This is a genomic window from Hydrogenophaga sp. PML113, from assembly GCF_001777155.1.
Lineage (GTDB): Bacteria > Pseudomonadota > Gammaproteobacteria > Burkholderiales > Burkholderiaceae_C > Hydrogenophaga > Hydrogenophaga borbori.
In genome coordinates this window covers 1-52,827 of record NZ_MIYM01000013.1, presented here as the reverse complement: position 1 = coordinate 52,827, position 52,827 = coordinate 1, and the positions used below count along the sequence as shown (strand labels likewise).

Here is a 52,827-nt window from a genome sequence, read left to right as displayed (position 1 = left end):
GCGCGCAGGTACCAGCCCGGCGTGGGCGCGCTGCCGCCGCCGCCGATGGGCGCCGGCATGTCGGTGATCAGCGTTTCCCCCTTGGGGCCCACGGCCTTGCAGCGCAGGCCCGATTCGAGGGTGGCCACGGCCGGTTTGTCCTGGGACAACGCGTCCTGCGGCCGCTCCGCGAAGTGCTTCGCGAGCTGTTCCACGGATTGGCGGATGTGTGCTGCGCTCATGGGTCCACTCCTGGCGGCGCGGGGCCGGTTGGGGAACATGCGGGGAGAGCCGGTGCGGATGATGGCAGCCAGCGGCGGGCGAGCCAAGCCCGCTCGCCGGCGCCTGGCCTGGCCTGCGCTCAGTGCGCGCCCGCCGCCGCTTCCGCCGCGGCCGCCGAGGGCGCGCCGTCGCGCCGGGGCACGCGCGTCAGCCACACCAGCGGGATCAGCGCCAGGAACAGCATGGACGACAGCCAGAAGATGTCGTTGGCGGCCATGGTGAAGGCCTGTTGCTGCAGCATCCGGTCGATGGCGGCCAGGGCCTGCGGCTGCGTCATGCCGCCGTTGGCCAGGCCGGCCAGCGCCGCCTGCGCGGCCGGGCTGCCGTGGTTGATGGCCTCGGCCAGGTGCGCGTGGTGCAGGGCGGCGCGGCTCTCCCACACCGTGGTGGCCACCGAAGTGCCCACCGCGCCGAAGGTGATGCGCACAAAGTTGGACAGGCCCGCCGCCGCCGGGATGCGGTCGGGTGTGAGGCCCGAGAGCGTGAGCGTGTTCAGCGGAATGAAGAAGAAGGCCACCGCCACGCCCTGCACGATGGTGGGGATGAGGATGGTGTTGAAGTCCGCCTGCGTGGAGAAGTGCGAGCGCATCAGCATCACCAGGGCGAACACGCCGAAGGAGAAGGTGACGTAGCGGCGCGCGTCCACCTTCGCGATGGTGCGGCCCACGAAGGGCGAGAGCACGATGGCCAGCAGTCCCACCGGCGCGGTCACCATGCCGGCGTCTGTGGCGGTGTAGCCCATGAACTGCTGCAGCCACAGCGGCAGCAGCACCACGTTGCCGAAGAACAGCCCGTAGGCCACCGAGACGGCCATGGTGCCGGCCCAGAAGTTGCGGCCCTTGAACAGCTTCAGGTCCACCACCGGGTGCTCGTCGGTCAGCTCCCAGGCGATGAAGAAGGCGAAGCCGACGACCGCCGTGAGCGCCAGGCCCACGATCAGCGGCGAGGCGAACCAGTCGTGCTCCTTGCCCAGGTCCAGCACCATCTGCAGGGCGGCGATCCACACCACCAGCAGCGCCAGGCCGATGCGGTCGATGGGCAGCTTGCGCACCGCGCTTTCGCGGCGGTGGTAGACGCGCCAGATGAAGAAGGCCGCCAGCAGGCCCACCGGCACGTTGATGTAGAAGATCCAGGGCCAGGCGATGTTGTCGGTGATCCAGCCGCCCAGCAGCGGGCCCATCACCGGCGCCACCAGCGTGGTCATGGCCCAGGCGGCCATGGCGCGGCCGGCCTGCTCGCGCGGGTAGCTCTGCAGCAGCAGCGCCTGCGACAGCGGGATCATGGGGCCGGCCACGAAGCCCTGCAGCACGCGAAAGGCGATCAGCGTGGGCATGTTGGGTGCCAGGCCGCACAGCAGCGAGGCCAGCACGAACAGCAGCACGCTGGTCACGAACAGCCGCACCTGCCCCAGGCGCTGCGTGAGCCAGCCGGTGAGCGGCACGGCGATGGCGTTGGCCACCGCGAAGCTGGTGATGACCCAGGTGCCCTGGTTGGGGCTGACGCCCAGGTCGCCAGCGATGGCGGGCAGCGAGACGTTGGCGATGGACGTGTCGAGCACGTTCATGAACGTGGCCGCCGAGATGGCGAGCGTGCCCCACAGGCGCGCGCTGCCTTCGAGCGGCGGGTGCGCGCCCGCGGGCGGCGTGCCCGGCTTCGCGGGGGCCGCGCCGGGCGCGGCGGCGGTGTCGGCCATGGTCAGAGCGCGCGCTGGGCGAGGGTGGAGGCGCCGAGGTTGGCCTGGATGATGCGCCGCACCAGCGCGTCGGCGTCGGCGCCGGCGTGCTCGAAGGCCTGGGTGGCGGCGTGCGCGGCGGTGGGCGCGCTGGCCAGGGTCTTGCCGTCCTGCTGGCGCACGTTCACCGTCGCTTCCATCGACAGGCCCACGCGCAGCGGGTGCTGGTCGAGCTGGCCGGGGTCGAGCGCGATGCGCACCGGCACGCGCTGCACCACCTTGATCCAGTTGCCGGTGGCGTTCTGCGCCGGCAGCAGGGCGAAGGTGGAGCCGGTGCCCACGCCCAGACCGACCACCTGGCCGGTGTAGCGCACGTCCTTGCCGTAGACGTCGGCGGTGAGCTCGACGGGCTGGCCCAGGCGGATGTGGCGCAGCTGCACCTCCTTGAAGTTCGCGTCCACCCACACCTGCTGCAGCGGCACCACGGCCATCAGCGGCGTGCCGGCGGCCACGCGCTGGCCGAGCTGCACGGTGCGCTTGGCGACGTAGCCGTCCACCGGCGCGGGCAGCGTCAGGCGCTGCGTGGCGAGCCAGGCCTCGCGCACCTTGGCGGCGGCGGTCTGCACCTGCGGGTGCCGCTCGACCGAGGTGCCCTCGGTCATGGCGCGGTTGCTGGCGAGCTGTTCGCGCGCGGCGGCCAGCGCGGCCTCGGCGGCCGACTGCACGCTGCGCGCGGCCGCGAGCTGGGCCTCGGCGTGCTGCAGCTCTTCCTTGGAGACGGCGCCGTTGCCGGCCAGCGACTGGCGGCGGTTGAGGTCATCGCCCGCGCGCGCCACCTCGTTGCGGGCCTTGGCCACGTCGGCCTGGCGTGCCGCCACCTGGGCGTCGAAGGCGCCGTTGTCGGCGTAGAGCTTGCGCACCTGGCGCACGGTCTGCGCGAGCTGCGCCTCGGCCTGTTCGAGCGCCAGCGTGGCGTCGGCCGGGTCGAGTTTCACCAGGGGCTGGCCGGCTTTCACGAAGTCGGTCTCGTCGGCCAGGATGGCCTGCACGGTGCCGCCGATCTGCGGCGTGATCTGCACCACGTCGCCCTGCACGTAGGCGTTGTCGGTGGTTTCGTAGTGGCTGGCGATCAGCCATTCGTAGGCGCCGGCGGCCAGGCCGCCCAGCACCACCACGGTGGCGATGGCGAGCAGGGCTTTCTTGCGGCGCGGGTTGCCGGCGGGGGCGTTCGGGGCCGTTGCGGTGTTCGTGCTCATGGTGAAGGAGGGGGTGTTGGGCTTCAGGGTTGTTCGGTGGACGCGCGCCAGCCGCCGCCCAGGGCCTGGGCCAGGTTCACCTGGGCCTGCAGGGCGCGCGTGCGCAGGTCGACGTCGAGGCGGCGCTGGGCCAGCACGGCGGTTTCGGCGGACAGCAGCTGCAGGTGGTTGGACAGGCCCGCGCGGTAGCGCTGCTCGGCGATGGAATAGGCCGATTCGGCCGATTGCAGGGCCTGCTGCTGCTGGGCGCGCTGCTGGGCCACCGAGCGCGCGGAGGCGAGCTGGTCGGCCACCTCGTGCACGGCCTCGATGACGGCGGCGTTGTAGCTCTCGATGGCGGTGTCGAGCTCGGCGTTCTTGCCGCTCAGGTTGGCGCGCAGGCGCCCGCCATCGAAGATCGGCAGGCGCACGGCCGGTCCGATGCCCCACTGCCGGGCGCCGCCGCTGAAGAGCTGGTCGAGCCCGATGCTGGACAGGCCGACATAGGCCACCAGGTTGATGTTGGGATAGAACTGGGCGCGCGCGTTGTCCACCTCGCCGCGCGAGGCCTGCACGCGCCAGCGCGCGGCGGCCACGTCGGGGCGCCGGCCGAGCAGGTCGGTGGGGATGGCCCGGGGCTCGGGCAGCGGGCGCAGGCCGGCCAGGCGCGGCGCCTGGGGCGCCGGGTCCTGCGTGGGCTGGCCGCTCAGCGCCGCCAGCGCGTGGCGCGTGAGCTGCATCTGCTCGCCGATGGCCTCGATCTGCTGGCGCGCCTCGGGCACGGCGCCCTCGCTCTGGCGCTGTTCGAGCACGCCGTCCAGCCCGGCCGAGACGCGCTGATTGACCAGGGCCAGCATGCCCTCTCGCTGCGCGAGCGCGCGCTGCGCCAGTTCGTACTGGTCCTGCAGGCGCGCCAGCTGCACGTAGCCGCGCACCACGTTGGTGGCCAGCAGCGTGCGCGCGGCGGCGGCTTCGGCCTGCGCGGCCTGGGCCGTGCCCAGGGCGGCGTCGAGCGCGGCGCGGTGCTTGCCGAAGAAATCGATTTCCCAGGAGCCGTTGAGCTGCAGCGTGGCCGTGTCCTCGACGCTGCCGGCCAGCGGCGGGGGCACCATGCCCTTGGCGGTGAAGCGCTGGTGCGTGGCGTCGAACTGGCCGTTGAGCTGCGGGCCGCTGGTGGCGTCGACGCCGTCGACGGCGGCCATGGCCCGGGCCACGCGCGCCTGCGCCACGCGCAGGTTCGGGTTGCCCTGCAGGGCCTGCTCCACCAGGCGGTCGAGCTGCGGATCGCCGAGCGCGCGCCACCACTGGGGCTCCACCGGCGCCACCTCGGCGGCGGCGCGCGATTCGCTCAGGCCCAGCGAGGCGGCGTCGCGCAGCTGCGCGCTGGACGGCGTGGTGCCTTGCATGCTGGCGCAGCCCACGAGCGCGGCGGCGGCCAGGGGCGCGAGCAGCCAGCGGCTCTTGAAGGAACGGTTCATGCGCGCTCCTTCGTGGCCAGCGTTTGCGCGTTGGCCAGCATGCGCCGCAGCAGCGACTTCAGCGTGTCGAACTCCTCGCGCGTGAAGCCGGCCAGCAGCTCGTTCTGCACCTTGCACAGCGCGCTGGGGATGTGTCCGGCGGTGGCGCGTCCTTCGGGCGTGAGCTCCAGCTTCACCACGCGGCGGTCGGCGGCCGAGCGCTCGCGCTGGATGAAGCCCTTCTCTTCCAGCCGGTCGATCATGCGCGTGGTGGCGCCGGTGTCGATGCGGCATTCGCGCGCCAGCTCGGACGAGGTGCTGGCCATGGCCATGTGCAGCTTGAACAGCGGCATCCACTGGGCCTCGGTCAGGCCCAGGGGGGCGAGTTCGCGCTCCACCTCGTTCGCGCTGGCGACGAGGATCTGGCGCATCAGCCGGCCCACGGAGTCGTCCGGGCGCAGGGTGTCGGGGTGGTAGAAGGCCGTGTCGCCGGCCGGGGAGGGGGGTGGGTGTTTCATGGCTGGGCAGGAATTTAACTGCCTAGGCAGTTATTGACCAGGCATTAAATCACTGCGAACAGGGGTTTTCCGGCCGGGGGGCGGCAATGACGGCCTTGCGGACAGGGGCTTTCTCGGCTACTTAGTGGCTGGCGCGCGGCCGGCACGCGCCTTGCCGGCCGCCACGCCACCCGGGGAGGCCCTCAACACCGCCACAGGAGACGCCCATGCCCATCGACACCTTCGATGCCATCGTCGTCGGCGCCGGCCAGGCCGGTCCGGCCATCGCCGCGCGCTGCCACCGCGAAGGCCTGCGCACCGCCGTCATCGAGCGCGCCGAATTCGGCGGCACCTGCGTGAACCACGGCTGCATCCCCACCAAGACGCTGGTGGCCAGTGCGCGCGCCATCCACCTGGCGCGGCGCGGCGAGGAGTTCGGCTTCGCCACCGGCCGGTTGCGGGTGGACTTCGCGCGCGTGATGGCGCGCAAAGAAGCGGTGGTGGCCCAGTCGCGCGAGGGCGTGGAGCAGTGGATGCGGGGCCTGGACAAGGTCGAGGTGATCCTGGGCGAGGCCCGCTTCGTCGCGCCCGGCCGCCTGCGCGTGGGCGAGCGCGAGCTGCGGGCGCCGCGCATCTTCCTCAACGTCGGCGCGCGCGCCGCGCGCCCGCCGCTGGACGGCATCGACCGCGTGCCCACGCTGGACAACCAATCGATCCTGCGGCTGGACACGCTGCCCCGGCACCTGGTGATCATCGGCGGCAGCTACATCGGCCTGGAGTTCGCGCAGGTGATGCGCCGCTTCGGTGCCCGGGTGACGGTGGTGGAGAAGTCCGCGCGCCTGCTGCCGCGCGAGGACGAGGACGTGGCCCAGGCGATCCGGGAGATCCTGGAGCGCGAGGGCGTGCGCTTCGAGCTGGGCGCGGAGTGCATCGCGCTGGCGCCGCGCCAGAGCGGCATCGCGGTGGGCGCGCGCTGCGAGCGCCGGCCGCCGCGCCTGGTGGGCAGCCATGTGCTGCTGGCCGTGGGGCGCCAGCCCAACACCGAGGGACTGAACCTCGGCGCGGCCGGCATCGAGGTGGACCCGCGCGGCCACATCCGCGTGGACGAGCAATGCCGCACCAGCGCCGAGGGCGTGTGGGCGGTGGGCGAATGCAACGGCCGCGGCGCCTTCACGCACACCGCCTGGAACGACCACGAGGTGGTGGTGGCCAACCTGTTCGATCAGGACCCGCGCCGGCTGTCGGACCGCATCGAGGCCTACGCGCTCTACACCGACCCTCCGCTGGGCCGCGTGGGCCTGGCCGAGGCGAAGGCGCGCGAGAGCGGGCGGCCGCTGCTGCGGGCCACCCTGCCCATGCACCGCGTGGGCCGCGCGCGCGAGGCCGGCGAAACACAGGGCCTGATGAAGGCGGTGGTGGACGCGCAGACCCGCCAGCTGCTGGGCGCGAGCCTGCTGGGCTACCGCTGCGACGAGGCCGTGCACGGCCTGCTGGACCTGATGAGCCTGAAGCAGCCGGTGGACGGCCTCATCCGCTCGATGCCGATCCACCCGACGGTGTCGGAGTTGCTGCCGACGCTGCTGCAGGCGCTGGAGCCGGTGAAGGACTGAGCGCCCGGGGCCTCAGGCCAGGCAGCGGCGCAGCGCCCCGGTCAGGGCGTCCACCTCGTCCGCGCGCAGGGCGATCAGTTCCAGGGTGAGCACGCCTTCGGCCACGCCGTGTTCCATCACCCAGACCGGCGGGTCCTGCCGCCGCAGCGCCTGCGCGGCGGCGCGCGCCGCTTCGGCGCCGCCCGCGAAGCGCAGCCGCACGCGCGGGACGGGCGCGCCCAGAGGGTCGGGCATTCGCATGGCCTGCACGCCGGGCAGGCCGCCCAGGGCGTCCACGGCCTGGCGCACCTTGGCTTCCTGCTGGCGCGACCAGGCGCCCAGGTCCAGCGCGCGCCGCTCGTGCAAGGCCGCGAGCACGCCCACCAAGGCCTCCTTGCTCGGCTTCATGGCGCGGCCGATGCCCTTCTGCTGCGCGCGCACCGCCTCGATGAAACCGGCCTCGCCCACCACCAGGCCTGCCGTTGGCGCGGCCAGGTACTTCTGCGCGCTCAGCACCACGGCGGCCGGCTGCAGCGCCACCAGCTCGCGCACGCGCAGGTCCTGCGCGGCACCGTCGATGACCACGGGCACGCCGGCCGCGCGCGCGGCCTCGGTCGCGGCGGCGAAGTCGAACGCCGGGTCGCGCGTGAGGCGCGAGGACACCAGCAGCAGGCAGCCCACCTCGGGCGCCGCCAGCGCGGGCAGCCAGTCGTCGGCGGTGCAGCGTTCGGGCTGGCCGCAGGCGCGCACCGTGCCGCCGGCCAGGCGGATGTCGGTGGCCAGCGGGTGGCCGTAGTCGATCAGGTGCGGCGCGGGCACCACCACCGCGCGGCGCAGGCCTTCGCTGTCGGGCAGCTGCGCGATGCGCCGCGGGTCCGTGCCCGCCATGGCCGCCGCCACGCACAGCGTGATGCCCGCCGCCGCGCAGTGCACCACCGTGCCCGCCGCCGCGCCGCTGAACGCGGCGAGTTCGCGCGAGGCCAGGTCCTGCCATTCGTCGATGACCAGAAAGCGCTGCAAGGCCCAGGCCGTGGCCTCGGCCACCGCGGGCGAGGCCCGCGACACGCCCACGGGCGTGAAGGTGCCGGCGGCGTTGAGGGGCTGGTCGAACGGCGGCAGTCCGTGCAGCAAGGCTGGTGTGGTGGTCATGGCAGCTAGGGGATTCCCCAGGAACGATTCGCTTTGTCAATCATTCTGACAAGCCTAGATTGCGCGGTTCCCCTCAATTCACCGGAGACCCGCCATGACCCCCCGCCCAACCCCCGCGCTGCGCCGACTCGGCCAATGGCTGATGCCGCTGCTGGCCCTCGGCGGCGCCATGCCCCTGGCCGCGCAGACCTGGCCCACCCGCCCGGTGACGCTGGTGGTGGGCACGCCGGCGGGCGGCGCGGTGGACGTCTATGCCCGCACGCTCGGCGAGCAGCTGGCGCGCCAGACCGGCGGCACCTTCGTGGTCGAGAACCGCGCCGGCGCCAACGGCAACCTCAGCGCCGAGCAGGTGCGCAAGGCCGCGCCCGACGGGCACACGCTGTGGATCAGCACGCAGGCCATGTTCACCATCAACCCCTCGGCCTACCCGGCGCTGCCGTGGAAGCAATCGGACTTCAAGCCCATCGCCAAGGGCGTGGAGAGCCCGCTGGTGCTGGTCGTGCACCCCTCGGTGCCGGTGGATCGGCTGGCCGATCTGGGCCCCTGGCTCAAGGCCCACGCGGACAAGGCCGCCTACGCCTCGTTCAGCCCGGGCACGCCCTCGCACTTCCTGGGCTTCCAGTTCAGCGAGCGCCTCAAGGTGCCCATGGTCCACATCCCCTACAAGGGCTCGGCACCGCAGATCACCGATCTGCTGGGCGGCCAGGTGCCGCTGGGCTTCACGCAGCTGCAGAGCGCCCTGCCGCACGTGCAGAGCGGCAAGCTCAAGGCCCTGGCGGTCACCTCCGCCCAGCGCTCGCGTTTCCTGCCGCAGGTGCCCACGCTCGCGGAGCTGGGCCATGGCGACCTAAATACCACGGTGTGGTTCGGCCTGATGGCGCCCGCCGGCACGCCGCCGGCGGTGACCGACGCGATCATGGCGGCGGCGGTGAAGGCGCAGGCCGACGCCGGCTACAAGGGCAAGCTCGAAGCCCAGGGCTTCGACGTGCCGACCGAGAGCGGCGCGGCGTTCGAGAAGACCATCGCCACGGAAACCGCGCGCTGGGCGCAGGTGGTCAAGGCCACGGGGTTCAAGGCGAATGACTGAGCGCGTGGACACCGCCGCGCCGGCCGCCCCGGGGCTCGACTTTTTTGCGCAGCTCAGCGTGCAGGTGGGGCCGGTGCACGAGATCGGTCCCACGCCGGCCGGCAACCGGCGCGTCATTCCCATCACGGGCGGAACGGTGCGCGGCGACGGCTGGACGGGGCGCGTGCTGCCGGGCGGGGCCGATTTCCAGGCCATCGTGACGCCCTCGCTGGCGCGGCTGGACGCGCGCTACGTGCTCGAGACCGACGGCGGCGACCTCATCTACGTCAGCAACCAGGCGATTCGCGTGGCGCCACCGGCGGTGACCGCGAGCCTGGTGCGTGGCGAGCCGGTCGATCCCTCGCTGGTGTACTTCCGCTGCGTGCCCGCGTTCGAGACCTCGTCGGCCGCGCTGGGCTGGATCAACGAGCGCCTCTTCGTCGGCAGCGGCGTGCGCCACCCGGACCGCGTGGACATCGCCTGCTTCGCGCTGCGCTAGGCTCAGGCGCGGCGCGCCGCGCCGGACCAAGGACCGCCGATGGACATCCGCCAGCTCAAGTACTTCGTCGGCATCGCCGAGGCCGGCAGCCTGACCGAAGCCTCGCGGCGCCTGCACATCGTGCAGCCCGCGCTGAGCCAGCGCCTGGGCGACCTGGAGCGGGGGCTGGGCGTGAAGCTGGTGGTGCGCGGCCGCGTGGGCACCGCGCTCACGCCGGCCGGCACCGAGCTGTACGAGCGCGCCAAGCGCATCCTGCGGCAGATCGACTACGCGGCCGCGGCCACGCGCGAGAAGGCCGGCGTGGTGGAGGGCGTGCTCAGCATCGGCCTGCTGCGCAGCCTCTCGCCGCTGCTCAGCGCGCGGTTGTTCGGGGCCATCCGCGAAGCGATGCCGGGCGTGCAGCCGCAGATTCGCGTGGGCTACTCGGCCGAACTGGAGCGCCTGCTGCACAAGGGCGAACTGGACATGGCCACGCTGGTGTCGGCCACGGCCGTCGAGGGGGCGCGTGGCACGGCCTTTTCGGAGCGCTTGGCCCTCGTGGGCTCGCGCGAGCGGCTGCGCGCGCTGCCGCGGCGGCCGCGGCTCCAGGACGCGCTGGCGGTCGAGCTGCTGCTGTCGCCCATGCAGCCGGCGCACCGCCTGGTGATGGACGCGTCCGAGCGCCTGGGCCTGTCCCTGCGCATCCTCGGCGGCATCGAGGACCTGTCGTCGATGCTGGAGCTGTGCGAGCAGGGCGTGGGCGCGACCATTCTCTCGACCTTCGCCGCGCGCCGCGCCGTGCAGCGCCCGGGGCTGATCGCGCTGCCCATCGCCGAGGGTGGGCTGGAGCGGCATGTGCGCATCGCCATGGCGCCCGAGGCCGGCTGGTCCGAGGCCATGCTGGTGGGCGAGTCCCTGCTCGCGCGCCTGTTGTCCGAGGCCGTCAAGCGCTCTTGATGCTCTCGTTCGGGTAGCAAGGAGTCCTTTGGTGGTCGGGTCCCGGGTCGATCCATTGCGCAACGCAATGGCGGCCTCATGACAAAGTATTGGCCGCGCGGACACCGCGCTGACACAGTGCGACCTCCCGATCACCCAGAGGAGACACTGTGAAGCACCCCATCCGCCAGGCCCTGACGCTGGGCCTCCTGGCCGCCCCGGGCCTGAGCGCCCTGGCCCAGGACGTCGGCCTCTACGGCATCGCCGACCTGTACGTCGGCAGCATCCGCGGCAGCGACTCGCGCACCGTGGTGAACGAAGGCGGCAACGCGGTCTCGCGGCTGGGCTTTCGCGGCAAGGAGGACCTGGGCGGTGGGCTGTCGGCCCACTTCGTTCTGGAAATGGGCCTCACCATGGACAACGGCACCATCCCCTTGGGTGGCGGTTTTGGCCGCCAGTCCTTCGTGGGCCTGCAGGGTCCGTGGGGCACCGTCGAGGCCGGGCGCCAGTACACGCCGCTCTTTTTCAACCTGCTGGCCACCGTGCCATTCGGCATGAACGCGAACTGGGCCCCGGTGCAGCTCGCGGGCAGCGTGGACAGCCAGCCCGCGGCCGCGCGCACGGTGGGCCTGGCGATGCGCCAGTCCAACCTGCTGCGCTACCGCTACGGCGGCGGTCCGCGGGCCAAGGGGCTGCGCGTGGACGTGGCGGTGGCGCCGGACGAAGGCGCCGCCGGCCTGGGCGGCATCCTGGCCTTCGGCGCCAGCTACCGCGGCGAGCGCTACTTCATCGGCTACGCGGCCCAGCGCCTGGACAGCGGCAGCGCCGCCGCCACGCCGTTCCACAACCAGACCCAGGGCCTGAACGGCAGCTACGCGATCGGCGGCCTCACCCTGTCGGCCGCCTACCTGGTGTCGGACAGCACCGCCCCCGGCGCGCGCCGCGCGGCGCACACCGTGCTCGGCGCCGCCTACGACCTGGGCCCGCACCGCTGGATGGCCGAGCTCAACCGCCGCGACCTGCGCAACAGCCCGAACGACGCCCAGGCCATGGCGGTGGGCTACGACTACCGGCTGAGCAAGCGCACCACGCTGTACGGCCGTCTGCTGCGCCTGAACAACCAGGGCACGGCCGCGAACACGCTGGCGCTGGCCCCGGTCACCGCCGGCAGCGGCGACGACGTGCGCGCCCTGGCGCTGGGCATCCGCCACAACTTCTGAGCCCATGCGCCGACCCAACTTCCTGGTCATCGTCACCGACCAGCACCGCGCCGACCACCTGGGCTGCTACGGCCACCCGGTGCTGCGCACGCCGCACATCGACGCGCTGGCCGCGCGCGGCACGCGCTTCGAGCGCTTCCACGCCGCCAGCCCGGTGTGCATGCCCAACCGCGCCTCGCTGCTCACGGGGCGTTACCCATCGGCGCACGGGCTGCGCGTCAACGGCGCGGCGCTGTCGGTGCGCGCCACGACCTTCGTCGAGCAGCTCCGGCGCGCCGGCTACCGCACGGCCAGCATCGGCAAGAGCCATGTGCAGCCCATGACGGACCGGCCGGCCGAAGGCGGCGCGGCGGCGCCCGCCGTCGACGCCTGGAAAGACGACGGCGGCGACTACACGCAGGAACAGCCGGGCCACTACGCGGGCCTGGACCGCCACCCGTTGCACACGCCGTACTACGGCTACGACGAAGTGGACCTGGTGACCTTCCATGGCGACCAGGCGGGCGGCCACTACCTGCAGTGGCTGCGCCGCCACCTGCCGCAGGCCGATCGGCTGCGCGATCGCGCGAGCCAGCTGCCACACGGCTACGTGTGCCCGCAGGCCCACCGCACCGCGATCCCTGAGGCCTTCTACCCGACGAGCTACATCCGCGACCGCGCGGTCGACTTCCTGCGCGGCACGCGCGGGCAGGAACAGCCCTTCTTCGCCTTCGTGTCCTTCCCCGACCCGCACCACCCCTTCACGCCGCCCGGCCGCTATTGGGGGCTGTACGACCCGGCGGACTTCACGCTGCGTTTGCCCTACGAGGCGCACCAAAACCCGCCGCCGCCGATCGGCTGGTGCCGCGAGCGTTTTCTGGACGGCAGCCGCCAGCGCCAGGGCCCGCACGACGCCTTCTTCGCCACCGAGCGCGAGATCCGCGAGGCCATGGCGCTGAGCGCCGGCATGATCGCCATGATCGACGACGCGGTCGGCGACATCGTGCGCGCGCTCGACGACAGTGGCCAGCGCGAGGAGACGGTGATCGTCTTCACCTCGGACCACGGCGACTACCTGGGCGACTTCAACCTGATGCTCAAGGGCGCGCTGGCCTCGCGCGGCATCACGCGCGTGCCCTTCATCTGGTGCGACCCGCGCCAGCCCGCGCCGGCGGTCAGCCAGGCGCTCGCCTCCACCATCGACATCGCGCCCAGCGTGCTGGCGCGCGCCGGCGTCGAGGCCTACGGCGGGCTGCAGGGCCGCTCCCTGCTCGGCTGCCTCGACGGCCAGGGCCGCGGGTGGGACGCGCTGCTGATCGAGTACCAGGACAGCCGCACGCGCCAGGGCTTCCAGCGCCCGGCCTGCGTGCGCAGCCTGCTGACCGAGCGCCACCGCCTCAGCGTCTACCAGGGCGAGTCCTGGGGCGAGCTGTACGACCACCAGCAGGACCCCGGCGAGACCTACAACCTCTGGGACGCGCCCGGGCACCGCGATACCCAATCCCAACTGATGCAACAACTGCTGCGCAAGATGCTCGCCGCGGTGGACAGCAGTCCACCAGCGCGCTACGCGGCCTGAAGGAGACAGCCACCATGCAACGCCGCCATTTCATCGCCGCCTCGGCCCTGGGCCTGGCCCGCATCCCGTCCGCCTGGGCCAGCGATTGGCCTTCGCGGCCGGTCCGCGTCATCGTGCCCGGCGGACCGGGCTCGCCCGCCGACGTGGCCATCCGCGCCCTGCAGGACGTGCTCGCCCGCCAGCTTGGCCAGGCCATCGTGGTGGATAACCGCCCCGGCGGCCAAGGGATCATCGGCGTCGAGGCCCTCGCCAAGGCCGCGCCGGACGGCTACACCGTCGGCCTCATCAACCTGCAGTCGGCGGTCACGCCGGCCCTGCGCGCGAAGACGCCCTTCGACCTGCAGCGCGACTTCGTGGCCGTGACCCAGCTGACCACCGAGTCGCCCGTCCTGCTGGCGCGCCAGGGCCTGGGCGTGAAGACCCTGGCCGAGCTGGTGGCCCTGGCCAGGCGCCAGCCCGGGCAACTCACGCTGGGCAGCGCGGGCGCGGGCACCCCGTCGCACCTGGGCATGGCGCTGCTGCAGCGGGCCGCCGGCATCGAGCTGCGGCACGTGCCGTACCGCACCATCGCCGCGGCCGTCACCGACCTGACGGGCGGCACGGTGGACGTGGTGCTCTCCGGCTCGGCCGCGGCGCAGCAGGGCCTGAACGCCGGCCGGGTGGTGGCGCTGGCCATTGCCGCGCCGCAGCGCAAGAAGGCTTTCCCCGGTCTGCCCACGCTGGCCGAGGAAGGCTACCCCGGCATCGATCTGCGCGGCTGGACCGGCGTGGCCGCGCCCGCCGGCACGCCCGCGCCCATCGTGGCGCGGCTGGAGCGCGCCCTGGTCGCGGCCCTGGCCGACCCGAACGTGGCCTCGCGCATCGAGACCTCGGGCGCGGAGCCCGGTGGCGCCGGAGGTGCCGCCTTCGGCGCCTTCGTGGCCAGCGAGTCGAAGCGCTGGCGCCAGGTGGTGGTGGACGAGAAGATCACCCAGGATTGAGGGGGGCGGGGCACGGGCCGCGCCCCGCCGAGGCAGACTCGGGCCCATGACCCCCCCGCACAGCGTCGATTTTTTCGACCGCCAGTTCCAGCGGCAGATCGCCGAGGGCGAGCACGCCCTCAACCCCTTCGAGCGCGCGACCCTGCCGCACCTGCGCGGGCGGACGCTCGACTTCGGCTGCGGCCTGGGCCACCTGGCCCTGGAGGCGGCGCGCCGGGGCTGCACGGTCGAGGCGCTGGACGCGAGCGCCTCCGCCATCGCCCACCTGCGCGCGGTGGCGGCGCGCGAGTCGCTGCCGCTGCGCGCCACCGAGGCCGACCTGCGCGATCGCACGCCCGAGGGCCGCTACGACACCGTGGTCTGCATCGGCCTGCTGATGTTCTTCGACTGCGCCAGCGCCTGGCGCCAGCTGGCGGCGCTGCAGGCGGCCACCGAGCCCGGCGGCGTGCTGTCGCTCAATGTGCTGATCGAGGGGACCACCTTCCTGGGCATGTTCGGGCCCGAGGGCCACTGCCTGTTCGAGCCCGGCCGCGTGCGGGAGCGTTTCGCCGGCTGGGAGCGGCTGCACGAGGCCATCGACAGCTTCGAGGCGCCCGGCGGCACCACCAAGCGCTTCCTCACCCTGATCGCGCGCCGGCCCCTGGCGGCCTAGGTGCATGGCGCGGGCGCCCGGGCGCTTGTCGGCCCCCGGTGCGAAAATCCCGACCCATGAACGCCAGCAACACCACCGAACTCATGCACACCCTGGGCCAGCAGGCCCTGGCGGCGTCGCGGCTCATGGCCAAGGCCAGCGTCGCGGCCAAGGCCCAGGCGCTGCGCCGCCTGGCCGCCCTGCTGCGCGAGGCCGGTGAACCACTGGCGCTGGAGAACGCCAAGGACCTGGAGCGCGCCCGCGCCAACGGCCTGGCCGAGCCCATGGTCGACCGCCTGAAGCTCACGCCCAAGGTGATCGAGACCGCCGCCCAGGGCTGCGAGCAGCTCGCCGCCATGCCCGACATCATCGGCGAGCTGATGGGCATGCGGCAGATGCCCAGCGGCATCCGCGTGGGCCAGATGCGCGTGCCCATTGGCGTCTTCGGCATGATCTACGAGAGCCGCCCCAACGTGACGATCGAGGCCGCCTCGCTCGCCATCAAGAGCGGCAACGCCGCCATCCTGCGCGGCGGCTCCGAGGCCATCGACTCCAACCGCGCCCTGGCCGCCCTGGTGCAGCGCGCGCTGATCGACGCCGGCCTGCCGGCCGACGCGGTGCAGCTCGTGCCCACCACCGACCGCGCGGCCGTGGGCCAGCTCATCGCCATGCCGCAGTACGTGGATGTGATCATCCCGCGCGGCGGCAAGGGCCTGATCGAGCGCATCAGCGCCGAGGCCAAGGTGCCCGTCATCAAGCACCTGGACGGCAACTGCCACACCTATGTGGACGACCCCTGCGACATCGCGCTCGCGGTGAAGGTCACCGACAACGCCAAGACGCAGAAGTACAGCCCCTGCAACGCCACCGAAAGCCTGCTGGTGGCGCGCGGCGTGGCGAAGGACTTCCTGCCGAAGATCGGTGCCGTCTTCGCGGCCAAGGGCGTGGAGATGCGCGCCTGCCCCGAGAGCAAGGCCCTGCTGGCCGGCGTGGCCGGCGCGACCCTGGTGGACGCCAGCGAGCAGGACTGGTTCGAGGAGTACCTCGCGCCCGTTATCAGCATCAAGCTGGTGGACGGCGTGGACGAGGCCATCGCCCACATCAACCGCTACAGCAGCCACCACACCGACGCCATCCTCACCACCGACCACGGACACGCCCAGCGTTTCCTGCGCGAGGTCGATTCGGCCAGCGTGATGGTGAACGCCAGCACCCGCTTCGCCGACGGCTTCGAGTACGGCCTGGGCGCCGAAATCGGCATCAGCACCGACAAGTTCCACGCGCGCGGCCCGGTGGGCGTGGAAGGCCTGACCTCGCTCAAGTACGTGGTGCTGGGCGAGGGTGAGGTGCGCGGCTGAGCGCCACCCCCCCAGGCTCGGCGCGGTTTGCGCGCCCGGGCCTGAACCGGCTACGCTGTCGCCGGTCGATGGAACCGGAGACAGCCATGGCGATCAGGGTGGTGCGGCTCGGCAGCCCGCGAGCGAACAACGAAGGCCTGCGCATCGGCACGGTGCGGCGTCCGCCGCGCGGCGTCCCCAAGAGCGAGTTCGCGCGCCAGGACTGGTACGACGTCTGGTTCCCCAACCTCGCGCCCAGCCTGCAGACCATGAAGCAGGCCCAGCAGGCCAAGACGCCGGCCGAGTGGGCCGCGTTCACACGCCGTTACCGCGCCGAGATGGCCACACCCGAGAATGCCCATGCGATCGCGCTGCTGGCGGCGATGTCGCACGGCAGCGACTTCTCGGTGGGCTGCTACTGCGAGCACGAGTCGCACTGCCACCGCTCCGTGCTGCGCGAGCTGCTGGCCGCGGCCGGCGCGGACCTGGCCCACTGAACCCGTTCTTCTGGAGACACCGCCCATGAGCGAATTCCTGCTGCTGTCCCGAGGCCAATGGGACGCCGACCGGTCCCCCGAACAGATCCAGGGCGCCATCGACGCCTTCTACGCCTGGTTCGGCGAACAGGCCGCGGCCGGCGTGCTGCGGGCCGGCAGCCGCCTGGGCACGGGCTGCCGGCTGGTGACGCGCGAGCGCGTGCTCGACGGGCCCTTCACCGAGGCCAAGGAGATCATCGGCGGCTACTGGTTCATCACCGCCGGCAGCCTGGACGAGGCCGCGCGCATCGCCTCGCGCAACCCCTGCCTGGCCTTCGGGCTGAGCTTCGAGATCCGACCGCTGGAGGCCGAGCGCGCGAGCGCGTTCCGCGACGGCAACGAAACGCCCAGCGGGCGGGCCGCGGCGGCGCGCTGAGCTCCGCGGCGTCGGGGTTTACCCGGGGCGTGTCGACAACCGGGGGTGTCGGCCGTCGTTTGGGTTTCCCCAGCCCCCGAAAGGACCTGTCCATGAGCACCCCACTGCAACGCCTGAACTACCGCACGCACATCCACGCCCCCGTCGAACGGGTCTGGGCCACCATGCTCGCCGACGACGGTTACCGCGACTGGACCTCGGCCTTCATGGAGGGCTCCTACTACGAGGGCAGCTGGGAGCAGGGCGCGCGCATCCGTTTCCTCTCGCCCTCGGGCGAGGGCATGGAAGCGCAGATCGCGCAGAACCAGCGCCACGTGTTCCTGTCGATCCGCCACCTGGGCATGGTGTCGCCGGGCCAGCCGGCCGTGCCCCACGAGGGGCCGCCCGCCTACGAGAACTACCGCTTCGCGCCGGAGGCCGGTGGCACGCGGCTGGACATCGAGCAGGATGTGCCCCCCGAGTACGCGGCCATGATGGACGAGAGCTGGCCCAAGGCCCTGGCCCGCCTCAAGGCCTTGTGCGAAGCGCCCGCGCGCGCCTGAGCGTCCCATGGCCACGCTGCTGCAGGGGATCGCCATCGCCGCCATCGTGGGCGGGGGCCTGGTCACCGGCCTGCTTTACGCCTTCTCACTGGTGACCATGCGCGCCCTGCTCGAACAGCCGGCCGAGGCCGGCATGAGCACCATGCAGAGCATCAACCGGCTGATCATCCGCCCGCTGTTCCTGCTGCCCTTCCTGTGCACGGCCGTGCTGTGCCTGCTGCTGCTGATCGGCGCGCTGTGGCAGGGCGGCGCCGGGGCGATCGCCTGGTGCGCGGGCGCGCTGGCCTACCTGATCGGCCCGCTGGGCGTGACCATGGCCTGCAACGTGCCGCTCAACGACCGCCTGGCGCGCACCGACCTGCGCGAGGCGCCGGTGCTGTGGCCGCGCTACGTGCGCGACTGGCTGCGCTGGAACCACGTGCGCAGCGCGCTCGGCGCCGTGTCGCTGGCGCTGCTGGCGCTGGGCCTGGCGTTGAAGGCATGAGCGCGCTCTCGCCGCGGCTCGCCGCGATCGTCGACGCGCTGCCGCTGCGCCCGGGCCTGCGGGTGCTGGAGATCGGCTGCGGCCCGGGCGTGGCGGCGCGCGCGGTGGCCGAGCGCCTGGGGCCCTCGGGGCACGTGCTGGGCATCGACCGCTCGGCCAAGGCCATCGCGCAGGCCCTCGCGGGCTCGCGCGAGGCGCTGGCCTCGGGGCGCCTGGCGTTTCGCGAGGTGGCGGTGGAGGACTTCGCGCTCGCGCCCGGCGAAGCGCGCTACGACATCGCCTTTGCCGTTCGCGTGGGCGCCCTCGATGGGCGCCACCCCGAGGCCGGCCGGCGCGCGATCGAGCGGCTGCGCGCGGCGCTGGTGGACGGCGGGCGGCTGTTCATCGACGGCGGCGACCCGCTGCGCGAACTGGCGCTCGGCGGCCGCGAGGCCCGCCCGCGTTAGCATCGCCCGGTCCGATTCCCGGGAGACCCCGCCCATGCTTGCCACCCTCGCCAACGCCGTCGTGCTGCTCGTGGCCCTGCTGCACGTCTACATCCTCGTGCTCGAGATGTTCCTGTGGGACAAGCCCAAGGGCATGAAGGCGTTCAATCTCACACCCGAGTTCGCGGCCCAGACCAAGACGCTGGCGGCCAACCAGGGCCTCTACAACGGCTTCCTGGCGGCGGGCCTGTTCTGGGGCCTGGCGCTGGGCCCCGAGGGTTTCGCGGTCAAGGTCTTCTTCCTGCTGTGCGTGCTGGTGGCCGGCCTCTACGGCGCGGCCACGGCCAGCAAGCGCATCCTGTTCATCCAGGCGGTACCGGCCACGCTTGGCCTGGTGCTGCTGCTTCTGGGCCGTTGACCATGCCACGCACCCTCATCTCATCGGGCTCCACCTTCGAACAGGAGATCGGCTACTCGCGCGCCGTGGTCCAGGGCGACTGGGTCTTCGTTTCCGGCACCACCGGTTTCGACTACACCACCATGGACATCGCGCCCGGCATCGAGGCGCAGACCGAGCAATGCCTGCGCAACATCGAGGCCGCGCTGCAGCAGGCCGGCGCCGGCCTGCGCGACGTGGTGCGGGTGACCTATGTGCTGCCCGACGGCAGCGAATTCCCGAAAACCTGGCCGGTGCTGCGCCGCTTCTTCGGCGAGGTGCGGCCGGCGGCCATGATGATCTCGGCCGGCCTGGCCGACCCGCGCATGCGCATCGAGATCGAGGTGACCGCGCTCCGGTCGTCGGGCTGAGGCCCCTCGGGCGCCGGCGGGCCACCGAGCCGCCAGCCGGGCGCGGGGGCGCCGGCGGGCGCTTGGAATGCCCGTCACCGTCCCCATTTACACTGGCCCTCCCGCCCGGTTCCCCCGCCCCGCCATGGTCCCCCACCTCGTCACCGCCCTCACCGGCCCGATCAACGAACTCGAGCAGCGCATCCTCGAATCCACGCCGGTGATCGAGCGCTGGTTCCGGCTGGAATGGATGGAGCACACGCCACCGTTCTACTGCTCGGTCGACGTGCGCAACGCGGGCTTCAAGCTCGCCCCGGTGGACACCAACCTCTTTCCCGCCGGCTGGAACCACCTCACGCCCGAGATGATTCCGCTGGCCGTGCAGGCCGCCATGGCCGCCATCGAGAAGATCTGCCCCGAGGCCAAGAACCTGCTGCTGGTGCCCGAGAACCAGCGCGACAGCTTCTACCTGAGCAACCTGGCCACGCTGCAGAAGATCTTCTACATGGCCGGGCTCAACGTCCGCCTGGGCTCGCTGTCGAACGAGATCACCGAGCCCACGCGCATCGACCTGCCCGACGGCGGCCACGTCACGCTGGAGCCCCTGCAGCGCGGCAAGCGCCGCCTGGGCCTGAAGAACTTCGATCCCTGCACCATCCTGCTCAACAACGACCTGAGCGCGGGTGTGCCTGGCATCCTGGAAGAGCTGCACGAGCAGTACCTGCTGCCGCCGCTGCACGCGGGCTGGGGCACGCGGCGCAAGAGCCTGCACTTCAAGGCCTACGAGGAAGTGTCCAAGCGCTTCGGCAAGCTGCTGGGCATGGACCCCTGGCTCATCAACCCCCTGTTCGCGCAATGCGGCCAGGTGGATTTCGAGGCCGACGCGGGCCTGGAATGCCTGCGCAGCAACACCGACGCGCTGCTCACCAAGGTGCGCCGCAAGTACAAGGAATACGGCATCAACGAGAAGCCGTTCGTGGTGATCAAGGCCGACAACGGCACGGGCGGCATGGGCATCATGACGGTGCGCGACGCCAAGGACATCGACAAGCTCTCGCCCAAGACCAAGGCGCGCATGGCGACGGTGCAGGCGGGCCAGGCGGTCAGCGAGGTGATCATCCAGGAGGGCGTGCTCACGCACGAGCGCATCAACAGCGCCGTGGCCGAGCCCGTGGTCTACATGATGGACCGCTACGTGGTCGGCGGCTTCTACCGCATCCACGCCGACCGCGGCGAGGACGAGAACCTGAACGCCCCGGGCTCCAGCTTCGTGCCCCTGGCTTTCGAGCAGAGCGCCCAGCTGCCGCAGCCCGGCGTGAAGCCCGGCGCCAGCGTGCCCAACCGCTTCTACATGTACGGCGTCATCGGCCGCCTGGCCATGCTGGCGGCGAGCTACGAGCTGGAAGCCACCGACCCCGAGGCCGAAAACCTCGACTGACAGGCCGGTCGGGGGTTGTTGCGGTGCAACAAAATCCACGCAGACCATGGCTTTAGGCGTCCCAGCCGGTGGTGCCCCGCGTCTGGCGGGCGCAGAATCCGCCTCTTCTGAGTTCACGCCCCGCGGCAACCCGGTGGGGCTTCTCGCTTGAATTCCCGCGCTCCGTCCTCGCTGGCCGCCCTCACGCTGGGCGCCATCGGTGTGGTGTACGGCGACATCGGCACCAGCGTGCTGTACGCCGTGAAAGAGATCTTCGGGTCCGGCCACGTCCCCTTCACGCACGGCAACGTCTATGGCGTGTTGTCCATCATCTTCTGGACGCTGACGACCATCGTCTCGCTCAAGTACGTGGTGCTGGTGCTGCGCGCCGACAACGCGGGCGAAGGTGGCCTCATCGCCATGCTCGCGCTGGCTGCCAATGCGGTGAAAGACAAGCCGGCGCTGCGCCGCATGCTGATGGTGATCGGCATCTTCGGCACCTCGCTGTTCTATGGCGACGGCGTCATCACGCCCGCGATCTCGGTGCTCTCGGCGGTCGAGGGCCTGACGGTGATTTCGCCCGCGCTGCAGCACTACGTGATCCCGCTGACCCTGCTGGTGCTGCTGGTGCTGTTCGCGGTGCAGAAGCGCGGCACGGGCGGCATCGGCCGCTACTTCGGGCCGATCACGCTGTTGTGGTTCCTCGCGGTGGCCGCGCTGGGCGTCTCGCACATCGTGCACCACCCCGAAATCCTGGGCGCGCTCAGCCCGCACCATGCGCTGCGTTTCCTGTGGCAGCAGCCGGGCGTAACCTTCATCATCCTGGGCGCGGTGGTGCTGGCCGTCACCGGCGCCGAGGCGCTGTACGCCGACCTCGGCCACTTCGGCAAGAAGCCGATCCGCCTGGCCTGGTTCGCGGTGGTCATGCCCTGCCTCACCCTGAACTACTTCGGCCAGGGCGCGCTGCTGCTGGCCGACCCGAGCGCGGTGAGCAACCCCTTCTTCCGCATGGCGCCCACCTGGGCGCTGCTGCCGCTGGTGGTGCTGGCCACGGCGGCCACGGTGATCGCCTCGCAGGCGCTGATCTCGGGCGCCTTCAGCGTGACCAAGCAGGCCATCCAGCTCGGCTACCTGCCGCGCCTGAACCTGCGCCACACCAGCGTGCGCGACACGGGGCAGATCTATATCCCCTTCGTCAACTGGGCGCTGTTCACCGCCATCGTGCTGGCGGTGGTGATGTTCAAGTCCTCCAGCAACCTGGCCTCGGCCTACGGCATCGCGGTCACCCTGGACATGCTCATCACCACCACGCTCACCTTCTTCGTCATCCGCTACGGCTGGAAATACCCGCTGTGGCTGTGCGTGGGCGCCACGGGCCTGTTCTTCGTCATCGACCTGGCCTTCTTCAGCTCGAACATGCTCAAGCTGTTCCATGGCGGCTGGTTCCCGCTGGTCATCGGCGGCGCAGTGTTCACGCTGATGATGACCTGGAAGCAGGGACGCCGCCTCATGTCCAAGGCCCAGCAGGCCGAGGCACTGGAGCTCAATGGCTTTCTCGACGCGGTGTTCGTCGAGCCGCCGCTGCGCGTGCCCGGCGTGGCGGTGTTCCTCACCGCCGACCCGGGCATCGTGCCCAACGCGCTCTTGCACAACCTCAAGCACAACAAGGTGCTGCACGAGCAGAACCTGTTCGTCACCGTGCGCTCGCACCAGGTGCCCTGGATCGGCATGAGCGAGCGGCTGGAGGTCGAGCCCCTGGGCCACGACTGCTGGGCGGTCACCATCCACTACGGCTTCAAGAACGACCCCGACGTGCCCGCCGCGCTGGAGCCGCTGCGCCTGCGCGGCTGCGAGATCGAGCCCATGACCACGAGCTACTTCCTGTCGCGCGACGTGGTCACGCCCACGCTGGGCAGCGGCATGGCGCCCTGGCGCGAGAAGCTCTTCGCCGCCATGCACCACAACGCCGCCGGCGCCGCGGCCTTCCTGCACCTGCCGGCCAACGCGGTGGTGGAGCTGGGCTCCAAGGTCGAGATCTGAGGCCTTGGAGGCCCGCGAGGGCAACAGGGATTTGGCGGCTCTATAAGATCGAAATAAAATAGATCTTATTGATTCCTGCCCCCGGCAGCGGCGACGAGGAAGTCCCATGACCACGACCGATCTGTGCACCGAGGAAGAGCTGAAGGTGCTGGTGCACGCCTTCTACGCGCGCGTGCGCCAGGACGCGGTCCTTGCGCCCATCTTCAACGCCCGCATCGACGATTGGGACCACCACCTCGACAAGCTGGTGGACTTCTGGTCCTCGGTGCTGCGGCGCACCGGGCGCTACACGGGCAACCCCATGCAAAAACACGCGGCCCTGCCCGAGTTGAGCGCCGAGCTGTTCGAGCGCTGGCTGGCGCTGTTCGGCGAAGTGGCCGACGCGCAGCCGAACCGCCGCATGGCGGTACAGGCCCGCGCGCTCGCCGGGCGCATCGCCCAGAGCCTGTGGATGGGTTGGCAGATGGGCCGCGACCCCCAGGCCCTGCCCCGTGGCCTGAACCCGGCCGGCGCCACGCCCTGAGCCGGTCGACGCCATGCGCCTGACCACGCTGACCGACTACGCGTTGCGCCTGCTGATGTACGTGGCGCGCCAGCCCGGGCGGCTGTGCACCATCGCCGAGGTCGCGCAGGCGCACGGCATCTCCGAGGCCCACCTCATGAAGGTCACGCACCTGCTGGGCCGCCAGGGCTGGATCGAAACCGTGCGCGGCAAGGGCGGCGGCATGCGGCTCGCGCGCGCGCCGGCCGATATCAACCTCGGCGCGGTGGTGCGGGGGATGGAGCCGGACTTCCTGCTCGTCGAGTGCTTCGGTGAGGACAGCCGTTGCGCGCTCACCGGCCGTTGCGGGCTGGCGGGCGTGCTGGACGGCGCGCTCCAGAGCTTCCTCTCGCACCTGGACGGCCACACCCTGGCCGACCTGCTGCCCCCGGCGGCGGCGGTGCTGCGGCGGGCCTGAACCATGGACCTGCTGATGGCCTACCCCTGGATCAAGGCCGCGCACGTCGCGCTGGCGCTGACCAGCGGCGGATTGTTCGCCGCGCGCGGCGTGGGCGTGCTGCTGGGCTCGGCTGCGCCGCTGGCGGCGCCGGTGCGCCGCCTGAGCCAGCTCATCGACACCGCCCTGCTGATGGCGGCCCTGCTGCTGCTCGCGGCGCTGCGACTCAACCCCTTCGCCACGCCGTGGCTGCAGCTCAAGCTGGGCCTGCTCGTGGCCTACATCGTGCTCGGCACGCTGGCCCTGCGGCGGGCGCGCACGCCGACGGGCCGGGCCATGGCCTTCGCGGCGGCCCTGGCCTGTTTCGGGGCCATGGTGGCGGTCGCGCGGGCGCACGATCCGGCGGTGCTGCTGCGCCTGCTGCCGGCGGGCTGAGCCCGCCGGCCTGTCGGGCCCGCGCCAGCGGCGCCGGGCCTGTCCCGGCAGAATCGCGCGATGCGATTCTTCAAGGACCTCAGCCTTTCCGCCGCCACCGCCGGCTTCGTCGCGGTGCTGGTGGGCTTCACCAGCTCGGTGGCGATCGTCTTCCAGGCGGCGCAGGCCTTCGGCGCCACGCCGGCGCAGATCACGTCCTGGATGTGGGCGCTGGGCCTGGGCATGGGCCTGTGCTCGGCGATTCCCTCGCTTCTGCTGCGCCAGCCCGTGATGGTGGCCTGGAGCACGCCCGGCGCGGCGGTGCTGGCCAGCGCGGGCCTGGCCGGCGGTTTCACGATGTCCGACGCCATCGGCGCCTTTCTGGTCTGCGGCGCGCTCATCACCCTGGCGGGCGCCACCGGCTGGTTCGAGCGGGTGATGAACCGCATCCCCATGGCCATCGCCGCGGCGCTGCTGGCCGGCGTGCTGGCGCGCTTCGGCCTGCAGGCCTTCGGCGCGGCGCAGACCGCGCTGGGCCTGGTGGTGCTGATGCTGCTGGTCTACCTGGTGGCGCGCCGCCTGGCGCCGCGCTACGCGGTGGTGTTCACGCTGCTCGCGGGCGTGGCGCAGGTACTGGCCACCGGCCGCTTCAACGCGGGCGCGCTCAGGCTCGAATGGGCCGTGCCGGTGTTCACCGCGCCGAGCTTCAGCCTGGCGGCGCTCACCAGCCTGGCGCTGCCGCTGTTCATCGTCACCATGGCCTCGCAGAACCTGCCGGGCGTGGCGGCCATCCGCGCGGCGGGCTACGACATGCCCATCTCGCGCATCCTCACCGTCACGGGCATCGCCACGCTGGTGCTGGCGCCTTTCGGCGCCTTCGCGCTCAACCTCTCGGCCATCACCGCGGCCATCTGCATGGGTCCCGAGGCCCACCCCGACCGCGACAAGCGCTACACCGCCGCGGTGGTGTGCGGCGCGCTGTACGTGGCCATCGGTCTGGTGGGCGCGCTGGTCACGGGCCTGCTGATCGCCTTCCCGCGCGAGCTGGTGATGGCCATCGCGGGCATCGCCCTGCTGGGCAGCATCGGCGGCGGGCTGCACGCCGCGCTCAAGGACGATGAGCACCGCGAGGCCGCGCTCATCACCTTCCTCGTCACGCTCAGCGGCGTGGTGATAGCCGGCATCGGCTCGGCCTTTTGGGGGGTGGTGGCCGGCGCCGCCGCGCTCTTTGTGCAACAGTACGGCCTCGCGAAAAAACACCCCCGCCCATGACGAAGAAGATCCTGGTCGTCGCCGACCCGCTCGAAGCTTTCAAGACCTACAAGGACAGCACCTTCGCGATGATGCGCGAGCTGCAGCGCCGCGGCCACGCGCTCGCGGCCTGCGAGCCGCGCCACCTGCAATGGGTGAGCGGCGGCCGTGTCACCGCCCAGGTGCGGAACCTGCGCCTCACCGGCGAACTCGACCACTGGTTCGACGTGAGCGGCGAGGGCCGCGAGGCCCTGGCGAGCTTCGACGCCGTGCTCATGCGCAAGGACCCGCCCTTCGATAGCGAGTTCTTCTACGCCACCCACCTGCTGGAGCAGGCCGAGCGCGAAGGCACGCGCGTATTCAACAAGCCCGCCGCGCTGCGCGACCACCCCGAAAAACTCGCGCTGATGGAGTGGCCGCAGTTCGCGCCGCCCACCCTGGTGACGCGCTCGGCCGAGGCCGTGCGCGCCTTCCACGCCGAGCAGCGCGACGTCATCCTCAAGCCGCTCGACGGCATGGGCGGCATGGGCATCTTCCGCGTGCGCGAGGACGGTCTGAACCTGGGCTCCATCATCGAGACCCTGAACCAGGGCGGCGCCACCAGCGTGATGGTGCAGCGCTACCTGCCTGAGATCGTGGAGGGCGACAAGCGCCTGCTGCTCATCGGCGGGAAGGTGGCGCCCTTCGTGCTCGCGCGCATCCCGCAGGGCAGCGAGGTGCGCGGCAACCTGGCGGCCGGTGGCAAGGGCGTGGCCCAACCGCTGTCCGACGACAACCGCGCCGTGGCCGAGGCCATGGCGCCCACGCTGGCCGCGCGCGGCCTGCTGCTGGTGGGCCTGGACATGATCGGCAACCGCGTGACCGAGATCAACGTCACCAGCCCCACCTGTTTCCAGGAGATCCAGCAGCAGACCGGCTTCGACGTGCCGGCGATGTTCGTGGACGCGCTGGAGGCGGCGCTGGGCTGACGCGATGGCCTGCCATCGCGGCCGGTGGCCTGGGCGCCGCCAAGCCCTCACACTGTGGCGATGAACACCCCCCCCAAGACCCCCGCCGCGCCGGCCTCGCCGCCGGTGGACCCGCTGTTCCTCGCCACGCCGAAGGTCGGCACCTTCCTGGGCGAGCAATCGCTCACCAACGCCAGCGGCTTCTTCTTCGCGCGCGACGAACACCTCTTCCTCGCGACCAGCCGCCACGTCTTCATCGACGAGGGCAGCGAGCACCGGCCGGACCGCATCGAGATCACCCTGCACCTGGACCTTCAGGACCTCACGCGCTGCACCGGCTTTTCCATGCCGCTGTACGCCGACGGCACGGCGCTGTGGCGCCAGGGCCAGGACAGCGGCGGCGACATCGACGTGGCCGTGCTCGAAATCGATCGCGAGGCCCTGCCGAAGGAGTCGGTGCTGTTCGCCTTCACGCCCGCGCACATCGTTCGCGACTTTGACGCCGTGCCCGTGGACGCCACGCTGTTCATCGCGGGTTTTCCGCTGGGCTTTCACGACGAAGTGCACCAGCTCCCGGTGCTGCGCCGCGCCGCCATCGCCTCGCCCTTCGGCATCCGCTTCCAGGGGCAGGGCACCTTTCTCACCGACGGGCGCGCGCACCGTGGCATCAGTGGCGCACCGGTGGTCATGCGCGACCCCGTGCCCGCGACCGGTGTGCTGCCCTGGCGGCTGCTGGGCGTGCACTCCTCGCGCCTGGACATGGGCAACCGCGACCAGGCGCTCGACGAATCCCTGGGCCTGAACTGCGCCTGGTACGCGGACATCCTGCTCACGCTGACGGAGCCGCCCGCGGCGGGACAGAGCGGTCCCGCGTAGAGAACGACAGGGGGTATGCCCCCGTCGCGCTGTGCACACTGGCGGGCCGTTCACCACCCGCCGCTGCCGCCCATGCGCCTCCATCGACTCATCCTGATCGCCGCCCTCACCGTCTTGGGCGCCTGCTCATCCCCCTCGACGCGCCCATCCGCCCCGTCCACCGCGCCCGCCGCCGACGGCACCCAGAGCGCCACCTCGCGGGACGGCTCCTTCCAGGGCGAGGTCACCGGCAAGGCCCGGCCCGGCAGCCGGTTCGCCCGGCTCCAGATCGGCATGGGCATGGACGAGGTGCAGACCCTGATGGACCGTGCGCCCGACCGTTCGCATTCCTACGAATCGGGCAAGCGCTGGATTCCGTTCTATTTCGGCAACGACGCGCGTCGCCTGCAAGCGCTCTACAAAGGCGAGGGCTGCCTGATCTTCACCGGCGGCAACGTCTGGGGCAGCGCCGGTGGCGACCTCATCGCCATCCACCACGACGCCACGGGCGCCTGCTACCAGCCCTGAGGCGCCCCGCTCAGCGCGGCTGCTTGACGATGCGCAGGTAGGGCTTGAGCGCCTTCCAGCCATCGGGGAACAGGGTCTTGGCGTCCGCATCGCTCACCGAGCCCGCGATGATCACGTCCTGCCCCTGCGTCCAGTTCGCGGGGGTCGCCACCTTGTGCCTCGCGGTGAGCTGAATCGAATCGAGCGCGCGCAGGATCTCGTCGAAGTTGCGGCCCGTGGTCATGGGGTAGGTCATCATGAGCTTGATCTTCTTGTCGGGCCCGATGATGAAGACCGAGCGCACGGTGGCGTTGGTGGCGGCGGTGCGGCCTTCGGCGCTGCCGGGTTCTTCGGCCGGCAGCATGTTGTAGAGCTTGGCCACCTTCAGGTCGACGTCGCCGATCATGGGGTACTTGACCGTGGCGCCCTGCGTTTCCTCGATGTCGGTGACCCACTTGCCGTGGCTGTCCACCGGGTCCACCGACAGACCGATGAGCTTGGTGTTGCGCTTCGTGAACTCGGGTTCGATGCGGGCCATGTAGCCCAGCTCGGTGGTGCAGACGGGGGTGAAGTCCTTGGGGTGCGAGAAGAGGATGGCCCACTGGTCGCCAATCCAGCTGTGAAAGTCGATGACGCCTTGCGTGGTCTGGGCGCTGAAGTTCGGTGCGGTGTCGTTGATGCGTAGGGACATGCCGGGCTCCTGGGCGGGTGAAAAGCCGCTAGTGTGCGCAGTCCGAAAGACCGTGTCCATGAAGGAGTTACCTGCACCATGACCACCGTTCGCCCCTTGGCCGAGCCCGAAGCCGATCCGCGCGTGAAGGCCGTCTTCGACGACATCCGCGCCACGCGCAAGACCGACTTCGTCAACAACCTGTGGCGCGCCCTGGCCTTCGACCCCGCGCTGCTGGAGGGCACCTGGGCCGAGGTGAAGCGGCTGATGGCCACGCCCTCGCAGCTGGACCCGCTGACCAAGGAATTGGTCTACATCGCGGTCTCCATCGCCAACGGCTGCGGCTACTGCGTGCACTCGCACACGGCGGCGGCGCGCGCCAAGGGCATGACGCATGCCCAGCACGCGGAGCTGATGGCCATCGTCGGCCTGGCCGCCAAGACCAACCACCTGGCCACGGCCCTGCAGGTCGAGGTCGACCCGGTGTTCGACGCTGGCCGCGCCTGAGGCGTCGGCGCGCCTCAGTACAGGCGCACGGCGACGTCGAAGTGCCAGCTGCGGCGGATCTCGATCACGTCGTACTGGCGGGCCATGGCCGGCGGGAAGGCGATGTGCGCCATGCCGTGCACCAGGCGCGGAATGGCCTCGTCGATGGTGGCCACGCCGCTGGTGCGCACCAGCGTGACCGATTCGATCGTGCCGTCGCTGCGGATGGCGACGGTCACCACTGGGTCGGTGTAGCGCTGCCGGGCCGCCTCGCGCACCAGTTCCACCGGCATGTTCATCTCGATGCGCTTCGCCCAGGCCTCGGCGTAGAGGACCAGGTCGCGGTTGGGGTCGTAGCGCCCGAAGAGTCGGACGCGGCGCAGGCCGCTGGCGGACGGGTTGCGCTGTGCCTCGGCCTCGGCGGCCGCGCGGCGGTCGGCCTCTTCGTTGAGCTGGCGACCGATGGCGCGGCGTCTCTCCTCGCGGGCCTCGTCCTCGGCCTGCCGTTCGGCCTGCAGGCGCGCGGCCTCGGTCCTGGCGGCGGCCTCGCGCTCGCCTTGCAGTCGGGCGACTTCTGCCTGGGCGGTGGCTTGTGCCTCCGCTGCGGCCGCCGCCGCGGCGCGAGCAGCCGCCTGGCCTTCGGCCTCTAGCCTTGCCGCCTCTGCCTGAGCCTGAGCCTGAGCCTGAGCCTGAGCCTGAGCTTGAGCTTGAGCTTGAGCTTGAGCTGCGGCCTGTTGCGCGGCCGCCAATTCGTTGGCCCGGCGCTCGGCCGCGCGTTGAGCGGCTTCGGCCTCGGCTGCTCGCTGCGCTTCCTGCCTCGCAGCCGCGTCGCGCTGAGCGGCCTGTCGTGCGGCCTCGGCCGCCTGCTGTTCGGCCTCACGCGCCGCCTGCTGTTCCGCCGCGAGGCGTTCGGCCTCGGCCCGCTCGGCCGCCTGCCGAGCGGCTTCGCGCTGTGCGGCGGCTTGTTGCTCCGCTTCCAGCCGTTGCGCCGCTTGCTCGGCCTGGCGCTGTGCTTCCAAGCGCTCGCGGGCCAGCTGTTCGTTGGCCAGCCGTTCGGCTTCTGCCCGTGCAGCCTCCGCCCGCGCGGCTTGCTGGCGGGCGCTCTCTTGGCGGGCCGCTTCCTGGCGAGCGATTTCCTGCCTAGCCGTCTCCTCCCGAGCGGTGGCCTCGCGTTCGGCCTGCTGCGCCTGTTCGGCCGCCCGCTGCGCGGCCTCCCGGCGGAGCGCTTCCTGTCGCTCGACTTCCTGTTGCTGAGCGTCCCGCGCGGTGGCCTGCCGCGCCGCTTCCACGCGCTCGGCCTCGGCGCGGGCGCTCGCCTGCCGCAGGGCGTCCTGACGTTCGACTTCCAGGCGCTCCATCTCGGCGCGCTGCGCCGCCACCTGTTCGGCCGTTTCGCGTGCCGCCAGCTCGCTCTCGGCCTGCTGGCGCGCGGCGGCTTGCCGGGCCGCCTCCTGTTGGTCGGCCGCGACCCGCGCCGCGTCCTGTCGGGCGGCCGCCTCGTGTTCGGCGGTTTGCCGGGCGGTGTCGGCCTGTTCGGCCGCCGCCCTGGCCGCCACTTCCCTGGCCGCCGCCTCGCGCGCCGCGGCCTGCTGGGCCGCCAGTTCGCGTGCCCTGGCCTGTCGGGCCGCCTCGCGTTGGGCCGCCGCCCGGGCCGCGGCCCGGCGTTCGGCCGCTCGCCGCTCGGCCAACTGGCGCGCCGCTTCCGCGCGCTGGGCTTCCCGGCGCGCGGCCTCCTGCCGCAAGGCTTCCTGTCGCTGGGCCTCCTGCCGTCGGGCCTGCAGCGCGGCGTGGTCGAGCACCGTCAAGGCCCCGGCGCTCGGGGGCGCCGGCGGGGTGGGGCGAGGCGCAGACACGCTGGCGGGCGGCGCCGCTTCGGCGGCGGGCGCTGGTGGCGGTGACAGGCGCGCTCGCAGTTCCGGCACCTCGGTACGCCGCTCCTTCCACGGCAGCTCCAGCCCCGGCAGGTCCAGGCCGTCGCCGAAGGTCAGGCTCAGGACCAGCGCGTGCACCAGCAGCGAGACCGACCACGCGAAGGTTTGCCGGCGCGGCTCGGACACCAGCCAGCCGCGCGGCCGCCAGCGGTAGGCCAGCACCGCCGCCAGCGGTGGCAGCGGCCGTCGCACGGGCGCCTCGTTGTCCTTCGCGGTCTGCATGGGGCGCATTGTCTCGTCCAAACCGGCGCGCTCGCGGGGCGATGGTCGCGACAGGCCGTGCAATGCTCGGTTTTCAGGGCCGCTGTCGATTCCAGGGTCCCATGGCCGTCGTCATGTTTGGTGGTGGCCGGGCGCGCGGGCCGCCACGGCGTTTTGTCCACGTCCGCGCGAAGGAAGACCTCCATGGCCTCGAACGACAAACCCCAGGGCCCCGCGTCCTACTTTCCTTCCATCGAGAAAAAGTACGGTCAGCCCATCGAGCATTGGATGGGCGTGCTGCGCCAGGCTGGCCCGCTCAAGCACATGGCGCTGGTGGCGCTGTTGAAGGCCGACCACGGACTGGGCCATGGACACGCCAATGCGCTGGTGGCGTGGTTTCTGGCCAAGCGCGGGTAAGCGAGCGCTTACGGCCGCCCGCCAGCCCGCCCCGGGTTCATCCGCTGCCAAGCAGTTCGGCGCCCTTCGCCTGGTATCGCGCATGCTCTTCTGCCGGCACGAGTGAGCCCCCCGTTGCCCAGATGACGTGGGTGGCATTCGGGTCATCGGATCGCAGGCCGTGGGCGTCCAGATAGGCGCGGCCAGCCTCGGACTGCGCGAGGAACAAGGGGCCGCGCGCCGCCGCGATGGCCGACGGTTCAAGCAGCACACCTTCCGTGCGCTGGAGGCGGCACACGTCGCGCAGCAGGTCGCCGTCGCGCACCGTGAACACACCGCCGAGCCGGCGCTTCATCATCGGCGCCACCAGGTGCGAGGCCTGCGCCACGGCCAGGCCATCGGCATCGGTCCTGTTGTCCAGACCGATGTCGTAGACCGAGAGCGGGCCCTGGCCACTGGCGCTCAGTTGCACCAGCATGCAGGGCGCGGCCACCGGCTCCGCGAAGAAGGTGTGTACCGCGTCGCCGAACAAGGCTTTGAGACCGTAGGTGATGCCGCCAGGTGAACCGCCCACGCCGCAGGGCAGGTGCACGAACAGCGGTCGCTCGCGACGGGGCGTGCGGCCGATCGCGTCGAGCTGTCGCGCGAGTTCCTGTGCGGCGACCGAATATCCCAGGAAGAGGTCGGCCGAGCGCTCGTCGTCCACGAAGTGCACGCTCGGGTCCGTGGCGGCGCGCTGACGGCCGCCCTCCAGTGCATCGGCGAAGTCGCCCGCGTGTTCGACGACGCGGATGCCCCGGTCGCGCAGGCGCCGCTTCTTCCATTCCTTGGCGTCGGCGGACATGTGCACTTCGGCCTGAAAGCCCAGGCCGGCGGCGATGAGTCCGATGCCCAGGCCCAGGTTGCCCGTGCTGCCCACCGAGATGGTGTGCCGCGAGAAGAAGGCGCGCGCCGCGGGCTGTTGCAGCACGATCGGGTCTTGCCCCGGCTGCAGCAGGCCGTGTGCGGTTGCCAGGCGTTCAGCGTGCGCCAGCACCTCGTGAAAGCCCCCTCGCGCCTTGACCGAGCCCGCCACCGGCAGCGCGTGATCGCCTTTGAGGAACCAGGCGCCTTGCCCCCCGAGCAGAGCGGAAAAGCGCGGCAGCGGCAGCAACTCGGACTCCACGCGGCCCTCCAGCGGCTCCAGCGCCGGGAACAGCGCGCGCATGAGGCCGCGAAAGCGTTTGAAGCGTGAGGCCGCGGATGCCATGTCGAAGCCGGCGTCCAGCGCGTCGACACCGGCGGCCATGGACTCGGCGTGGGGGTTCACCCACAGCAGCGGCTCGCGCTCACGCAGCCGGGTCAGAAGGGTTGGATCGATGCGGGCGGCGGCATCGGAGAGGTGTTCAGCGGAGGCGGCCATCAGCGGGCGAAGTCGGGTGCGTCGCGGTGGAGTTTGCGCACGAAGGCGGCCCACATGAAGCGTTTTTGTTCGTGGCGGTCTTCGAACAGCGCTCGGCCTTCCTCGGCCACCTCGTCGCGTATGGGAATGTGAGGGCGTGCGCCGGCCAATACCTGCACCTGAATGCGGCAGGCCTTCTCGAGGTAGTACATGTAGAAGAAGGCGTCGGCCACGGTGGGGCCGCAGGTCATCATGCCGTGCGATTCCATGATCAGCGCGGGATGGTCGGCGATGCAGGCCACCAGCCGGTCCTTCTCGTGCTCGGGAAAGTGGATGGTGTCGTACGAGTAGCGGCCGATGCGCTTGTAGAAGTGCAGCGACATCTGGTTGAGCGGCAGCAGGCCCTCGGGCATGGAGGCCACCGTCATGCCGGCCAGGGAATGCGTGTGGATCACGCAGTGCGCATTGGGGCTGCGCGTGTGCACGGCGCTGTGGATGTCGAAGCCCGCGGGGTTCACCGGCCAGGGAGAGTCGCAGATCTTGTGGCCATTGACGTCGATCTTGACGAGCGACGTGGCGGTGACCTCCTCGAACATCATGCCGTAGGGGTTGATGAGGAAGGTGGGCACTTCGGTGTCGGGGATGCGCACCGAGATGTGCGTGAAGATAGCGTCGTCCATGTTGAGCGTGGCGATGAGGCGGTAGGCCGCCGCCAGATCGACGCGCGTTTGCCATTCGCCGGCGGAGTAGCGCGCCGGGTCCGGGTTCGGGATGTCGGGCATGCGCTCCGCCATGGCATTGCTTTTTTCCTCGACATGGACGGGTTCGGTGGATGGGTGGGAACGGGTGGGAAGCACGGTGTCTCCAGGGGACTACTTGAGCAGGCCGGGGATGGCCAGGGACAGGGCCGGCACGTAGGTGATGACACCGAGTGCGAGCAAAGAGGCGGCGATGAAGGGCAGGATTTCTTTCACCGAACTCTCGAAGGACACACCGGCGACGCGGCTGGTGACGAACAGCGCCAGGCCCACGGGCGGCGTGATGGAGCCGATCATGAGGTTGACGTTGACGATCACGCCGAAGTGCACCGGGTCGATGCCGTACTGCTGCACGACCGGCATCAGGATGGGCACGAAGATCACCATCGCGGCGAAGTTGTCGAGGACCATGCCCACGAGCAGGAGCAGCACGTTGATGATGATCAGCAACATCAGCGGATCGGAGGTCAAGCTCAGCATCGCCGAGGCCACGCTCGCGGGGATCTGCTCGGCCACGATGACCCAGGCCAACAGGCTGGCCGATCCGATCATCAGCAGGATCTCGCCCATGCCTTTGGCCACGTCCCAGGAAAGGTGCAACAGCTGGTCGACGCGGATGCGACGCATGAGCACGGCCAGGGCCAGCGCGTAGGCCAGGGCCACCGCGGCGCCTTCGATGGGCGTGAAGACGCCGCCGCGGATGCCGCCCACGATGATGATCGGCAGGATCAGCACCGGAATCGCCCGCCGGAGCGCGATGCCGGTCTTCAGGGCCGGCGCGGCGTCGTGGGCGGGGATGCGCCCGCGTCGCGACAGCATGTTGACCGTGAACATCTGGAAGGCGACGATCACCACGCCCGGCAAGATGCCCGCCATGAAGAGGTCGATCACCGACACGTCGGCCAGCACCGAGAACAGGATGAAGGTGATGCTGGGCGGAATGATGGGCGCCACGATGGAGCCGGCCGCGGTGAGCGCCGCCACGAAGGATGCGCGGTAGCCTTGCTCGACCATCTTGGGCTTCATCAGCGCCGTCAGGGCGGAGGCGTCCGCCAGGGCCGAACCCGAGATGCCCGCCATCATCATGTTGGTGCCCAGGTTGGCCATGGCCAGACCCGCGCGCAGGCGGCGCAACAGCACGTGCGCCAGATCGAGCAGGCGCGCCGTCAGGCCGGAGGTGTTCATGACCTCACCGGCCAGCATGAACATGGGCACGGCCAACAACAGGAACGAGTCCATGTTGTTGAACATGCGCTGCACGATCAGGTTGGTGGGGAATCCCTGCACCCAGATGTAGCTCGCCGAGGCGAGCCCGATGGTGGCCCAGATGGGGGCGCCCACCAGCAGCAGCACGCCGCCGACCAGCAGCAGGAGCACCATGGCTTCATTCATCGCGACCTCGCCAGATGTGCAGGAGACGCAGCAGGGCACCGCCGATGACGATGAGCCCGGCGATCGGAAACACCGCATACACCCAGTTCAGCGGGATTTCGGCCGCGGACGATCTGGGCGAAAACTCTGCCAGGAAAGACACCCGCGCCCCGTTGGTCACGAGGAGCAGCGCGAAGCCGATGGCCGCCAGCGAGGCCAGCGTGCGGCTGGCCTTGCGCAGCCAGGGGCGTTGGCTGTCCTTGATGGCGGAGAAGGCGATGTAGCGGTCTTGCGCCGCCAGCGTCGCCGCACCCAGCAGGCCTGCCCAGATCATCAGGAAGGTGGAAACCTCTTCACCCCATGCGAGCGAACTGCCCAGCACGTAGCGGAAGAACACCTGAGCGATCAGAAGGCCGGCCACCACCAGGGTGGCGATGCCGACGGTGCCGCGATAGAGACTGGCCAGACGAGCCATGGCTCAGTGCCTTCAGCGAGCGGCGTTGACGGCGGACTGCCAGGCCTGCAGTGCGGGGGCGCCCACGCGGCGTTCCACGTCCTTGATCACAGGCGGCTGCGAGGCCTTGGCCAGTTCGGCCATATTGGCGGCCGGCATGTCCATGACTTTCACGCCGAAGCCCGGCAGATCCTTGGTTTCTGCCTTGGTGACGTCTTCGTCGACGTACTGGCGCTCCTGCGGCGTGAGCGAACTCAGCGAGTGGAATACCAGGGTTCGCAGATCGGCGGGCAGCTTGTCGAAAAATGCCTTGGAGCCCAGCACCAGGATCGGGTCGTAGATGTGCTTGGTGAGCGTGAGGAACTTGAGCTGCTCGTGCACCGGGGTCTGCGAGAAGATGTAGCTGGGGTTCTCGACGCCGTCGATGATTCCTTGCTGCAGCGAGGTGTAGACCTGGGCCCAGCCGATGGGCGTGGGGTTGGCGCCCACGGCCTTCCAGGCCGTGATGTGCAGCGGCGCTTCCATGGTGCGCAGCTTCAGGCCCTGCATGTCGGCGGCCTTCATGGCCGGGGCCTTCACCGTGGCCAGGTTGCGAAAGCCCTGTTCCCAGGCCGCGAGGCCCACCAGACCCACCTTGCCAAGGTTGGCGAACAGCATCTTCTCTCCGCCGTTGTCCAGGAACTTGCGCGCGTGCGCCGCGCTGTCGAACTGGAATGGGATGTCGAGCAGGGCAAAAGTCGGGTCGAAGGCGGCCGCAATGCCGTTGGGCGTCAGGGTGATTTCGATCGACCCGGCCTGCAGACCTTCGACGCCTTCGCGCTGGCCGGCGAGCTGACTGGAATGAAAGATGCGTACCTCGATCTGCCCTTTCGAGTCGGCCTCCACCTTCTCCTTGAACTTGAGCATGGCCTTGTGGCCCGGGTGGTTCACGGTGACCGCGTGCGAGACCTTGATCACGTGCTTCGCCGCCCAGACGGGGCCGGCCAGGCCCAGTGCGCAGGCGACGGCCGCCACTTTCAAGGCATCGCGCCTCAGACCGGGAAAAGTTCTCATGGGTACCTCTGTGGTGGTGTGGGGAGGGGTGGAATGCGGCGCCATCGTATGTGTCACCAATGTTAACTGTCAACTGTTGCATGTTAACTGTCGACAAGAGGTCGTTCCCTTGGGCATAATCCGCCCGCGCGGTGGCCATGAAAAGGCCGCGCCAAAGGAGAAACCGTGAGCTTTGAAATGGACGCAAGCCCCCTGTCCGACCTGGCCCCCGTGAGCCGCGACAGCCTGCAGCATCAAGCGAAGCAGGCCATCGTGCGGTCCATCCTCAACGGCCTGTTCATGCCGGGGGAGCGTGTGGTGGAGACCAAGGTGGCTGAGGGACTGAACCTGAGCCGCAGCACGGTGCGCGCGGCCCTGCAGACCTTGATCCAGGAAGGACTCCTGGAACAGGAGAGCTTTCGCGGCACCATCGTGATGCCGGTGACGGTGCGCGGGGCCGAGGAACTGGAAACCATCCGTGAGTCACTCGAGCAGCTCGCCGTGCGGCAGGCGATCGTGCACGCCTCCGATGCCGAAGTCGCCGAGTTGCGAGCGCGGTACGAGCGCGCCCTGGCCGCCGCCGCCAACCAGGACGTCGGCCTGGCGTACCACCTGGACCTCGCCATGCACCAGCAGATCGTGGCCATGGCGCACCACAGCCTGCTGTCGCGGCACTTCGCGCTGATCGAACACAAGATGCTGCTGTACATGGCGCACGCCGGCGGGCCGCATCTGTCGGCCGAGGGCTTTCGCCGCCAGCACGAGGACGTGATGGAGGGCATCGCCAGCCGCGATGAGGCCCGTGCGCTCAGGGGGCTGGACCGGCATTTCGTCGAGGCCACCAGCTTCCTGGTGGGCATGTTCACCAACAAGGAGACGACACATGGTTGAGGCCTCGACGGTGCCCGATCTGGTGATTCGCCAGGCGACGGTGATCGATGGCACCGGCGCCCCCGCACGCGTCGCCGACGTCGCCGTGTGCGGCGACCGCATCGTGCAGGTGGCGGACTGCATCGAGGCACGCGCAGCGGTGGAGATCGACGCCAAGGGCCAGGTGCTCGCCCCGGGTTTCATCGACGTGCACACGCACGACGATCGCGTGGTGATCGACGACCCGATCCACCTGTGCAAGATCAGCCAAGGCGTGACCACGGTGGTCACCGGCAATTGCGGGGTGAGCCTGGCCCCCTTGTCGCTGGAGCAGCGGCCGCCGCCGCCGCTGGACCTGCTCAGCGGCGATCCGCGCGCCTTCTTCGCGCGTTTTGCCGACTACCTGGCCTACCTGTCGGCCGAACCCGCGGCGGTGAACGTCGCGGCCCAGGTGGGGCACTCGACCTTGCGTGTGGCCACCATGAGCGATCTGCGCCGCCCGGCCACGCCGGACGAAATCTCCGCCATGCGCCGCCTGCTCGACGCCAGCCTGGATGCGGGCGCGATCGGCCTGTCGACCGGCCTGTTCTACCGGACGGCCGATGCATCCAGCACGGAAGAGGTGATCGCGATCACCGAAGCCATGCGGGGTCGGCCGCGCGCGCTCTACACCACCCACATGCGCAACGAAGCGGACCACATCGACGAGTCGCTGCGAGAGACCTTCCGCATCGGCCGCGAGACGGGCGTTCCGGTGGTCGTGTCGCACCACAAATGCTGCGGCACGCGCAACTTTGGCCGCGCGCCAGAAACGCTGGCGCTCATCGACGAGGCGAACGCCCGGCACCCCACGGGGCTGGACGTGTACCCCTACGACGCCGCGTCGAGCGTGCTCGACGTCGAGAAATTTTCCGACGCGAGCCGCATCCGTATCAGCTGGTCACAGGCCGAGCCCACGGCGGCGGGACGTGACCTCGCCGAACTCGCGGCGGAGCGCGGCCTGAGCATGAAGGCCATGGCCGACCGGCTTCAACCCGCGGGGGGCATCTACTTCATGATGGACGAGGCCGACGTGCAGACCATCCTCAAGCACCCGCGCAGCATGATCGGCTCGGATGGCTTGCCGAGCGACACCCACCCGCATCCGCGCCTGTGGGGGACCTTCCCCCGCGTGCTGGGGCACTACTCGCGCGACCTGAAACTGTTCCCGCTGGAGACCGCCGTGCACAAGATGACGGGCATGTCCGCCCGGCATTTCGGGCTGGTGGACCGTGGCGAGATCCGCGAAGGAGCGTTTGCCGACATGGTTCTGTTCAGCGCCGACGACATCATCGACACCGCCAGCTTCGATGCGCCGGCGACCCCGGCGCGTGGCATCCGGTCGGTGTTCGTCAACGGGCGCAAGGTGTACGCGGACGGTCAGGCCACCGGGGCGCGCCCAGGCCAGGTGCTGCGAAGACCCGACTGAGGCCGCGCCACCCACCGCGTTCCGGCCGCGGGCCGGACGCTTACAGCTTCTCCGTTTCCCCGGCCTTGGGCTGCCACTTCATCAACCGCTTCTCGATGCGCCCCACCATCGCGTCCAGCACCAGCGCGAAGGCGGTGAGCACCAGGATGCCCGCCATCACCGTGTTGATGTCGAACTGGCCCTCGGCCTGCAGGATGAGGTAGCCCACGCCCTGCGAGGAGCCCAGGTACTCGCCCACCACCGCGCCCACGAAGGCCAGGCCCACGCTGGTGTGCAGGGAACTGAACACCCAGCTCGTGGCACTGGGCAGGTAGACGTGGCGCAGCAGCTGCTTCTGGCTGGCGCCCAGCATGCGCGCGTTGGCCAGCACCACCGGGCTCACCTCCTTCACGCCCTGGTAAACGTTGAAGAAGACGATGAAGAACACCAGCGTGACGCCCAGCGCCACCTTGGAGCCCATGCCCAGGCCGAACCAGACCGCGAAGATGGGCGCCAGGATGATGCGCGGCATGGAATTGAGCGCCTTGATGTAGGGCTCCAGGATGGCCGAGGCCATGGGCGACAGCGCCAGCCACAGCCCGCCCGCCAGCCCCGTGACGGCGCCGATGCCGAAGGCCATCAGCGTCTCGGCCAGCGTGATCCACAGGTGCACGTAGATGTCGGCGTCGCCGACGAACCAGGCCCAGATGCGGGCGAATATCTTCAGCGGCTCGCCGAAGAAGAACGCGGCCTGGCGGTCGTTGTCGAACATGAAGGTCGGCACCAGGCCGGGCGTGGTCATCACGTGCCAGAACACGAAGATGAGCACCAGCAGCGCCAGCTGCCACAGGGTGAGGTTGCCCGGACGGGGCTTGATGAACTTCCACATGCGATGACGGGGCGGTGAAGGGCCGCGCTCAGGCGGCCTTGCGCAGTTGTTGCTGGTAGCCTTTGAGCACCTCGTCGCGCAGCACGGCCCAGATGGCGGCGTGCAGTTCGAGGAAGCGCGGCGTGGTCTTGACCTCGGCCACGTCGCGCGGGCGCGGCATGTCGATGGTGAAGTCGCCGATGGGGCGGCTGGCGGGGCCGGCCGACATCACCACCACGCGGTCGCTCATGGCGATGGCTTCGTCCAGGTCGTGCGTGATGAAAAGCACCGCCTTGCGGGCATGGCCCCCTGGCGCTTCGCGCTGCTCCTCCGAGGGGGCGCGCGCCGAGCTGGGTGCGGCCCGGCGCTCGTCGCCCGACCACAGCTGCAGGACCTCGTTCTCCATCAGCTGGCGCGTCTGGATGTCCAGGGCCGAGAAGGGCTCGTCCATGAGGATGATGTCGGGGTCGAGCACCAGGGTCTGCGCCAGGCTGGCGCGCTTGCGCATGCCGCCGCTCATCTGGTGCGGGTAGCGGTCGCCGAAGCCGCCCAGGCCGACGCGGCGCAGCCAGCCGTCGGCCTGTTCGCGCGCCTGGGCGGCGCCCACGCCGCGGAACTGCAGGCCGGCCATCACGTTCTCGAGCGCGGTGCGCCAGGGCATCAGGCTTTCGGCCTGGAACATGTAGCCCGCGCGCGAATTGATGCCCTTGAGCGGCTCGCCGAAGATGCGCGCGCTGCCCTTGCTCGGCTCCAGCAGGCCGGCCGCGACGTTGAGCAGCGTGCTCTTGCCGCAGCCGGTGGGGCCCACCACGCTCACGAACTCGCCCGCACCGACCCGCAGGTCCACCTGGTCGACAGCGGTGTAGCGCTGGCCCGGGGCGTCCTTGCTGATGAAGGTGCAGGCGACGCCCTGCAGTTCGATCGCTGGTGCCGACATCTCAGCCTTTCGGGTAGTTGGCGTTGGCCTTCTGCGCGAAGCTGTTGGTGTAGACCGCGCTCAGGTCGAGCTTGGCCTTGGCGATGGCGGCGTCCACGCTGCCCAGGGCCCGGAAGGCGGTCTCGGGGCCCTTGGTGGGGAACAGGCCGTCGGGCGACAGCGCCTTCTGCGCGGCCAGGAAGCCGTCGATGTAGACCGCGCGGTCGCCGAGCAGGTAGCTCTCGGGCACCACCTTGATGATGTCGCCCGCGCCGGCCTTCTGGATCCACTTGTTGGCGCGCACGATGGCGTTGGCCATGGCCTGCACGGTGTTCGGGTTCTTGTCGATGAAGGGCTGCGGGCAGTACAGGCAGGCCGCGGGCATGGGGCCGCCGAACACCTTCTCGGCCTCGCTCACGATGCGCGTGTCCGAGACGATCTTCAGGTCGCCCGAGCGCTGCAGCAGGGTGATGACCGGGTCGAGGTTGCTGATGGCGTCGATCTGGCCCGCGCGCATGGCGGCCACGGCGCCGTTGCTCGCCCCCACGCCGACGATGCTGACGTCGCTGGGCTTGAGGCCGGCCTTGGCCAGTACGAAGTTCACCAGTACGTTGGTGGAGCTGCCCGGCGCGGTCACGCCGATCTTCTTGCCCTTGAGGTCGGCCACGGTCTTGAAGTTGGCCATGGTCTTGGGGTTCACGCCCAGCACGATCTGCGGCGCCAGGCCCTGCAGCACGAAGGCGCGCATGGGCTGGCCCTTGAACTGCATGTTCACCGTGTGCTCGAAGGCGCCCGACACCACGTCGGCGCTGCCGCCGACCACGGCCTGCAGCGCGCGCGAGCCGCCGGCGAAGTCGACGATGGTCAGGTCCAGGCCCTCGTCCTTGAAGTAGCCCAGCTGCTCGGCGATGGTCAGCGGCAGGTAGTAGAAGAGGTTCTTGCCGCCCACGGCGATGGTGCACTTGGGCTTTTCCAGGCCCTGCGCGGCGGCGAAACGGGGCAGGGCGGCGGCGGCGAGGCCGCCGGCGACGAAGTGGCGTCGTTGCATGTCGGGTCTCCTGAGGGGCGGAGCGGGTGGCCCCGCTGGGGTGGTGGCCCGGCGATGATAGTCCGGGGGGTTTCCCAGTCGCGTGGCGCGGGACTGGGGATTGCCCTTAGCCCCGCCTCAGGCCGCCTTCAGGCCACCGGCAGCCCGTCCACGAAGACCTTGAGCTCCTCGGGCGCGAAGGGGGTCCACACCTCGTTGCGGGTGAGCGGCGTGGTCACGATCACCGCCGCGCGGTCGCCGGGGTGGTTGAGCTCGGCGAAGTTCACCGTCCAGTCGCGGTCTTTCAGCGTGGCCAGCGAGAACGGGTGCTGGCGCACCAGCCAATGCAGGTGGGTGCTGCAGTGCGCCCACAGGGCTTCGCCGTTGGAGAGCAGGAAGTTGAAGCTGCCGAAGCGGCGCACCTGCGGCACCAGTTCGCGCAGGGTACGGGTGAGCTCGTCCACGCTGGGCAGGGACGCGTGCGACTTGGCCATTTCCTGCATCAGCCAGCAGAAGGCGCGTTCGCTGTCGGTGCTGCCCACGGGGCGGAAGTGGCTGTGCAGGTTCGGCTCGTAGTCTTTCAGGTCGCCGTTGTGCGCGAACACCCACTGGCGACCCCAGAGCTGGCGCACGAAGGGGTGGGCATTTTCCAGCGCCACCTCGCCGATGGTGGCCTTGCGAACGTGGGCGATGATGTTGCGGCTCTTGAGCGGGTAGCCCTGCAGGAAGGCCGCCATGGGCGAGTCGTGTGCGCTGCGGTGGTCGATGAAGAGGCGCAGGCCCTTGCCCTCGAAGAAGGCGATGCCCCAGCCGTCGGCGTGGTGGTCGGTCTTGCCGCCGCGGTCGCAGAAGCCCGTGAAGCTGAACGACGCGTCGGTGGGCGTGGCGCAGTTGAGTCCCAGCAGTTGGCACATGGCGCGGATTCTGCCCTTTCGCTGGCGGCCTATCCCCGGGCAGTATGCCGTTCGGGCGGCGATGGTGGTTCGGCGGGGCCCGGGGGCTTCAGCCGGGCGGCGGCCAGCAGGGCCAGCGCGCAGATGGCCGCGAGCATGAGGAAGGTTTCGTCGAAGGCCGCGAGGCGCGCCGGCGTGGTGGGTGAGGCGTCGAGCGGCGCGCCGTGCGCGGCCAGCCGCCACTCCAGGAAGATGCCGCACAGGCTCACGCCCGCCGCGCCCCCCAGCATGCGCAGGAAGTTGATGACGCTGGCGCCCTGCGGGATGTGGGCGTGGCCCAGCCCGCGCATGGCGCCGATGTTGAGCGAGGGCAGGATGAAGCCCAGCCCGATGCGCCCGACGATGGCCCAGAGCACCAGCAGCGGGATGATGCGCGCCGCGTGCTCCAGCCGGATCGTGACCATCAGCGCGAACGAGGCCGCCAGCAGCACCAGGCCGATGCACACCAGGCGGTGCGTGGGCTGGCGGTCGGCCAGGCGGCCGACGCTGGCGATCGTCACCGCCAGCACCAGGCCCGAAGGCAGCAGCACCGTGCCCACCACGGAAGGCGAGAGCTGCAGGCCCATCAGCATGTACACCGGCAGCAGGTAGGTGGAGCCGAACAGCGCCACGCCGTAGATGAAGGCCACCAGGCTGCCCATGGCGAAGCGGCGGTCGGCGAACAGGCTCAGGTTCATCAGCGGCTCGGGCCCGTGCGCGTGGCGGTGCGCCTGCAGCATGCGCCGCGCCAGCCAGACGAAGACCAGCAGCAAGGCGCCGGCCGCCAGCAGCAGCGTGGCCGCGGTGAGCGGCGTGCCGCCCTGCAGTTCCACCAGGCCATTGAGCAGGCACAAGGTGCCCGCGGCGGCCAGCAGCAGGCCGCGCCAGTCGAGCGCGGCGCCCGCGCGGTTGGCGGCCTGGCCGCCAGGCGCGGAGGTGGGGATGAGCTTGCGCGCCATCCACAGCGAGGCGATGCAGAACGGCACCACCATGAAGAAGATGGAGCGCCAGCCGAACCAGTCCACCAGGACGCCGCCGATGCTGGGCCCCAGCGCCGGCGCCAGCACCACGCCCATGCCGAAGACGCCGCTGGCGCGGCCCTGCTCGGTCGAGTCGAAGGCGCGCAGGATGATGATGGCCGGGATGGGCTGCACCACGCCCGCCGCCAGGCCCTCGGCCACGCGCGCGGCCAGCACCAGCGGGTAGTGGTTGGCCAGGCCGCCGGCCATGCCGCCCACCAGCAGCAGCCACATGCAGCCCGAATAGGTGGCGCGGTAGCCATAACGCGCCAGCAGCCAGGGCGTGGTGAGCATGGACACGGTCATCGCCGCCATGAAGCCCGAGCTGACCCATTGCGCGCGCTCCTGGCCCAGCGTGAAGTGCTGGCTCATGTCGGGGATGGCCACGTTGACCACGGTGGACGACATGATGGACGCCATGGTGCCCACCATGACGGCGAGCAGCAGCAGCCAGCGGTAGCGCGGTCCGTAGCGTTCGCGCAGCGCGGGCAGCCCGTGGGGCGAGGGCGGTGGTGCGGGCGGTTCGCTCATGGGCGGGGTGCCAGCGCCTGGCGCACGCAGGCCTGACAGACGCAGGCCTGGCGGCGCGCCGCCTCGGGGATGCGGGCGAGCAGCTCGGGGCTGAAGGTTTCGCTCACGCACCAGCACGGTGGCTGCGGCTCGCCGGTGGCCTTCTCGATCTCCACCGCGCAGCGGTTGTCGCCGCCGCACAAGGGGCAGCGCGTCGCGTCGATGGGGGTGGGCGGGTGGGCGGGCATGGGAGGGAGTATCCGCCGCGCCATTGTCGCCGCTGCGCGGGACGGGGGCGATCAGGGGTGCTCGGGGTCCTGGAAGAGCTCGATCACCAGTTCGCGGAACCAGCGTTGCAGGGGGTTGTTGTGTGTGCGGTCGTGCCACAGCAGCACGACCCCGAACGGCTCCAGGTCCAGCGGCGGCTCGAAGATCTCGATGTCGGTGAACTGGGTGAACCCCTTGGCGACCTTCTCGGGCACGGTGGCGATCAGGTCGGTCTGCTCGATGATGAAGGGAATGCCCAGGAAGGTGGGCTTTGACATCACCGTGCGCCGGGGGTGGCCCGCGCGCTCGAGCGCCTGCTCGATCTGCGCGTTGTACATGGTGGCCTGGCCGGGCTCGACGATCACGTGGCCCTGGTCGCAGAAGCGTCGCAGGTCCATGGCGCCGGACAGCAGCGGATGGCCGCGCCGGGCCACGCCCACGAGGCGGTCGCGGAACAGCGGGCGCACGCGAAGGCTGGCGGGGGGATTGGGGAAGTAGGTGATGGACACGTCCACTTCGCCGCTGCTGAAGATCTCGCCGAAGCGCGTGGGGTTGGGGCCGACGATGCGCAGGATCACGTGGGGCGCGCGCCGCGCGAGTTCCTTCACCAGCGACGGCACCACCACGAAGTCGATGTACACCGTGCTGGTGGAGGGCGACGACATGACCGAACCAGTGGCCGACGAGACCCGGTCCATTCTCGATGGGCACATCGTGCTGTCGCGCAAACTGGCGGCGGCCAACCACTACCCAGCCATCGACGTCCTGGCCTCGGCTTCGCGCGTGATGGGCGCCCTGGTGTCCCCGCAGCACAAGGCCGCGGCCGGCCGGGTGCGCGAGCTGCTGGCGAAGTACGACGAGATCGAGCTGTTGCTGAAGGTCGGCGAGTACAAGAAGGGCGCCGATCGGGTGGCCGATGTGGCGATCGAACGCCGCGAGGCCATCAACGCCTTTTTGCGGCAGCCCACACACGAGTTGTCGGGCTTCGACGCCGCGATCAAGCAACTGCGGACCCTGGCGGCCTGAGCCGCCCAGCGGGCCCTTGCATTTCCCTTCTTGCCCGCGGCCGTCGGCCGCTGCATCGGTGGTACCGTTGTACCGGCGTGCGACCGACCGGTCGGATCATGTCTCCGTTGCATGGACTGTCAAATTTGACAGGGGTGAAGTTGGAGATTCAAAGATTCTGAAGTAAAATTGAGGCGGGTGCCGAGAGGTGCCTCCCGCTTTTCCTCCCTGAGCGGGTGCCTTAGTGTGTGACAGCAAAAAGGCTTCCCAACCCGGCCCCTGGCCGGGTTTTTTTTGTCCATTCGCCTGCTGAGAGGGTGTTGGATCGCGCGAACTACACTGCCCGGATGCTCTGGGTCAAAGCCTTTCACATCGTGTTCGTGGCCAGCTGGTTTGCTGGCCTGTTCTACCTCCCGCGCGTCTTTGTGAACCTGGCCATGGTGCCGCCCGAAAGCGTGGCCGAGCGGGCGCGCCTGCTGCTCATGGCTCGCAAGCTGCTGCGGTTCACCACCCTGCTGGCGGTGCCGGCGCTGGCGCTGGGGCTGTGGTTGTGGCTGGGGTATGGCATCGGGCGGGGGCCGGGCAATGGCTGGATGCATGCCAAGCTGTTCGTGGTGGTGCTGGTGCTGGGCTACCACCACGCCTGCGGCGTCTTGTTGCGGCGCTTTGAGCGCGGGGCGTCGCGGCACGGCCATGTCTGGTTCCGCTGGTTCAACGAGGCGCCGGTGCTGCTGCTGGTGGCAGCGGTGGTGCTGGTGGTGGTCAAGCCCTTTTGAGCGCCGGCGCCATGGTCACGGGCTCTCGGACGTCGGCCTGGCCTTTGGCCGTGCTGTACGCGGGCCTGATCGCTTATGCCAGTCTTTACCCCTTCACGGGCTGGCGCGTCCAGGGCGTGGAGCCGTGGTCCTGGTTGTGGGCGCCGTGGCCGCAGTACTGGACGGGTTTCGACCTCTGGACCAACTTCGTGGGCTACGTGCCGCTGGGCGCCTTGATGGTGGGGGCCGCCCTTCGGCTGGGCTGGCGCCGCGGGGCATTCTGGTGGGGGGCCGGCGGTGCCGTGGTTCTGTCGGGCCTCGTCGAGAGCCTGCAGACCTTCTTGCCGGGGCGCGTTCCCTCCAACGTGGACTTCGGCCTGAATTCGACCGGGGGCGCGCTGGGCGCCGGTCTCATGGTCCTGCTGGACCGCTGGGGCGTGCTGGCGCGCTGGGGCCGCTTTCGCGACGGTTGGTTCGCGCCCGGAGCGCACGGCGGGCTCGTGCTGCTGGCGCTGTGGCCGCTGGCCCTGCTGTACCCGGCTGCGGTGCCCTTTGGGTTGGGGCAGGTGGCCGATCGCCTGATGCTGGCGCTGGCCGACTGGCTCGGCGACACCCCGTTCCTTGCGTGGTTGCCGACGCGTGCGGAGCCGGTGGTGCCGTTGAGTCTGCTGACGCAGGCATTCTGTGTGGCGCTGAGCCTGCTGGCGCCGCTGCTTATGGCCTTCGGCGACATGAAGGGCGGGTGGCGGCGGGTGCTGTTCCTGCCGCTGTTCTTTGGCGGCGCCACGCTGGTCGCGGGGCTGTCGTCGGCGCTGACGCACGGGCCGGACCATGCCTGGGCCTGGCTCAGTCCTGTGGCGGTGGTCGGCATGCTCGCGGCCTTGGTGGTGGGGTTGGCCTGCCTGCCCCTTCCCCGGCGGATGTGCCACGCCCTGATGCTGCTGTGCCTGGCCGTGGCGCTCTCGCTGCTCAATCGCGCACCCGAGGTGCCCTACATGGTGCAGTCGCTCGAGGTCTGGGAGCAAGGGCGTTTCATCCGCTTTCACGGCCTGTCGCAGTGGTTGGGGTGGCTGTGGCCTTTCGCTGCCATTCTGTTCGGGTTGCGCGCCGTGGCGCGTCCGCCAGGACACCAGGAGGCAGCGGCCTAGAATCGCGTCATGGCCGATGGCACCGCTACCCCTCCCGCTTCCTACTATCAGCGGCACATTTTTTTCTGCCTCAATCAGCGCGAAGGTGGCGAAGCCTGCTGCGCCGACCACAAGGCCGAAGACGCTTTTGCCCGTTGCAAGTCGCGCGCCAAGGCCCTCGGCCTGCTCGGGCCGGGCGGCGTGCGCGTCAACCGCGCGGGCTGTCTTGACCGTTGCGCGGGTGGCCCGATCGCAGTGGTGTACCCGGAGGCCGTCTGGTACAGCTATGTCGATCAAGCGGACATCGATGAAATCGTCGAGTCGCATCTGCGCGATGGCGTCGTGGTCGAGCGGCTGCTGACGCCTCCCGACGTGGGCCGCTGAGGTGAACGCGCAAACCGAATCGCGTCTGATCGACGGTCCGGCCGGCGCCATCGAGCTCGCCATTGACCGGCCCGAGGGCGTGGCCCGCGCCACGGCCGTCATTGCCCATCCGCATCCCTTGCACGGTGGCACGCTCACCAACAAGGTGGTGCAAACCCTGGCGCGCGCGGCCGTGCTGGCGGGCATGGTGGCGGTGCGTTTCAACTTCCGCGGCGTGGGGCGCTCCGGCGGACAGTACGACGAGGGGCGCGGCGAGACCGACGACCTGATGGCCGTGGTGCAGTCGGAGGCGCCCTCCGGGCCCCTGGCCCTGGCCGGCTTCTCCTTCGGCTCCTACGTCACCAGCCAGGCCCTGCAGCGCCTGCATCCCGTGCGCGACGTCCGCGAGTTGGTCCTGGTCGGTACCGCCGCCAGCCGATTTCAAGTGGCGCCGGTTCCGCAGGAACTTCAGGCCCGAACGCTGGTCGTTCACGGCGAGCTTGACGACACGGTGCCGCTGAGCGCGGTCATGGACTGGGCTCGTCCGCAGTCCCTGCCCGTGGTGGTGGTGCCGGGCGGCGGCCACTTCTTCCATGGCCAGCTGCCCCTGCTGCGCGAGCTGGTGTGGCGCCATTGGCGGCCTTGAGCCGCAGTGGCGCCGATTTTTTTGAGGACTTTGCGTTGATGACCCGTTTCCGTTCCCTGATCGCCGGCCTGGCGCTGTCGCTGGCCGCGCTGGCGCCTGCCTGGGCGCAGATGCCGCAACCCCCCGAGATCGCGGCGCGTTCCTATTTGCTGCTGGACGTGACCACCGGCCAGGTGTTGGCCAGCAAGGAGCCCGACGCGCCGGTGGAGCCGGCCTCGCTCACCAAGCTCATGTCGGCCTACCTGGTGTTCGACGCGCTGCGCGCCGGCAAGATCACGCTCACGCAGACCTTCGGCGTGAGCGAGCGCGCCTGGAAGATGCCGGGCTCGCGCATGTTCATCGAGCCGCGCATGCAGGTGCCGGTCGAAGACCTGATCAAGGGCATGATCGTGCAGTCGGGCAACGACGCCACCGTGGCGCTGGCCGAGGGCGTGGCGGGCTCCGTCGAGCGCTTCGTGGAACTCATGAACCAGCAGGCCAAGGCGCTGGGCATGACGGCCACCAGCTACCGCAACGTCGAGGGCCTGACGGCCCCGGGCCACACCACCACGGCGCGCGACCTGGCCACGCTGGCCACGCGGCTGATGAACGACTTCCCCCAATACGTCGGCTACTACTCCATCCAGCGCTATCGCTACCCGGGCACGCCCGCCACCAACGACACGAACCGCAACCTGCTGCTGTTCCGGGATCCGACCGTCGACGGGCTGAAAACCGGTCACACCGACGCGGCGGGCTACTGTCTGGTGGCCACCGCGCGCCGGCCGGTGCCTGGCCTGGGCGATGGGCCGGCTGGCCAGCGCCGCCTGGTGTCGGTGATGCTGGGCGCGTCGAGCGAGAACGCGCGGGCCGCCGAGTCGCAGAAGCTGCTCAACTGGGGGTACACCGCGTTCGATACCGTGCGCCTGCTGGCGGCCAACCAGCCGGCGGCCGAGCCGCGCATCTGGAAGGGCAAGGCCGACACCGCCAAACTCGGCCGCGCCGAAGGCGTGGTGGTGTCGGTGCCGGCCGGCCAGGGCGCTGGCCTGAAATCGACGGTGGTTCGCCCGGATCCCCTCGTCGCGCCCCTGCAGAAAGGGCAGCCGCTCGGCACGCTGCGCGTGACCACCGCCGCGGGTCAGCCCGTCGTGGAGGTGCCACTGACGGTGCTGGAGACCGTGGAGGAGGCGGGCATTTTCGGCCGCGCCTGGGACGCGATCCGCCTCTGGATCCAGTGACCCGTTCCCCGGGGGCGGGGGGGCGGCTTGGCGCGGCTGACGCGCCAGTGCTACACTAGTAGGCTTTTCGGAATTTTCCGAAAGGCTTTGTCGTTTTCAAACGTTTAGGGACGTTTTCAATGCCAACCATCAACCAACTCGTGCGCCACGGCCGGGAGGTCGAAAAGACCAAATCCAAGAGCCCGGCCATGGAAAACTCGCCGCAACGCCGCGGCGTGTGCACCCGTGTGTACACCACGACCCCGAAGAAGCCGAACTCGGCGCTTCGCAAAGTTGCCAAGGTCCGCCTGACCAACGGCTTCGAGGTCATCTCCTACATCGGCGGTGAAGGCCACAACCTCCAGGAACACAGCGTGGTGCTGGTTCGCGGCGGCCGTGTGAAAGACCTTCCCGGTGTGCGCTACCACATCGTGCGTGGCTCGCTGGACCTGCAGGGCGTGAAAGACCGCAAGCAGGCCCGCTCCAAGTACGGCGCCAAGCGCCCCAAGAAGGCCTGATCGGTCTCATTCGGTGCCGCCCGGTTTTGACGAGCCGGAACGGCGTAGTGGCCTTGAACAAAGGCCGAGTAAGTGCAGGCTCCTGATGGGTCTGCGGGGTGTCTGGATCAAGAAGGACGTCCGGACATCAACTGAAGCAAGAGGTGAAACATGCCACGTCGTCGCGAAGTCCCTAAACGTGAAATCCTGCCGGACCCGAAGTTCGGCAACGTCGAAGTCGCCAAGTTCATGAACGTGATCATGCAAGGCGGCAAGAAGGCCGTGGCCGAGCGCATCATCTACGGTGCGTTTGAGCAGATCGAGAAGAAGTCGGGCAAGGACCCGCTCGAAATCTTCTCGACGGCCATCAACAACGTCAAGCCCATGGTGGAGGTGAAGAGCCGCCGTGTGGGTGGCGCCAACTACCAGGTGCCCGTTGAAGTGCGCCCGGTGCGCCGTCTGGCGCTGTCGATGCGCTGGATCAAGGAGGCGGCCAAGAAGCGCAGCGAAAAATCCATGGCCCTGCGCCTGGCCAACGAGCTGATCGAGGCCACCGAAGGCCGTGGCGGCGCGATGAAGCGCCGCGACGAAGTGCACCGCATGGCCGAAGCCAACAAGGCCTTCAGCCATTTCCGCTTCTGATTCGGACCTTATCTTTCCGATCAACCTGACCCGAGAGCCCGCGGGCCCCTTACAGGGGTGGCGGGCTCGAACCATTCCGGAGTATTTCCATGGCCCGCACCACGCCCCTTGAGCGTTACCGCAACATCGGCATTTCCGCGCACATCGACGCAGGCAAGACCACGACGACCGAGCGCATCCTGTTCTATACCGGCGTGAACCACAAGATCGGTGAAGTGCACGACGGCGCCGCCACCATGGACTGGATGGAGCAGGAACAGGAGCGCGGCATCACGATCACGTCCGCTGCCACCACCTGCTTCTGGAAGGGCATGGACCTGTCCTACCCGGAGCACCGCTTCAACATCATCGACACCCCCGGCCACGTTGACTTCACCATCGAGGTGGAGCGTTCCATGCGCGTGCTCGACGGCGCGTGCATGGTGTACTGCGCGGTGGGTGGTGTGCAGCCCCAGTCGGAAACCGTCTGGCGCCAGGCCAACAAGTACAAGGTGCCGCGTCTGGCGTTCGTCAACAAGATGGACCGCACCGGCGCGAACTTCTTCAAGGTCTATGACCAGATGCGCCTGCGCCTGAAGGCCAACCCCGTGCCGGTCGTCATTCCGATCGGTGCCGAGGACAACTTCAAGGGCGTGGTCGACCTGCTCAAGATGAAAGCCATCATCTGGGACGAGGCTTCGCAGGGCATGAAGTTCGAATACCACGACATCCCGGCCGAGCTCGTCGAGACCGCCAAGGAGTGGCGCGAGAAGATGGTCGAGGCCGCGGCCGAAGCCAGCGAAGACCTCATGAACAAGTACCTCGAGGAGGGTGACCTCTCCGAGGAAGAGATCAAGCTGGGCCTGCGCACGCGCACCATCTCGACCGAGATCCAGCCCATGCTGTGCGGCACGGCCTTCAAGAACAAGGGCGTGCAGCGCATGCTCGACGCCGTGATCGACTTCCTGCCTTCGCCGGTGGACATCCCCCCGGTGGCAGGTACCGACGAGAAGGAAGAGCCCGCGACCCGCCAGGCCGACGACGGCGAGAAGCTGTCCGCGCTGGCGTTCAAGCTCATGACCGACCCCTACGTCGGCCAGCTCACCTTCGTGCGCGTCTATTCGGGCGTGCTGAAGAAAGGCGACACCGTCTTCAACCCGGTCAAGGGCAAGAAGGAGCGCATCGGCCGTATCGTGCAGATGCACGCCAACAACCGCCAGGAAGTGGAAGAAATCCGCGCCGGCGACATCGCCGCCTGTGTGGGCCTGAAGGAAGTGACCACGGGCGAGACGCTGTGCGACCCCGATGCCGTCATCACCCTGGAGCGCATGGTCTTCCCCGAGCCCGTGATTGCGCAGGCCGTGGAACCCAAGACCAAGGCCGACCAGGAAAAGATGGGCATCGCGCTGCAGCGCCTGGCCTCGGAAGACCCCTCGTTCCGCGTCAAGACCGACGAGGAATCGGGCCAGACCATCATCTCCGGCATGGGCGAGCTGCACCTGGAGATCATCGTCGACCGCATGAAGCGTGAATTCGGCGTGGAAGCCAACGTGGGCAAACCCCAGGTGGCCTACCGCGAGACCATCCGCAAGAGCGTGGACGAGGCCGAAGGCAAGTTCGTGCGCCAGTCCGGCGGCAAGGGCCAGTACGGTCACGTGGTGTTCAAGATCGAACCCAACGAGGCCGGCAAGGGCTTCGAGTTCGTGGACGCCATCAAGGGCGGCGTGGTGCCGCGCGAGTACATCCCGGCGGTGGAAAAGGGCGTGATCGAAGCCCTCAACACCGGCGTGCTGGCGGGCTTCCCGGTGGTGGACGTCAAGGTCACGCTGCATTTCGGTTCGTACCACGACGTGGACTCGTCCGAGCAGGCTTTCAAGATGGCCGCCATCTTCGGCTTCAAGGAAGGCTGCAAGAAGGCCAACCCGGTCATCCTCGAGCCGATGATGGCCGTGGAAGTCGAGACGCCCGAGGACTACGCCGGCAACGTGATGGGCGACCTGTCGTCGCGTCGCGGCATGGTGCAGGGCATGGAGGACATGGTCGGTGGCGGCAAGGCCATCAAGGCCGAGGTGCCGCTGTCCGAAATGTTCGGCTACTCCACCACGCTGCGCTCGATGTCGCAGGGTCGTGCCACGTACACGATGGAGTTCAAGCACTACTCGGAAGCGCCGCGCAACGTGTCCGAGGCCATCGTGGCCGCGCGCGCGAAGTAAAGGTAAGTCGGTTCGACGGGGTGGGTGCTTCGCGCGCCCTCCCGCCGATCCAGTCGGTCTGCGACGCCACGCCGTCCTGTGCCCGTGCGGGACGATCCAGCAGTGGCGTGCAGACCTTAAACCCTCACACGGGCTTTGTTCTTTTTAAGGAATCGACATGGCTAAGGAAAAATTCGAGCGGACCAAGCCGCACGTGAACGTTGGCACGATCGGGCACGTGGACCACGGCAAGACGACGCTGACGGCGGCGATCACGACGGTGCTGGCGAGCAAGTTCGGCGGCG

Annotated in this window: 58 protein-coding genes and 1 pseudogene (1 of these 59 only partly in view); 39 read left to right on the top strand and 20 right to left on the bottom strand. The window is 70.0% G+C overall.

From position 1 onward, the window contains the following. The 5 genes from BHU06_RS19515 to BHU06_RS19495 form a co-directional block, all read right to left on the bottom strand. A protein-coding gene (locus tag BHU06_RS19515) for an OsmC family protein (RefSeq protein ID WP_070400890.1) crosses the window boundary here: on the bottom strand, nucleotides 1-221 show its 5' portion. 292 nt of this gene lie to the left of the window's left edge; the window shows 221 of its 513 coding nt (coding positions 1-221); it begins with the start codon at nucleotides 219-221; its stop codon lies beyond the left edge, outside the window. Between the two features lie 119 nt (nucleotides 222-340). Then, nucleotides 341-1,954, bottom strand: a complete 1,614-nt coding sequence (locus BHU06_RS19510; RefSeq protein ID WP_254668201.1) for a DHA2 family efflux MFS transporter permease subunit — start codon at nucleotides 1,952-1,954, stop codon at nucleotides 341-343. A 2-nt stretch (nucleotides 1,955-1,956) separates the two neighbouring features. Beyond that, nucleotides 1,957-3,189, bottom strand: a complete 1,233-nt coding sequence (locus BHU06_RS19505) for an efflux RND transporter periplasmic adaptor subunit (protein ID WP_070400889.1) — start codon at nucleotides 3,187-3,189, stop codon at nucleotides 1,957-1,959. 23 nt (nucleotides 3,190-3,212) lie between these two features. Further along, on the bottom strand, nucleotides 3,213-4,646 hold the full coding sequence (locus tag BHU06_RS19500; RefSeq protein ID WP_070400888.1) for an efflux transporter outer membrane subunit: 1,434 nt from the start codon (nucleotides 4,644-4,646) through the stop codon (nucleotides 3,213-3,215). Continuing rightward, the gene (locus tag BHU06_RS19495) at nucleotides 4,643-5,143 is read right to left on the bottom strand and encodes a MarR family winged helix-turn-helix transcriptional regulator (protein WP_070400887.1); all 501 of its coding nucleotides are present in this window, start codon (nucleotides 5,141-5,143) and stop codon (nucleotides 4,643-4,645) included. Before BHU06_RS19495 ends, BHU06_RS19500 begins: the two co-directional genes overlap by 4 nt. A gap of 206 nt (nucleotides 5,144-5,349) precedes the next feature. On the opposite strand from BHU06_RS19495, the gene BHU06_RS19490 reads away from it, so the two are divergent. Beyond that, nucleotides 5,350-6,732, top strand: coding sequence for an FAD-containing oxidoreductase (locus tag BHU06_RS19490; RefSeq protein WP_070400886.1), 1,383 nt, complete (start codon nucleotides 5,350-5,352; stop codon nucleotides 6,730-6,732). A 12-nt stretch (nucleotides 6,733-6,744) separates the two neighbouring features. Here the strand turns inward: BHU06_RS19490 and BHU06_RS19485 are convergent, their stop codons facing one another. Further along, a complete protein-coding gene (locus tag BHU06_RS19485; RefSeq protein ID WP_070400885.1) occupies nucleotides 6,745-7,860 on the bottom strand; it encodes a hypothetical protein in 1,116 nt (371 codons plus the stop codon). Between the two features lie 94 nt (nucleotides 7,861-7,954). On the opposite strand from BHU06_RS19485, the gene BHU06_RS19480 reads away from it, so the two are divergent. From BHU06_RS19480 to BHU06_RS19365, 24 genes are all read left to right on the top strand, one after another. After that, the gene (locus BHU06_RS19480; RefSeq protein ID WP_070400884.1) at nucleotides 7,955-8,947 is read left to right on the top strand and encodes a tripartite tricarboxylate transporter substrate binding protein; all 993 of its coding nucleotides are present in this window, start codon (nucleotides 7,955-7,957) and stop codon (nucleotides 8,945-8,947) included. Next, entirely contained in the window at nucleotides 8,940-9,425 is a 486-nt protein-coding gene (locus BHU06_RS19475; RefSeq protein ID WP_070400883.1) for a DUF3237 domain-containing protein, read from the top strand. Before BHU06_RS19480 ends, BHU06_RS19475 begins: the two co-directional genes overlap by 8 nt. 39 nt (nucleotides 9,426-9,464) lie before the next feature. Then, the gene (locus tag BHU06_RS19470) at nucleotides 9,465-10,361 is read left to right on the top strand and encodes a LysR family transcriptional regulator (RefSeq protein WP_070400882.1); all 897 of its coding nucleotides are present in this window, start codon (nucleotides 9,465-9,467) and stop codon (nucleotides 10,359-10,361) included. A 149-nt stretch (nucleotides 10,362-10,510) separates the two neighbouring features. Next, complete coding sequence (locus BHU06_RS19465; protein WP_083293321.1) at nucleotides 10,511-11,560, top strand: porin; 1,050 nt, start codon at nucleotides 10,511-10,513, stop codon at nucleotides 11,558-11,560. Nucleotides 11,561-11,564: 4 nt separating this feature from the next. Continuing rightward, nucleotides 11,565-13,118 carry a sulfatase gene (locus tag BHU06_RS19460; RefSeq protein WP_070400881.1) on the top strand — a complete coding sequence of 518 codons (1,554 nt, stop codon included), beginning with the start codon at nucleotides 11,565-11,567 and terminating at the stop codon, nucleotides 13,116-13,118. A 14-nt stretch (nucleotides 13,119-13,132) separates the two neighbouring features. Beyond that, the gene (locus tag BHU06_RS19455) at nucleotides 13,133-14,098 is read left to right on the top strand and encodes a tripartite tricarboxylate transporter substrate binding protein (RefSeq protein ID WP_070400880.1); all 966 of its coding nucleotides are present in this window, start codon (nucleotides 13,133-13,135) and stop codon (nucleotides 14,096-14,098) included. 46 nt (nucleotides 14,099-14,144) lie between these two features. Continuing rightward, entirely contained in the window at nucleotides 14,145-14,750 is a 606-nt protein-coding gene (locus BHU06_RS19450; protein WP_070400879.1) for a cyclopropane-fatty-acyl-phospholipid synthase family protein, read from the top strand. A 56-nt stretch (nucleotides 14,751-14,806) separates the two neighbouring features. Next, nucleotides 14,807-16,087, top strand: a complete 1,281-nt coding sequence (locus BHU06_RS19445; protein ID WP_070400878.1) for a glutamate-5-semialdehyde dehydrogenase — start codon at nucleotides 14,807-14,809, stop codon at nucleotides 16,085-16,087. Between the two features lie 86 nt (nucleotides 16,088-16,173). Beyond that, complete coding sequence (locus BHU06_RS19440) at nucleotides 16,174-16,563, top strand: DUF488 domain-containing protein (protein WP_070400877.1); 390 nt, start codon at nucleotides 16,174-16,176, stop codon at nucleotides 16,561-16,563. 25 nt (nucleotides 16,564-16,588) lie between these two features. After that, on the top strand, nucleotides 16,589-16,978 hold the full coding sequence (locus BHU06_RS19435) for a YciI family protein (protein WP_070400876.1): 390 nt from the start codon (nucleotides 16,589-16,591) through the stop codon (nucleotides 16,976-16,978). Between the two features lie 92 nt (nucleotides 16,979-17,070). Then, nucleotides 17,071-17,520 carry an SRPBCC domain-containing protein gene (locus tag BHU06_RS19430; protein ID WP_083293320.1) on the top strand — a complete coding sequence of 150 codons (450 nt, stop codon included), beginning with the start codon at nucleotides 17,071-17,073 and terminating at the stop codon, nucleotides 17,518-17,520. 7 nt (nucleotides 17,521-17,527) lie between these two features. After that, entirely contained in the window at nucleotides 17,528-18,004 is a 477-nt protein-coding gene (locus BHU06_RS19425) for a DUF1772 domain-containing protein (protein ID WP_070400875.1), read from the top strand. Then, the gene (locus BHU06_RS19420; protein WP_070400874.1) at nucleotides 18,001-18,450 is read left to right on the top strand and encodes a cyclopropane-fatty-acyl-phospholipid synthase family protein; all 450 of its coding nucleotides are present in this window, start codon (nucleotides 18,001-18,003) and stop codon (nucleotides 18,448-18,450) included. Before BHU06_RS19425 ends, BHU06_RS19420 begins: the two co-directional genes overlap by 4 nt. A 34-nt stretch (nucleotides 18,451-18,484) precedes the next feature. Further along, nucleotides 18,485-18,847 carry a DUF1304 domain-containing protein gene (locus BHU06_RS19415; protein WP_070400873.1) on the top strand — a complete coding sequence of 121 codons (363 nt, stop codon included), beginning with the start codon at nucleotides 18,485-18,487 and terminating at the stop codon, nucleotides 18,845-18,847. A gap of 2 nt (nucleotides 18,848-18,849) precedes the next feature. After that, the gene (locus BHU06_RS19410; protein ID WP_070400872.1) at nucleotides 18,850-19,236 is read left to right on the top strand and encodes a RidA family protein; all 387 of its coding nucleotides are present in this window, start codon (nucleotides 18,850-18,852) and stop codon (nucleotides 19,234-19,236) included. Between the two features lie 124 nt (nucleotides 19,237-19,360). After that, complete coding sequence (gshA, locus tag BHU06_RS19405) at nucleotides 19,361-20,653, top strand: glutamate--cysteine ligase (protein WP_070400871.1); 1,293 nt, start codon at nucleotides 19,361-19,363, stop codon at nucleotides 20,651-20,653. Nucleotides 20,654-20,800: 147 nt separating this feature from the next. Further along, the gene (locus tag BHU06_RS19400) at nucleotides 20,801-22,672 is read left to right on the top strand and encodes a potassium transporter Kup (protein WP_070400870.1); all 1,872 of its coding nucleotides are present in this window, start codon (nucleotides 20,801-20,803) and stop codon (nucleotides 22,670-22,672) included. 106 nt (nucleotides 22,673-22,778) lie between these two features. Next, complete coding sequence (locus BHU06_RS19395; protein WP_070400869.1) at nucleotides 22,779-23,195, top strand: group III truncated hemoglobin; 417 nt, start codon at nucleotides 22,779-22,781, stop codon at nucleotides 23,193-23,195. A 13-nt stretch (nucleotides 23,196-23,208) separates the two neighbouring features. After that, entirely contained in the window at nucleotides 23,209-23,631 is a 423-nt protein-coding gene (locus tag BHU06_RS19390) for an Rrf2 family transcriptional regulator (protein ID WP_070400868.1), read from the top strand. Between the two features lie 3 nt (nucleotides 23,632-23,634). Then, nucleotides 23,635-24,045 (top strand): SirB2 family protein, encoded by a 411-nt coding sequence (locus BHU06_RS19385; protein WP_070400867.1) that lies wholly within the window; start codon nucleotides 23,635-23,637, stop codon nucleotides 24,043-24,045. 60 nt (nucleotides 24,046-24,105) lie between these two features. Further along, a complete protein-coding gene (locus BHU06_RS19380) occupies nucleotides 24,106-25,296 on the top strand; it encodes a benzoate/H(+) symporter BenE family transporter (protein ID WP_070400866.1) in 1,191 nt (396 codons plus the stop codon). Further along, nucleotides 25,293-26,243 (top strand): glutathione synthase, encoded by a 951-nt coding sequence (gene gshB, locus BHU06_RS19375; protein ID WP_070400865.1) that lies wholly within the window; start codon nucleotides 25,293-25,295, stop codon nucleotides 26,241-26,243. The genes BHU06_RS19380 and gshB overlap by 4 nt, the downstream gene beginning before the upstream one ends. Before the next feature lie 60 nt (nucleotides 26,244-26,303). Further along, a complete protein-coding gene (locus BHU06_RS19370) occupies nucleotides 26,304-27,098 on the top strand; it encodes a trypsin-like peptidase domain-containing protein (RefSeq protein ID WP_070400864.1) in 795 nt (264 codons plus the stop codon). A gap of 72 nt (nucleotides 27,099-27,170) precedes the next feature. Then, nucleotides 27,171-27,605: a hypothetical protein gene (locus BHU06_RS19365; RefSeq protein WP_070400863.1), complete on the top strand. Its 435-nt coding sequence runs from the start codon at nucleotides 27,171-27,173 to the stop codon at nucleotides 27,603-27,605. A 10-nt stretch (nucleotides 27,606-27,615) separates the two neighbouring features. Here BHU06_RS19365 and BHU06_RS19360 read toward each other — a convergent pair whose 3' ends face one another. Further along, the gene (locus BHU06_RS19360) at nucleotides 27,616-28,275 is read right to left on the bottom strand and encodes a peroxiredoxin (RefSeq protein WP_070400862.1); all 660 of its coding nucleotides are present in this window, start codon (nucleotides 28,273-28,275) and stop codon (nucleotides 27,616-27,618) included. Between the two features lie 78 nt (nucleotides 28,276-28,353). Between BHU06_RS19360 and BHU06_RS19355 the strand changes: the two genes are divergently transcribed. Next, the gene (locus BHU06_RS19355) at nucleotides 28,354-28,761 is read left to right on the top strand and encodes a carboxymuconolactone decarboxylase family protein (RefSeq protein WP_070400861.1); all 408 of its coding nucleotides are present in this window, start codon (nucleotides 28,354-28,356) and stop codon (nucleotides 28,759-28,761) included. A gap of 14 nt (nucleotides 28,762-28,775) precedes the next feature. Here the strand turns inward: BHU06_RS19355 and BHU06_RS22630 are convergent, their stop codons facing one another. Beyond that, a complete protein-coding gene (locus BHU06_RS22630; RefSeq protein WP_139147121.1) occupies nucleotides 28,776-30,893 on the bottom strand; it encodes a TonB C-terminal domain-containing protein in 2,118 nt (705 codons plus the stop codon). Between the two features lie 183 nt (nucleotides 30,894-31,076). Between BHU06_RS22630 and BHU06_RS19340 the strand changes: the two genes are divergently transcribed. Continuing rightward, on the top strand, nucleotides 31,077-31,289 hold the full coding sequence (locus tag BHU06_RS19340) for a DUF4287 domain-containing protein (protein WP_070400858.1): 213 nt from the start codon (nucleotides 31,077-31,079) through the stop codon (nucleotides 31,287-31,289). A 37-nt stretch (nucleotides 31,290-31,326) separates the two neighbouring features. On the opposite strand, the gene BHU06_RS19335 is transcribed toward BHU06_RS19340, so the two are convergent. The 5 genes from BHU06_RS19335 to BHU06_RS19315 form a co-directional block, all read right to left on the bottom strand. Next, nucleotides 31,327-32,670 carry a D-serine ammonia-lyase gene (locus BHU06_RS19335; protein WP_070400857.1) on the bottom strand — a complete coding sequence of 448 codons (1,344 nt, stop codon included), beginning with the start codon at nucleotides 32,668-32,670 and terminating at the stop codon, nucleotides 31,327-31,329. Further along, nucleotides 32,670-33,431, bottom strand: coding sequence for a class II aldolase/adducin family protein (locus BHU06_RS19330; protein ID WP_070400910.1), 762 nt, complete (start codon nucleotides 33,429-33,431; stop codon nucleotides 32,670-32,672). Before BHU06_RS19330 ends, BHU06_RS19335 begins: the two co-directional genes overlap by 1 nt. 90 nt (nucleotides 33,432-33,521) lie before the next feature. After that, nucleotides 33,522-34,799, bottom strand: a complete 1,278-nt coding sequence (locus BHU06_RS19325) for a TRAP transporter large permease (RefSeq protein ID WP_175442891.1) — start codon at nucleotides 34,797-34,799, stop codon at nucleotides 33,522-33,524. Further along, nucleotides 34,792-35,253, bottom strand: coding sequence for a TRAP transporter small permease (locus BHU06_RS19320; protein WP_070400855.1), 462 nt, complete (start codon nucleotides 35,251-35,253; stop codon nucleotides 34,792-34,794). The genes BHU06_RS19325 and BHU06_RS19320 overlap by 8 nt, the downstream gene beginning before the upstream one ends. A 12-nt stretch (nucleotides 35,254-35,265) precedes the next feature. After that, nucleotides 35,266-36,285, bottom strand: a complete 1,020-nt coding sequence (locus tag BHU06_RS19315) for a TRAP transporter substrate-binding protein (protein ID WP_175442890.1) — start codon at nucleotides 36,283-36,285, stop codon at nucleotides 35,266-35,268. A gap of 177 nt (nucleotides 36,286-36,462) precedes the next feature. On the opposite strand from BHU06_RS19315, the gene BHU06_RS19310 reads away from it, so the two are divergent. Together BHU06_RS19310 and BHU06_RS19305 are read left to right on the top strand one after the other, a co-directional pair. Then, nucleotides 36,463-37,155, top strand: coding sequence for a GntR family transcriptional regulator (locus BHU06_RS19310; RefSeq protein ID WP_070400853.1), 693 nt, complete (start codon nucleotides 36,463-36,465; stop codon nucleotides 37,153-37,155). After that, nucleotides 37,148-38,602, top strand: coding sequence for an amidohydrolase family protein (locus tag BHU06_RS19305; RefSeq protein ID WP_070400852.1), 1,455 nt, complete (start codon nucleotides 37,148-37,150; stop codon nucleotides 38,600-38,602). Before BHU06_RS19310 ends, BHU06_RS19305 begins: the two co-directional genes overlap by 8 nt. 40 nt (nucleotides 38,603-38,642) lie before the next feature. Here the strand turns inward: BHU06_RS19305 and BHU06_RS19300 are convergent, their stop codons facing one another. From BHU06_RS19300 to BHU06_RS19270, 7 genes are all read right to left on the bottom strand, one after another. After that, a complete protein-coding gene (locus BHU06_RS19300; protein ID WP_070400851.1) occupies nucleotides 38,643-39,470 on the bottom strand; it encodes an ABC transporter permease in 828 nt (275 codons plus the stop codon). A 28-nt stretch (nucleotides 39,471-39,498) separates the two neighbouring features. Further along, entirely contained in the window at nucleotides 39,499-40,386 is an 888-nt protein-coding gene (locus BHU06_RS19295; protein ID WP_070400850.1) for an ABC transporter ATP-binding protein, read from the bottom strand. A 1-nt stretch (nucleotide 40,387) separates the two neighbouring features. Next, nucleotides 40,388-41,413, bottom strand: a complete 1,026-nt coding sequence (locus BHU06_RS19290) for an ABC transporter substrate-binding protein (RefSeq protein WP_070400849.1) — start codon at nucleotides 41,411-41,413, stop codon at nucleotides 40,388-40,390. 128 nt (nucleotides 41,414-41,541) lie between these two features. Then, nucleotides 41,542-42,306 carry a class II glutamine amidotransferase gene (locus BHU06_RS19285; RefSeq protein ID WP_070400848.1) on the bottom strand — a complete coding sequence of 255 codons (765 nt, stop codon included), beginning with the start codon at nucleotides 42,304-42,306 and terminating at the stop codon, nucleotides 41,542-41,544. Nucleotides 42,307-42,335: 29 nt separating this feature from the next. Further along, complete coding sequence (locus BHU06_RS19280; protein WP_070400847.1) at nucleotides 42,336-43,874, bottom strand: MFS transporter; 1,539 nt, start codon at nucleotides 43,872-43,874, stop codon at nucleotides 42,336-42,338. Further along, a complete protein-coding gene (locus tag BHU06_RS19275; RefSeq protein ID WP_070400846.1) occupies nucleotides 43,871-44,101 on the bottom strand; it encodes a cysteine-rich CWC family protein in 231 nt (76 codons plus the stop codon). The genes BHU06_RS19280 and BHU06_RS19275 overlap by 4 nt, the downstream gene beginning before the upstream one ends. Nucleotides 44,102-44,152: 51 nt before the next feature. Then, complete coding sequence (locus tag BHU06_RS19270) at nucleotides 44,153-44,785, bottom strand: LysR substrate-binding domain-containing protein (RefSeq protein ID WP_070400845.1); 633 nt, start codon at nucleotides 44,783-44,785, stop codon at nucleotides 44,153-44,155. On the opposite strand from BHU06_RS19270, the pseudogene BHU06_RS19265 reads away from it, so the two are divergent. From BHU06_RS19265 to BHU06_RS19220, 10 genes and pseudogenes are all read left to right on the top strand, one after another. Beyond that, a pseudogene (locus tag BHU06_RS19265) lies at nucleotides 44,736-45,146 on the top strand (EscN/YscN/HrcN family type III secretion system ATPase); the annotation flags it as partial. The gene BHU06_RS19270 and the pseudogene BHU06_RS19265 sit on opposite strands and share 50 nt — an antisense overlap. A 326-nt stretch (nucleotides 45,147-45,472) precedes the next feature. Next, nucleotides 45,473-45,901 (top strand): CopD family protein, encoded by a 429-nt coding sequence (locus BHU06_RS19260; protein WP_070400843.1) that lies wholly within the window; start codon nucleotides 45,473-45,475, stop codon nucleotides 45,899-45,901. A gap of 50 nt (nucleotides 45,902-45,951) precedes the next feature. Then, on the top strand, nucleotides 45,952-47,028 hold the full coding sequence (locus BHU06_RS19255) for a VanZ family protein (protein WP_345774103.1): 1,077 nt from the start codon (nucleotides 45,952-45,954) through the stop codon (nucleotides 47,026-47,028). A 9-nt stretch (nucleotides 47,029-47,037) separates the two neighbouring features. Continuing rightward, nucleotides 47,038-47,391 (top strand): ferredoxin, encoded by a 354-nt coding sequence (locus BHU06_RS19250; RefSeq protein WP_070400841.1) that lies wholly within the window; start codon nucleotides 47,038-47,040, stop codon nucleotides 47,389-47,391. 1 nt (nucleotide 47,392) lies between these two features. Beyond that, on the top strand, nucleotides 47,393-48,016 hold the full coding sequence (locus tag BHU06_RS19245; RefSeq protein WP_070400840.1) for an alpha/beta hydrolase: 624 nt from the start codon (nucleotides 47,393-47,395) through the stop codon (nucleotides 48,014-48,016). 38 nt (nucleotides 48,017-48,054) lie between these two features. Next, nucleotides 48,055-49,233: a D-alanyl-D-alanine carboxypeptidase family protein gene (locus BHU06_RS19240; RefSeq protein ID WP_070400839.1), complete on the top strand. Its 1,179-nt coding sequence runs from the start codon at nucleotides 48,055-48,057 to the stop codon at nucleotides 49,231-49,233. 119 nt (nucleotides 49,234-49,352) lie between these two features. Then, nucleotides 49,353-49,730, top strand: a complete 378-nt coding sequence (rpsL, locus tag BHU06_RS19235; protein WP_009516237.1) for a 30S ribosomal protein S12 — start codon at nucleotides 49,353-49,355, stop codon at nucleotides 49,728-49,730. 150 nt (nucleotides 49,731-49,880) lie between these two features. Beyond that, nucleotides 49,881-50,351, top strand: a complete 471-nt coding sequence (gene rpsG / locus BHU06_RS19230) for a 30S ribosomal protein S7 (protein WP_070400838.1) — start codon at nucleotides 49,881-49,883, stop codon at nucleotides 50,349-50,351. 89 nt (nucleotides 50,352-50,440) lie between these two features. Then, nucleotides 50,441-52,543: an elongation factor G gene (gene fusA / locus BHU06_RS19225; RefSeq protein ID WP_070400837.1), complete on the top strand. Its 2,103-nt coding sequence runs from the start codon at nucleotides 50,441-50,443 to the stop codon at nucleotides 52,541-52,543. Nucleotides 52,544-52,700: 157 nt separating this feature from the next. Then, on the top strand, nucleotides 52,701-52,827 hold a 127-nt coding region (locus BHU06_RS19220; RefSeq protein ID WP_236640437.1), incomplete at its 3' end, for a GTP-binding protein.

Excerpts from the sequence above, each read along its gene's own strand:
- BHU06_RS19510 (WP_254668201.1), bottom strand. The coding sequence starts at position 1,954 with ATGGCCGACACCGCCGCCGCGCCCGGCGCGGCCCCCGCGAAGCCGGGC.
- BHU06_RS19505 (WP_070400889.1), bottom strand. The coding sequence starts at position 3,189 with ATGAGCACGAACACCGCAACGGCCCCGAACGCCCCCGCCGGCAACCCG.
- BHU06_RS19500 (WP_070400888.1), bottom strand. The coding sequence starts at position 4,646 with ATGAACCGTTCCTTCAAGAGCCGCTGGCTGCTCGCGCCCCTGGCCGCC.
- BHU06_RS19495 (WP_070400887.1), bottom strand. The coding sequence starts at position 5,143 with ATGAAACACCCACCCCCCTCCCCGGCCGGCGACACGGCCTTCTACCAC.
- BHU06_RS19490 (WP_070400886.1), top strand. The coding sequence starts at position 5,350 with ATGCCCATCGACACCTTCGATGCCATCGTCGTCGGCGCCGGCCAGGCC.
- BHU06_RS19485 (WP_070400885.1), bottom strand. The coding sequence starts at position 7,860 with ATGACCACCACACCAGCCTTGCTGCACGGACTGCCGCCGTTCGACCAG.
- BHU06_RS19480 (WP_070400884.1), top strand. The coding sequence starts at position 7,955 with ATGACCCCCCGCCCAACCCCCGCGCTGCGCCGACTCGGCCAATGGCTG.
- BHU06_RS19475 (WP_070400883.1), top strand. The coding sequence starts at position 8,940 with ATGACTGAGCGCGTGGACACCGCCGCGCCGGCCGCCCCGGGGCTCGAC.
- BHU06_RS19470 (WP_070400882.1), top strand. The coding sequence starts at position 9,465 with ATGGACATCCGCCAGCTCAAGTACTTCGTCGGCATCGCCGAGGCCGGC.
- BHU06_RS19460 (WP_070400881.1), top strand. The coding sequence starts at position 11,565 with ATGCGCCGACCCAACTTCCTGGTCATCGTCACCGACCAGCACCGCGCC.
- BHU06_RS19455 (WP_070400880.1), top strand. The coding sequence starts at position 13,133 with ATGCAACGCCGCCATTTCATCGCCGCCTCGGCCCTGGGCCTGGCCCGC.
- BHU06_RS19450 (WP_070400879.1), top strand. The coding sequence starts at position 14,145 with ATGACCCCCCCGCACAGCGTCGATTTTTTCGACCGCCAGTTCCAGCGG.
- BHU06_RS19445 (WP_070400878.1), top strand. The coding sequence starts at position 14,807 with ATGAACGCCAGCAACACCACCGAACTCATGCACACCCTGGGCCAGCAG.
- BHU06_RS19440 (WP_070400877.1), top strand. The coding sequence starts at position 16,174 with ATGGCGATCAGGGTGGTGCGGCTCGGCAGCCCGCGAGCGAACAACGAA.
- BHU06_RS19435 (WP_070400876.1), top strand. The coding sequence starts at position 16,589 with ATGAGCGAATTCCTGCTGCTGTCCCGAGGCCAATGGGACGCCGACCGG.
- BHU06_RS19430 (WP_083293320.1), top strand. The coding sequence starts at position 17,071 with ATGAGCACCCCACTGCAACGCCTGAACTACCGCACGCACATCCACGCC.
- BHU06_RS19425 (WP_070400875.1), top strand. The coding sequence starts at position 17,528 with ATGGCCACGCTGCTGCAGGGGATCGCCATCGCCGCCATCGTGGGCGGG.
- BHU06_RS19420 (WP_070400874.1), top strand. The coding sequence starts at position 18,001 with ATGAGCGCGCTCTCGCCGCGGCTCGCCGCGATCGTCGACGCGCTGCCG.
- BHU06_RS19415 (WP_070400873.1), top strand. The coding sequence starts at position 18,485 with ATGCTTGCCACCCTCGCCAACGCCGTCGTGCTGCTCGTGGCCCTGCTG.
- BHU06_RS19410 (WP_070400872.1), top strand. The coding sequence starts at position 18,850 with ATGCCACGCACCCTCATCTCATCGGGCTCCACCTTCGAACAGGAGATC.
- gshA (WP_070400871.1), top strand. The coding sequence starts at position 19,361 with ATGGTCCCCCACCTCGTCACCGCCCTCACCGGCCCGATCAACGAACTC.
- BHU06_RS19395 (WP_070400869.1), top strand. The coding sequence starts at position 22,779 with ATGACCACGACCGATCTGTGCACCGAGGAAGAGCTGAAGGTGCTGGTG.
- BHU06_RS19390 (WP_070400868.1), top strand. The coding sequence starts at position 23,209 with ATGCGCCTGACCACGCTGACCGACTACGCGTTGCGCCTGCTGATGTAC.
- BHU06_RS19385 (WP_070400867.1), top strand. The coding sequence starts at position 23,635 with ATGGACCTGCTGATGGCCTACCCCTGGATCAAGGCCGCGCACGTCGCG.
- BHU06_RS19380 (WP_070400866.1), top strand. The coding sequence starts at position 24,106 with ATGCGATTCTTCAAGGACCTCAGCCTTTCCGCCGCCACCGCCGGCTTC.
- gshB (WP_070400865.1), top strand. The coding sequence starts at position 25,293 with ATGACGAAGAAGATCCTGGTCGTCGCCGACCCGCTCGAAGCTTTCAAG.
- BHU06_RS19370 (WP_070400864.1), top strand. The coding sequence starts at position 26,304 with ATGAACACCCCCCCCAAGACCCCCGCCGCGCCGGCCTCGCCGCCGGTG.
- BHU06_RS19365 (WP_070400863.1), top strand. The coding sequence starts at position 27,171 with ATGCGCCTCCATCGACTCATCCTGATCGCCGCCCTCACCGTCTTGGGC.
- BHU06_RS19360 (WP_070400862.1), bottom strand. The coding sequence starts at position 28,275 with ATGTCCCTACGCATCAACGACACCGCACCGAACTTCAGCGCCCAGACC.
- BHU06_RS19355 (WP_070400861.1), top strand. The coding sequence starts at position 28,354 with ATGACCACCGTTCGCCCCTTGGCCGAGCCCGAAGCCGATCCGCGCGTG.
- BHU06_RS22630 (WP_139147121.1), bottom strand. The coding sequence starts at position 30,893 with ATGCAGACCGCGAAGGACAACGAGGCGCCCGTGCGACGGCCGCTGCCA.
- BHU06_RS19340 (WP_070400858.1), top strand. The coding sequence starts at position 31,077 with ATGGCCTCGAACGACAAACCCCAGGGCCCCGCGTCCTACTTTCCTTCC.
- BHU06_RS19335 (WP_070400857.1), bottom strand. The coding sequence starts at position 32,670 with ATGGCCGCCTCCGCTGAACACCTCTCCGATGCCGCCGCCCGCATCGAT.
- BHU06_RS19330 (WP_070400910.1), bottom strand. The coding sequence starts at position 33,431 with ATGCCCGACATCCCGAACCCGGACCCGGCGCGCTACTCCGCCGGCGAA.
- BHU06_RS19325 (WP_175442891.1), bottom strand. The coding sequence starts at position 34,799 with ATGAATGAAGCCATGGTGCTCCTGCTGCTGGTCGGCGGCGTGCTGCTG.
- BHU06_RS19320 (WP_070400855.1), bottom strand. The coding sequence starts at position 35,253 with ATGGCTCGTCTGGCCAGTCTCTATCGCGGCACCGTCGGCATCGCCACC.
- BHU06_RS19315 (WP_175442890.1), bottom strand. The coding sequence starts at position 36,285 with ATGAGAACTTTTCCCGGTCTGAGGCGCGATGCCTTGAAAGTGGCGGCC.
- BHU06_RS19310 (WP_070400853.1), top strand. The coding sequence starts at position 36,463 with ATGGACGCAAGCCCCCTGTCCGACCTGGCCCCCGTGAGCCGCGACAGC.
- BHU06_RS19305 (WP_070400852.1), top strand. The coding sequence starts at position 37,148 with ATGGTTGAGGCCTCGACGGTGCCCGATCTGGTGATTCGCCAGGCGACG.
- BHU06_RS19300 (WP_070400851.1), bottom strand. The coding sequence starts at position 39,470 with ATGTGGAAGTTCATCAAGCCCCGTCCGGGCAACCTCACCCTGTGGCAG.
- BHU06_RS19295 (WP_070400850.1), bottom strand. The coding sequence starts at position 40,386 with ATGTCGGCACCAGCGATCGAACTGCAGGGCGTCGCCTGCACCTTCATC.
- BHU06_RS19290 (WP_070400849.1), bottom strand. The coding sequence starts at position 41,413 with ATGCAACGACGCCACTTCGTCGCCGGCGGCCTCGCCGCCGCCGCCCTG.
- BHU06_RS19285 (WP_070400848.1), bottom strand. The coding sequence starts at position 42,306 with ATGTGCCAACTGCTGGGACTCAACTGCGCCACGCCCACCGACGCGTCG.
- BHU06_RS19280 (WP_070400847.1), bottom strand. The coding sequence starts at position 43,874 with ATGAGCGAACCGCCCGCACCACCGCCCTCGCCCCACGGGCTGCCCGCG.
- BHU06_RS19275 (WP_070400846.1), bottom strand. The coding sequence starts at position 44,101 with ATGCCCGCCCACCCGCCCACCCCCATCGACGCGACGCGCTGCCCCTTG.
- BHU06_RS19270 (WP_070400845.1), bottom strand. The coding sequence starts at position 44,785 with ATGTCGTCGCCCTCCACCAGCACGGTGTACATCGACTTCGTGGTGGTG.
- BHU06_RS19260 (WP_070400843.1), top strand. The coding sequence starts at position 45,473 with ATGCTCTGGGTCAAAGCCTTTCACATCGTGTTCGTGGCCAGCTGGTTT.
- BHU06_RS19250 (WP_070400841.1), top strand. The coding sequence starts at position 47,038 with ATGGCCGATGGCACCGCTACCCCTCCCGCTTCCTACTATCAGCGGCAC.
- BHU06_RS19240 (WP_070400839.1), top strand. The coding sequence starts at position 48,055 with ATGACCCGTTTCCGTTCCCTGATCGCCGGCCTGGCGCTGTCGCTGGCC.
- rpsL (WP_009516237.1), top strand. The coding sequence starts at position 49,353 with ATGCCAACCATCAACCAACTCGTGCGCCACGGCCGGGAGGTCGAAAAG.
- rpsG (WP_070400838.1), top strand. The coding sequence starts at position 49,881 with ATGCCACGTCGTCGCGAAGTCCCTAAACGTGAAATCCTGCCGGACCCG.
- fusA (WP_070400837.1), top strand. The coding sequence starts at position 50,441 with ATGGCCCGCACCACGCCCCTTGAGCGTTACCGCAACATCGGCATTTCC.